The organism is Thermogutta sp., assembly GCF_039793925.1.
Lineage (GTDB): Bacteria > Planctomycetota > Planctomycetia > Pirellulales > Thermoguttaceae > Thermogutta.
In genome coordinates, this window is the sequence record NZ_JBAMME010000183.1 from 1 (window position 1) to 49,869 (window position 49,869).

Below are 49,869 nucleotides of genomic sequence, written 5' to 3' on the forward strand. Positions count from 1 at the left end.
ATCACTGCCGCGGCGTTGCGTCCAGTGCCACAAATTGTAATCGATGGGCGAGAAGTCAATGCCGTAAACATAACCCACAAACGGAGCTGGATTGATCGATGTTTGGCCGTTGAGGAACACCCCGAGGAGGGTTCCAGTTACATCCATGGCGTAGATATTGCCGGAGATATCCGACGCAAAGAGTGTGGTCGCATACTTGCCGTCTTCCACATTTTGCGGTCCGGCGGCCAGGCCGCTGAATCGGATCGGTGCACCGTTGAGGGGATTGACGACCTGGGTGATGTAATGGAGCTGCGGACCGCCGTTGGGATTCCGTGTGAAGTAGCGCACACCTTGTTGCGGATCAACGGGAGTGAAGCCCCACGAACCGCCGTTGGCGTAGGCCGTGACGTTATCAACATAGTACAGACCACCCGTGTTCGACACAGCGAAAAGCCGCCATCCAGTACCCGGGACGTTCAGCCAGGCGAGTCCCGTGATGTCTCCGCCCACGCCCTCCCCGGCAAACTGGAGCTGCCGAGCTTGATTCAACTCGACAGGATTTGTCGGATTCACGTTACCTCTCAGCTCAACAGTGGCCCCCACAGCCACGGCCGTACCAGAACCCATCGCCGAATTGATGGCATCAGCGATTTTTTGCGCCATTTCCTGGGCCGTGTACCCCGCTCCAAAGGGGATGGGAGTTCGGGGTCTAGTTTCGTCGTTTGGGCCGTGCCGACCATCAATGTAGACGAGCCCAGGTGAATGGGTGAAATCGAACGCCGACGCGTTCAGGAATGAAATTCTGTCGCCAGGGCTTTCCGGATTTGCGTCGTCCGTGGCCCGATAGGCGTAGCTCGCATCAATTTGGAACGTATTCACAACCGATTCAATGTTTAGCCCAAGTTGCCGGCTCGTCCAAGTTTCCTCAAAGTCGATGGGCTGGCGACCAGGACGGACGTTGTAGTCGCCCTCTATTCGCACCAAGTCTTGGTCTTGATTACTAAGCGTCACCTGCGAATCTTTCTCAAGCGACACACGATTGCCCACGAAGCTGGCCACCACCGTGAAGGCAGTCTGTGCATTGATAGCGTTGACCAGATTGGTCGCCAGCACACTCCCCTGATCGCCCACATTGAAGCCAACACGTACGTTTGCCGGATTAGTCAGGGTATTGTTGTTGTCAAATTCGAAGGAAACCGACGCCTGGCCACCGCCACGAGCGAAGCCATGGATAGTAACCACCACGCCGTCCAGGGCGGCCGTAGCGGTTGCGGGAAGAACAATCACGGGGCCGCTATCGAACTCGAAGAATATTGTCGTCGTAATCCCCTGCGTCGGATCGGAGTACGTCAGACTGAAGTAATCGCCATCACGGAAGGCCGCGGCGACCTGGGGATTCATGCGAACATCAATGCCGAGATCGAATTCAAACTCATGCCCCTTCCCGGTCGCATCGGTGATGGTGAACCAATCACCATCGCGGAAGTCCCGTAATTGAAACTGATAGACAGGCTGGGTCTGGGAGGCCGGATTGGCAAGAATCGTCGGGGCCGTGAAAAGCTGACCGACCGGAACGATATTGCTGAACAACCGATCTCCTGATGCCCGCTGTCCGTTGTTGATCAAGGGATGGTTGATGGCCGTTCCATCGGGGTTAAGGATCCACACCAGGTTGTGCCCAGAAGTGATTCCACTCAGGCCGGCTCCCAGATCCGGGTTCGGCACGTTACCTACGATCATCACCTGGCGACCTAAATTGCCGGTGTTTGTGTAGTGGTGGACGATTGCTTCCACATAAAGGCTATTATTGGGATCGTTTTGTAGGGCGTTTAGATTACCTGGGTCACGGCGGATAATGTTGATACCTGTGTCTGTATCTAGAAGGAGGTTATTAGCATTCCCGGTATCAAACTCCCGGTAGCGCGGATTGAAATCTACCCCCGGCCCCTGTGTCACCGTCATCAGCCGCCCGTCATTTCGCATGGCAATGTCGTGGTACACAATACTGGGGCTTCCGGGCAAATAGGGATCAGACCAGTCGGTCACGTCGGTTTCCACGGCCCCTGTAAAGGGATCCACCGTGAACAGATCGGTACCCGTGAGCGTGTAGAAGACGACGTCACCCAACTGGAACTCGTCGGGGACCAGGCTGAGCCGCTGCTGGACCGTGGTGACACCTGAACGCCCACCACCCTCGATGTGCTCCTCCACAATCCGCGTGATGGAGTTGATAGGTTCGAGTCGCACCAGCGGATAGGCCGTGGAATCGGCGCTCCACGTGCCACCGATGACAGACGACAACACCTGGGGAGTGGCCAGCGCGGAGGTCACAGCGATGTAATAAGTGGCGCCGTTGCTTTCCGGCAGATACACAGGACCAATGTAGGGATCGCGATTGCCAACCGATCCACGGTTCAAATCCTCAATGGCGTTCCCGATGACCATGGCCATATCATCCGCAATATTTGAGTCGTTGCTGCGGAGGATCAGCCGGCCTTGGCTATCGAACACCCAAATGGCAAGATCCGGTCGGGCCATGACATCGGCATAGTCGATGTCGAAAACGGTGGACCAAATTGCACCGAGGTCGTTCAGGCCACCAATGGACTGGATGCCCTGAAGGTCCACATCGAAGCGGTACCAGTCAATGTCAGTGCGTCCGCTGAGGTACCCTGTCACAGCGATCGTGTTGCGGTCATTGCTGAGCAGATTGCCCAGATACTGAGCATTGGCGATAGTATCGTTATTTGCCGTCGTTTCGCTCGTTTCACCGAGCAATGGATGATGGGCCGGCTGGCCAAAGATTTCGATACCGTTGGTGGCGTACCGCACGTCGGCGTATTTCACCATGCCGCCAGCCACTTCCTGCATTTCTTTCAGACGGATTTGGAGTTGATAATGGCCGGCCGTGTTATTGATGACCCGCACCGGCGTGTTGAGTGCATTGAACCGCGCATGGACGCCATCCAGGAAGATTTTGCCACCAACGTACCGGGCGGTAACTTCAAAGCCTTTCGCCGACTGCTGCGCATTGATCGCGTTCACAATGGCATTCGCCACCTGTCCGGGTGTTAACGAATTGTCAATGCGCACGGGCACGGCGTTGGGGTCGGTCAGCGTCCCATCTTTATCGAACTCAAACACGATCGTCTGGAAGTTGTCGGAAACCAGGAACTGCGTTCCGTCGGCGATCTGAGAGCCGGAGGGGATGTTCGTCACCGCCAGCGGGCTGCGAACCCGGACGTAGTACGTGTGGACTTCTCCAGCCGGGCCAGGTAATACCACGCGCATGCCGCTATCTCGCGGATTGATGCTGTAGTAATCGCCGAGCTCCGACGGATTGCTGGAGGTGGAGCGGATCCACGCGTCCCGGCTCATGGATTGGGCCAGGGTTGTCTGAGAGCCTTCCGGAGACTCCGTAAGCGAGTTGTCGCTCCGCGCCAACACGTTGCCGTCGGCATCGATCAGCTCGACGATGGTGTCGAGGGCAAAAGTGGTGCGATCGATGTCGATCCACACTTCCGTACCGGCTGTAGCGTCGAAACTGTACACGTCTGAGTCGTTTGGCGAGCTGAACCGTACGGTTCCATAAACGTCGAAGCCCAGCCGCAGGTTGTCATCGCCCGCCTTTTCATTGGGCGCAAGCTGTCCCAGATATTGGGCCTGCTGTGGATACGGATTCCAGTCCACGTTCTCCTGGCCGGTTTCGGCTTCCACAACCGTCGCCACATTACGGTCGTGGGCGTACTCGGTGAACCTGATGCTCCGCCAATCACCGGGTCGGCCTGTGCTTGCGCCGTTACCGTTCGTGTCGTACTGCGGGTCGCCGAAAATGTCTAACCCGGCGCCCACCGTATCGTCGGCGAGGGAGGTGAAAATCACGGGATAGCCGGGCATGCCGATGATCTGAAGGATACCGCCGATTCGGTCATCGATCTCGGTAGGACCACCAGCCGCGGTAATACCCGCATTCTGGCCCCACAGCTTCACCACGAGGCTCTTATCCCGGCTGCTTTGCAGGCGCAATCCGCCCTCATGATGATAGTTGGGGATGACGATTTCGTTGTAGAGAATATGCACAATGTCTGCGTCATCCCAGACTCCCTGGCCATTCAGTGTTCCGGCGCGGACTTCCATGCCGTTGATCTGGTTGCCGATCATGCGGTTGCCGCGGACCAGAGGCCCGAAGTTGTCTGAATATTCTTCGAAGACGTCGATGAATCCTGTGCTGCGACCCCAGTCGGGCACTTCCCAGGCATTGAGCGAGTTCACATCGACGCTGACGACGTGGCCCTGGTTGTTGATAAACCGGTTATTGACAACCACCGGTTGCGCACCGCGGACGTAAATGGTCGCAGGTGTGATGAATCCGCGGCCGTTGCGGTCACCGGCCGAATTGGCCCCATTGTTCTCAAAGCGGGTGTTAGCAATGCGGACGTGTGCCTGACGAACCTCGATCGGATCGAATCCTGCGAATCCGCCTTCAATCGCAGATTGTCCACCCGCGTAGGCGATGACGGCCTGATCGATACTTCCCTCCGACATCGGTGCGAAGCCGATCCCCGCCCAGTCGCCGGCTCGAGGCTGCTGACCACTCGTGTTCTGGGCTGTGTTGAACGTCCCACCGGCGCCGTAGCGATTGTCCAGAACGGATGTGAAGACCACTTTGTAGCCGGGAACTGTTTCGGCGAAGCCCGGACGACCTTCGGCAATGAGCTGAGCGCCTACTTCAGTCTCAATGCGGCTGCCCTGCAATTTAACGATCACGCCGGGGTCAACCATCAAACGGGCATCGATCCGGGCCTCTCGATTGCCGAGGCCTTCCACTTTCAGTTGCGCACCCAACTGGCGCAGCGTCACGGTTGCGCCAGCGCTCGTTGCGGTGACGTCCAAGCCTCGAGACGTCCTTGCCGAGTTGATGGCGTTGGCCAGTGCGGTGGCAATGTCAACCGCCGTGCTGCTGAGCGTGTACGGCACGGCAATTCGGCCTGGCAGCACGCCGTCACCGTTGTCGAATTCAAAAACAACCCGCGTCCGACCATCGAAGATCGAGAAATATTGCCCGTCGAGCGACACACTCCCTGCCGGGAGCTGAATCTGGAAGTCGTTAAGCAGGGTGACTGCGGGAGCGGTGGAAGCGTTTTGGATCGGTCCACCCGGCGTGCCCGCGATCGCCAGGTTTTCCGGAACATAGTGCACAATGTCCCAATCGTCCCAACGGGCGAAGGTGGTCAGTTTCTTTGTCGCGCTACCTGCTGGGGTTTTTACCCGAACATAAAGCCCATTGATGGTGTTATTAACGACATAGTTTCCGTGAATGACTGGGCCAACGCGCTCGTAATTGACTGTGTAGGGCGCGTTCGGGTCCCAACTTTGATACTTCGTGTCGGCGAAGCTGTTCGGATCGGCCGACATGGCCGCATCGGCACTGTGGGTGATCCGGCTGAACACGATCGTCGGCCGGGATTCCACCATGTGAACCGGGTCGTAGACCGAGCGAATTCCGTTGACGACGACCTCACCGCCACCGTAACGGATATCCGCATTGCTGATGTAGTTGAGGAATATTCCCTGGTCTTCGAGAACCTGACGCGGCGGGAGTCCAGAGGCTGGATCGTAGGCCTTGATGAATTGATAGTCCAAATCGTTCTTGAAGACGATGCCACCCCAATCGCCGGGCATGGGGGTTGTATTGTTGTTGGGCTCGGCATCCCGGCCGAGAGACTCGTCATAGTAGGAAGTGAAGTAGACCGAGTGGAAGGGCGTTCCTAAAACCTGGAGGGCACCGCCGCTTCGGTCAATGCCTTCGGCAATGCTGCCCACCATGATGTTCGAACGGAACAGTTTGATGACTGCCCCCGCGTCGATCATCACGGTGACACCCATGGGTAGGTCCATGCGAACACCGTCGGCAAGCGGGGCATTGTCCACCAAGCGGCGACCGATTTCGTAAGGGATGTTGTCGCGAAGCGTTGCCGGGTTATTGGGATCGTCGTTGGCAAAGTTGTTACCCACAATGCGCACGATCGTCCCTGGCTGTGCCGCCGCGAGGGCTCCGGCGATAGTGCTGAAAGGACTATCGATTGAACCGGTGGGTGCCGACGATCCCGAGAGTTTGTCAACAAAGATGGTCTTGCTAGCTGGCTGGACGTTAAACCAGAAGTTATAGTCACCGCCGGGAACGCCGTCCAAGTCTCCGTCGAAGTAGACTCCAGTGGAATCGATCAGGCGTGCTGGACGCGCTATGTTCGGATCGCGGAACGTTTCTGGATTATCGGGATCCACCCCACCCGGCTTGTATGTGACCCGGAGCTTATACTGGCCCTGGGTAACGCCACCGATCCCGGAGTTGTCCAGTGTTGGGTCATACTGCGTGTTCCCGCTGGCGCTCACGCCGATGTAGTAACGTCCCGGGGTGAGATAAACCCTGAGTGCCGAGTCGTCGCTGTAGAAGTCGTCGTTGCGGGCCACGACCTCATAGGTTGTTTGGAGGAATTCCTTTTCGACGGGCACGCCGTTTTCCATCACAACGTACTTTTGCGCGACCTGAACCTCGCGATACAATGTGACGGCCGCATTCAAAAGACTGGAGTTCGTCATCCGCTCCGCCAGGACCTCAACATCCAGCAGGCCCCGCTCGTTGAGATCGAAGCGGTACATGTCGATGTCCATGTTGTCCGGCCGGAACATGTGACGGCCGTGGATGATGTCAGCCACGCCAGGGAAGACGGGCTCGAAAGAACCGACAACGGCCTGGGCGTCTTCCGAACTTCCCATGATTACGAATGGAGGAAGATCGTAGCTGTGGCCGTAACCCAATAGGTGGCCGATTTCGTGCATTGCCACCTGGAACCAGGCCCCGCCGAATTCGCTGGCGCCCCAGTTTTCGGCGTAATCCATAACCGCCATTCCCATTCCGGCGACACCGGCCACGCCACCCGGTGCGGATTGGAGGCCCATCAGCGCGAGGTCGCCCGTTACGATTGCCAGCCCGCCCTGTTCTGATTCATAAAACTGGATTCCCAAATAGTGGCCGTAAATCTCGAAGATTTCTCGCGCGCGTTGCTTTTGTGCTTCGGTGATGAGGTTCCAACTGGCCCTCGGGAAGTAATACGGAATGCTCGGGATCTGTGTGGAGCCGTCCGGGCTGGACTCTCCCGTCGAATAATGGTCTTCAATCAGAATGCTGTCGTAGTCCGGCAGATCTCGATGGCCAGGCTCATCAATGGCACCAGGCCATTCGAGGTTGTAGGAAACCGAACCAGGCGTGACGATCGTGCCGCTGATAATGACGCTTTGCCCGACAGTCCCACTGCCGAATCCCCCTCCAATAGTGACGGCATTATAGAAGGTAGACGGAGCGTCTGCTCCCTCTGACATATTCCAGGTTTGAATCGGCCGATATTCGCTGCCAATTCGTAGCCGCGCAGATCCTGTGCCGAAGTTCGCCAGATCCTGACCGAAGTCCAGTCGAACGAGGTTCTTATTCGCATCGTAGCTGACAGAGACCGGATTAATGACAAGATCGTCATCTGGGGAGGCTGTTTCCCTGGTGAAGATGAGTTGGTAGAACCGGGGATCCTGTGCTGCGTTCCGGTCAAGGTCATCGTCGTTGAAATACACTTCAATAATATTGCGTTCCTGATACAGGCTTTTTATTACCAAGCGGCTGTTTTGACGGTCCACATAGACCTGGCTGCCCTGCAATGTGACCACCGTACCGGCAAGTTGAACAGTCAGGTTGAGTCCCTGGCTCAAAACAGCGTTAGCAATTTTCTGCGCGACAATATCAGCGGTATCCGAGCTTGAGTAGACAATCGGAACGTTGCCGCTGCGCACCCCGTTGCCTGTGTCAAATTCAAAGGTGGCTGTGACCGTGCCGTCGCCCACGCGGAATGTCTGTCCGTCGCTGATCTGATTGCCCGCCGGGGCAGTGATTTGCCAGTCACCGCGATAGACCGGTTGCGGCACGACCGCAAGGACCTGAGGCCCGAGGTTTATGTCGAACTCCAATGTGAGATCCTGCCCCACCTTGAGATCAGGATCGTAGCGGAAAGGCAGCGGTGGCGAATCCAGGTTCATGAGGGGATTTGGGCCGGTTCCCTTAATGATGAGATGATACTTATCATCGGGAAGATTCTCGGCAAAGCGGACAATGACTTCGTTAGGCTTGTCACCAATGCCGATATAACCGATGGGAACGACGACCTCGTTGCCTTCATTGAACGAATCATCCCCACCGGCGCGGACAAATTGAATGGCGCCCAGCGTTCGAGGATCGATCTGCTGACCCTCATTGAATCGGAGAATAAGTTCTCGGGGAGCAACGTTCAGCTCCGTACCTTCTTCGATCAGGCTTCCTTCATTGGGGATGACGGCCACGAGATCCGGCGGAGTGCCAGGAACTTGCTGACCGTAAATAGTTAATCGCCACGAGTTAAGTCGGCCGACGATGCCGCCAGCGCGGTCTCGGACGATGAGGGTCCAGTCACCGCCTGATGTTTCGCCCCAGTTACGATTGGTTGTAAACGTCCATCGGATGCCCGTGTCAAACGGGTTGTGAACGTGAGGGGTGGCGAGCACAGACTGCGTCCCGGAAGGAGATACGAGGACGATTTCCAAATCCCCTGGGCTGAGGTGGGAAATATCGACAGTGACCTCCACCCACTCCACTTTGTTAATATCCGGCGCCATGCTGATGACGCTGGAAATACCGGCGGGATTATTGTCGGGGATATTTTGATTGACCTGAAAGACCCCGGAATCGAGGGCGACTTCGGGACCAACAGGTTTCCAGTTTCTGGCTGCTTGAACCGCTGCTGCCGCGTTGATGGCTCCGAACCCGTACTTGTGGTTGATGTGGTAGCCGGCAGCATTGACCGTCCAGTCGGGATCAGTGGGATCATTTTGACGAGCGGTTTGCGCCAGAATGTACTGGATGTCTCGATAAGTCAGATTTGGGTTCGCCTGAAGCATCAAGGCGATAACGCCGGACACGACCGGGGCTGCTGCCGATGTTCCGGCGAATACAGACGTATAGTCTGTGTTGACGAGTGGGTCACCATCTGCATTACCTGTGACGTTGTAGCCATTGTCACCCGTGATGTCTGTGGTGGTGATTCCGTCCGCGTACGCGGAGACGAACAAATTGGCCCCTGGTTCGGAATACCAAGCCTGACGACCACTTGCGTCCAGGCTGCCGACAGCGATCGTGAAACGTGAGTTGGCATAGCCGTCATAGTTGGAGTTGTCCCCGCCTGCGCCGCCGTTTCCCGCTGACCAAACGTAAACAGTACCGAGGCCATTTCGACCGGTGGTTGCCCCTTGCTGTAGGGCCGCCAGGGTCAACGGGCCAGGGCCAGCAAACATGGCAAAGGGGACGCCGACGCCTGCATCAGGGGGACCCCAACTGTTGTTGAAGACCTGAATCGCGTCCAAACGGTGGGTCAGAGCTTGGGACTCCAGGAGGTCGCTTGTGGGCCCGGCGATCAGACGCAACCCTGCAAGTTGAGCATCGAAAGCCACCCCGGCGACGCCGGTCCTATTGTTGCCTGCCGCGGCACTCACGCCGGCCACCGCCGTTCCGTGGAAGTCGCCAGCACCCGGCGCTGGGTCTGTATCCCCTTGATTGAAGTCGTAGCTGAGGTCAGGACGGTAATTAGGAGCCAAATCGGGGTGCGTGTATTGCAATCCGTCGTCAACAATCGCGATGACAACGTTGTCACCCTGGACGAAATCCCACGCCGGCACCACGTTGATATCAGCTCCTGGAGTCCCACCGCTCTGCCCGGTGTTCAACAAGTGCCATTGATCAGTGAAAAATGGATCGTTCGGGATAAAGCGGGGCTGCCTCTCCTGCGGCACCAGAGGATAAAAGTACTGCACGACCCCCTCACTGCTTTCCATCCGGCTGACGGCAGTCTGCCAGGGCACAGAGGCATCGAAATGAAATACATACGCCCCTTTAATGCCGGTCGGCACCGCCACGTATTGTGCGCCCAACAGGCTCGCCGCCTGATCAGGGGTCAGAGAGTCGCCGATCCCGACGACCCAGTCGGTGGTTTGGGAGAATTGATAATCGGAGTACCGGTTGAGGTCGCTTGCCTGTTGGATCGCCCGTTGGAGCGTATCCTGCCACACTTGCTCGAGCGTGGAAGGGCTAATGCTCAGCAGCAAACGGTCTTCCACGCGTTCGACGCGCAGATCGCGGGGGCGATGGGCCTTTGGTTTCCGTTCTTTCTTGGCAGATGACTTCTTGGCCTTGCGGGCTCGGGACGAGAACAAGCGCATCGCATCCCAAATCTTCATTGCCGGTTCTCCCTCTCGCGGTGCCGGATCTTCGCTAAGAATGGCGCAATTGTTTTAAACAAGTCCGAAAAAAGCAGCACTGAATAAATCTCAGCGGATTCCGATTCGTAGCCGTATACCGATTAAAATTGCCCGGTCTCAAAATTGCAACCAAAATCCTCCAGATTGCCTAAAACTCCCTAATTTCCGAGCAAATGCCAAATTCGCCTCCGTGCGCGCGGACTATCTCAGAAGCTTTTTCGAACCATTTAGATGCACTTGAGAATTCGCTAGTTCCCGCACTTCTCGCCAAATTGTCATGAACGTCTCGGATATACCATTATGCCGGGGTACAAACCCGTCTCCTGGCGGGTATGAAGCAGGCTGGGGGCTCTGGGGGTCACTTCAGCGAGTTCAAACCGGGGTCCGGCGGTCACTCGCCCTGACCTCAAACGGGACTGGTCCGCCAGGTTGAATTCACCCGTGTTTTTCGGTTACACTGGTCGTGGCTGGGCCAAGATATGGGGTTGGGCGACGGGTATAGCCAAAAGGTGGATTTTTGTTGACGGCTGAATAAGCCGTTTTACAATGAAAAAGAGACGGCCCACTGGTAGTTTTCGAGGAAAGGACTTGTCATGAAGACGCGCGTTGTGGTGGGGGTCGTCTTGGGTGCAGCGGTGCTGGGCGGCGCGGCGCTCTTGTGGGGAGCGAGCGAGTCCGGTGTGGCTCGCCGCGAGGGCAGCACGCCGATTGGGTCGACGGGTGGATGGATAACGCATTCCACGGCAACGGACCGCGTTCAGCAGATTGTTCTCATTGACCCTTCCACCCAGTCGATGGCTGTGTACCATGTCGATCTGGCCAGTGGCCGAATCAGCCTGAAAAGCGTGCGGAATGTTCGTTACGACCTTTTGATGACGGAATTTAACACAGACGCGCCGTCGCCGCGGGAACTGGAGTCGCTCTGGAAAACACCCTGACCGGGGGAGAGGAACGCGTCAAAGCTCATCACGTCGAGGACAGTAGTCATGGCCCAGAAATTTTACACGACGAAAGAGGCTGCTGAATTTTTGGGGCTCGCTCCGGCAGACCTGAATGCCATGCGGGAGCGCAACGAGATTCGCGGCTTTCGGGACGGCAACGACTGGAAATATCGGGCTGAAGATATCGAGGCGTTGAAGCGCAAGCTACGGGCAGACGCGACTCGGCCGGCCCATCATACGCCGTCCAGCGATGAAGAGATCGTCCTCCTCGACGAGGATCTTGCTCCAGCCGATCTGGGCACCAGTGGCTCGGGAACGGTGATCGGAGCACCGGCCACCCCCAAGGAGGGAGCCAGCGACGTGAAGGTGACAGGGAGCGATATCGCGGCCCGGGGCGCGGAGAGTAGGCCGGAGACGCCCGCCGGGCAGGGTATTGTGTCACCCTTCGAAGATGAACTTTTGCCGATCGAACCCGAAGCGAGTCAGGCTTCGGCGGGAACAGATTCAGCGGTGAATCTGGGTGGTGAGAAATTGGAGGATGACGACGTCGTCATCGGTGGAAGCGGCAGTGGCAGCGACATCAGGTTGGCCAGTGACAGTGGGCTGTCGCTGATGGATACGAATGACAGCGGGATTTCGCTGGAAAGTGAGCTCGAGCTAGTTTCCACCGAAGATTCGCTGGAGCTTGATGATGACGACATGCTGGCGCTAGATGAATCGGTGGACACCGAGGCTCCGACACAGTTGAAAACCGACCACGAGTTCATGCTTACGCCTTTCGACGAGGCAGAAGAGGAAGAAACCGAAAGCGGATCGCAGGTGATCGCCTTGGATACGGAGCCTTCGACCGGTTCCTCTCCGGGGATGGCAGAATTGCTCGGCGCTCCAACAGAGGCTCCCTTTGGCGTGGCCCCAGCTATGCCGCCGGTTCAGGCGGGCGTGCCCCCTGTGGGCGTCACACCGGTGACCCCTAGTTTGGCCCCCACCGCGGCTGCGGTGGCCGCAATGCCGGCTGCCGAGACGCCGTGGGGCACGTTGTGGGTCACAATGCTCATCGTTTGTACAGTTTTGCTGGCATTGTGCGGGATGATGTGTTTCGACCTCGTCCGCAACATGTGGAGCTGGCACGGGCCGTTCTCCCTGAATAGCTTTATCATGGATTCGATTTTGAGCGTTCTCCCCAAATGAGGTTGATGGATTGGGGCGCCACCTAGGTCGCGTGGGTCTGGGAACCACACTCTTTGAGTGAGGCCCCTCAAACTGTTGAGAGGGCCTAATTTTTTGCGCCCTTGTAAACCGGGCTCTATCCGCTTCGTGCTTCGTGTCTTTTCTTGCCATCCGCCCTATAATCGCTAAGAAGGCTGTGTATCCAGCCATTCGGGGCCTGTGGTGACAAAGTATCGAAGATTGGGGGATGTGAGAGGTTCGGTTGCCAGACGGGAGTGGTTTGTCGACCGAGCCAAGGTGTCATCGTCCGCGTACAAGAGAAGGCGATCCAGCCCGAGAAATTGCTCTCCGGCTGCGTCACGGTTTCCGTAGCGTTTTTCATGTCATGTCAAAGATAGCCGTGTTTTTCCCGGCATAAGGGTTTTCCGAAGATGCCGCGTCCCCGCCTGCGTCATCCCAATCAGCCATTGGCGATCCAACTTGTCCTCGCAGGGATAGAGTTTCTCGCCTCACTGCGTCTAGCGGTAATTGTCATTGTGAGTCTGATTGTCGTCCTGGCCACGGCGACCTTCATTGAAACGAGTTTTGGAGCACCGGCTGCCCGATTTGCGGTTTACCGATCGTGGTGGTTCACACTCCTCGGGACGCTTTTGGGAATCAACGTGTTCTGTGCGGCGGCGGTTCGGTTTCCCTGGAAGCGATACCAAACAGGGTTTGTGATCACCCATGCAGGCATTCTCGTTCTTCTCACCGGTTCGTTGCTCACGGCGCGGCACGGTATCGATGCCCAGCTCTCGGTCTATGAAGGCACGATGAACCACCTGGCGTTTGAAGACAACTTTCATTTTGAGATCGAACGGCTGGCCCCGTCGAATGAGCAGGGCGAACGGGTGGGGAAAATCATCCGAATTCCATTTAGGGCGGGGCCTTTCAACTGGCGGGATTTCTCCTCGTCGTGGAAACATCTTTTTTGGGCGCCGCCCGGTAAGTTGCCGGTGCTGCCATGGAATCTAGCACATCGTGACCATGGGGTGGTCTACCGGGATGGGGACATCACCTTGGAAGTACTGGACTATTATGCCGATTCGCGGCGGGTGAAAGGGGGGTATTTGGGAGGTTACATCTCGGTGCCCACCGCAAACACTTGGATTCGTCCCTGGCAACCATTCGAATTGAACATTCAACTCGGACGCTTCCCGGGTGGAGAGAGTGCGCCGGTCGGTTCTCGAACGACCTTGCCGGACGGAACCCGCGTGATCTTTTCTGCAGCCCTGGATGAGTTCGAGACGGAGGGTTTTCTGCTGGGCTTTCCGGAAGGTGATGTCTCTGAACTTGGTCAGGTCGTTTTGGTACACAATAAGACTCGCTATGTGGTACCGATCCCGGAAACCGAAAACTCGAATCAGCGGTTCCCATTGGGAGATTCAGGGTTGGACATCGTCGCTTTGACACGGGATCCTCGACTTCTGTCTGTGCAGATTCGACTGAGAAATTCCCAGGGACAGGAAGACGACTTGATTCTGTTTGCGGATTTGCCGGAGTTTAATCGACCTGCCCGAAAACTCCGCGTCGCAGGGGCGTACTGGGTTGATTTTTCCAGAGTGTTTCGCAATCCGAAACTGGCTCTTCAATTGAGGCCGGAGACCACGGATGGCGCGGATCATCCACGGATCGAGATTTGTCAGGGGCCGGGTGAAAAACTGTATTACCGGGCGTGGCGTGCTCCACAGTTTTTGGGGACTGGAGTGGTGCCGCTGAACAGTCGGGTTGTCTCGGTAGACACCGGCCGGGGCTATCCCGCAAGAATTGTCGTCAATACCTTTCTTCCTTTCGACTTTTCCCGTCCGGATGAGGAAGTAGTCGTCCCGATGCCGTTCCGGAAGGGTGCTCGCATGACGGAGCCTAGGGTGAAAATTCGGCTTACGGCGGGCTCCAGTAGCCAGGAGATGTGGCTGGCAGTCTTGCCGCGGGGCGCCGCTACTCCTCTTAATCCGGACGAAGTGTGTCGGTTGAACCACAGGAGCGAGCAAATTGAGTTGACCGCCAAATATGATGCGGTGGATGTAGGATTCTGGATAAAATTGCTGGAGTTTCAACGGCGACTGGATCCTGGAACCAATCAACCGTCGCACTATGCCAGTTTGGTTGATCTGTATGTTCCTGAACGAGTTTTGAGGGCCGCTGGAAGGGAAATTGTTGGGCCTGTCGAAATTGATCCAGAGACTGGCGAAACTTTGCGGCTGGTCCACTCCAAAGTTCTCATCACGCTTAATCATCCGATCAACGTGATCGATCCGCTCTCAGGTCGCAGTTATCGCCTTTATCAGGAAAGTTTCAGCGGGCCTTTTCGACCGGGAGATCCCATCTATGAGCGCGTTGTGGGGGGACGCAACGCTCCTGATGAACTTTATGTCTCGACCCTCAGTGTCAATTACGACCCCGGACGCGGATTCAAATACATGGGATCCCTGCTGATTGTGGGGGGCATTGTCGTCATGTATTTGATGCGGGCGTACATGTTCCGGCCCCGAAAGAAAGTTGTGGAGTCGATGCCATCAGTCAAGCAAACATCAGAGACTCGGAGCGAGCAGTCGGATCAGGTGGCGCTGCTCCTTCGTGAGAATTGATACAGGGAACCAAATCACTCGGGAATGGTTGGATGACCCTCCAGGAGGCTGTTCGAATGAAAAAACAGGCATCCTTGGCTAGTTTTGCTGGCGCCTTGCTTCTGGGTCTGGTGGTGGCTCTGCTGAATCAGCCGGCCCAAGGGGATGAACCGGCAGCAATCGACTGGTCGGTGTGGCAGAAATTACCCCTGTTCGAAGACGGGCGTATCAAGCCGATGGATACGTTTGCCCGGCGAGTTGTGGAAAAAATCACGGGTCGACCCAATCCAACGTTGGCGCCGCCGGCCGGGGCGTCCAGCAACGAAGCGGTGCAAAAACTGTTTCCCGAGGGTCGTCCTAGGACCTGGTCGGCACCCGAATTGGTGTTTAGCTGGTTAGTCGAACCGGAAAAGTGGGAGAATATTCCTTTCCTTGCGGCAACGCATGAAACGTTACGAAGTGAGTTGCTGGAGGTACCTTTAACGGACGAGTCTGGACATCGCCTCAAATATGTTACTCCGCAAGACGTAGAGAGGTCGATCGCGTTTGAAAACTATTTGCGCGATTTAAGCCGTCGTCGCAAAGAGGTCGAAGATCGTGGTGGGCGTTTTCGAATGACAGGGTTAGATCTGCATGTTGCGAGGTTGTGGGACGCTTATGCCACGTATCGCCTATTGACATTCATCCCCCGACCAGACTCCCGCGTCGGTTTCCCGCCGCCAATCAAGGTTGTGCATCCGGTTCCACGACGACTGGAGCGTCTTGTTGATCTTTGGCAGAGCGTGCAGCCGCAGATCACGCAACTGGCAGAGATGGGGGCTCTTCGGCTCGGCGCGGAGACTGGAAGCGCGGAATCAACTGATGAGTCTGCTCGGGAAAGCAAAGAGTCTCCACAGTTTGTGGAGGAAGTCGCGAAAGAGTTTGCAGCGTTGGGCAACTCGATTGACACAATTTCCGTGGGTGAGCTTGATCGTCGCGTGGCAAGCCTCCAACCAAAAGTGCGGCGGATCGCCATGGAGGTGGAATCTCTGCGACATCGGGCGTTTCAAGTCAATGTACGCAGTGATGGCGATGCGCAGCGGCTGGATTCGCTCCGCAGTCAATTGCGCTTACTGGCGAGTCGCGTGCATGACGTCGCCCAGGAATTGGAAGCCTTGGAGCCGATGATCTACGATACGGGAAGTGTACCGAATGTGCTTCCGGCCATGATTCCGGCATGCCTCTCCACGGAGACCCAAACCGGAGAACCGGTGTCGCCTTGGTTGAGTTTGTGGGCAGTACTCTATGGGTCGCCCGACGTGCTTCGCGGGTACGATATGGGGAAAGTCAACCAGGCCCGACAGTGGTTCGAAAAAGCGGCGGCCGCGTACCGATCTCATGATCCGGCACAGGCAGATAACGTTTCGCAGAGTCTGGCCCAGTTTGCCGCGATTTTGGGGGATCTCGGACGCTCGATCGAGTCGGAACGTCGAAATCTCCCCGTGGATGAAGCTCATCGCGATTTGCTTGCACAAACGGCGTATCCTCCTCCCGGCTACACGAATCTGGAGGTGTTCTATAATGCCTTCGACCCATTCCACTGGGCGTGGATCACAAATCTGTGTGCGTTTGGAATTCTGCTAATAGGGATTGGCCGGGCGCGCCGCGTGTCTCTGTTTGTGGGGCTGGGTGTGCTGGTGCTGGCGCAGATAATCACGGCTGTGGGATTTGGAATGCGGGTGGCGATTTCCGGTTGGGCACCCGTAACGAACATGTTCGAGTCGATTGTTTTTGTCTCGTTCGTTATCGGGATTCTGGGGATCTGGTTCGTTGTCCAACCGGTGTTAGGGGAAGCTGTGCGCCGCGCGTGGAGTTTCGTCTCCCTGCCCTTTGAACCTTTGGTACACGTGACGCCGGATGAAAAACTGGGTTCCGGGGCTAGCGGTAAAACAATTAAAGCGGCGATTTTCGCAGGACGGCTCATCCTCGGTGGGATGCTGTTCTACTATTTGGCGGTTGTCCCGTACGACGTGGGCAAGAGCCGCGCCGTATTCGACCTCGTGCCTGAGATCACGCGATCCCTCGGCAGCCCGTCGCTCGCCTCAGTACTCATGAATGTCCTGGGGTGGCTGGTGGGAATATGCATTCTTCTGTGCATCGTGTGGTTGGTACCACGCTTCTGTGCGACTGTCGCCGTCGCCGCAGTCTCCACAATTCCCGCGGCTTTTCGAGGTCCCGACTTACGTGGAAAAGTTGATCACGCGGTGCAGCGGTCACCGTTCGCGCTGGCCGCGGCCGGTCTAGCGTTTCTGACTACCGTCATTGCATACTTTTCACCGGTTTGGGACAAGGGCATCGAAGCCCTTCAACCCGTGCTGCGGGATCGCCTCTGGTTGTTTGCCCACGTTTTGACGGTCACGGCGGGGTATGGTGCCGGACTCCTTGCGTGGGGAATCGGAAACATCGCCCTGGGCTACTATCTGTTTGGGCGTTACCAATACCTCAAGCCAGGAGAACGTCGCCTGAAAGGAGAGCGCCATCGCGCACAGGGTGGAACGGCCACGACGGCCACTTTTGTCGAAGCGCCGGAGCCCTGTTACACCCTTGCCCAGTACATCTACAAATGTGTGCAGGTGGCGGTCATTCTGCTGACTGCTGGCACAATCCTGGGAGGAGTTTGGGCAGATCGTGCCTGGGGTCGATTCTGGGGCTGGGACCCGAAAGAAGTGTGGGCGCTGATTTCCATTCTGGTTTACATGGCGCTCCTGCACGGTAGGTACGCTGGCTGGGTGAATACCTTCGGGATGGCTGCTGGCTCCGTGTTCGGCATGATCTCGGTGGTTTGGGCCTGGTACGGCACGAATTTCCTCATGCCGGCAGGACTCCATGCCTACGCAGGGGAAGGCAGCGGTGGCGGTCTCTATGTGGTGGCGGCCTTCACCGCAAACCTAGTCTTCGTAGGTTTGGCCTGGGTGAGGTACCGCCGAGAAACATACCGGGGAGAAGCGATGCCGCAGACGAGGATACCCTCCGCCGGTGAACAGCAACGGACGCCAAACCAGGTTGGGGCCGTCTCCTGAAGCTAGCAAGTTGTTGCACTCACAGCGGAAAGCCGCGGGCACCGGCCGCTCTGGCGGCCATGCAAAAAGTTTCTTCGCTGGTCGGTCGTTTCTGTTGCCTGTTCATCGTTCCCAAGATGACCCGGAGTTTCCCGGCATCATCACTACCTGTTGCAAAACCAAACTCCACGGGATTCGTGAACCGAGTACCTCGCTAGTGAGGGCGAGAACTGGAAGACCTTGCCAGCGGGCAATGACCCATAGGCTATCGCTCTCCGCGGACGGGAAAAGTTGAAAGCCGTCCGCGTCCCAAACTACTCGAAGATCGAAACAATCGAACGGAATGATGTCACCAGCGGACGCGCTATCGCTCTCATCCTTCCTGAATTGTTGCTCTTCATCGATTATGAACGAGGATAGCGCTCGTGCGTATCCTGCGCCTTGATTTTGGTCCGCCTCGGCACGCGCGAGAGGTATCTCATACTCGGCGAAGCGGAAGCCACTCGACCAGGAGGAACTTTCATCAAAAATCGACGGGGTTGAGAACCACCATTTGAGGAGCCTCCGTGTTGTGATCGTCTGGCTGCTTCTCAGCGATCCAGCCTCAAGGTGGATGAGGTAATCACCGGAAATGAACCTGTCGTTGATTGCTTCCCATCGAATGATTTTCATCCTGCCCGTCTCGTGAGAGACCTCCCCCAGCATGCCGAGGATGCCCAGGGATGCCTCCCGCCATGTCATCTCCCCTGTAACATTGACGTGCCATTGAGTTTTGCCCGGGCTATCCAGGGTACCGGTGCTCACAATGGTTCCCAAGAAGCTCGATTCGCGCGACGGTAGCATTTGACCAACAGCTAGTGCTACGGTTGGGCTCTGAAAACGGCGCGACTGACCATCTTTCGCTAACCGACAGTGCAAGTGGGCGGTGGAGACGGATATGGGAAGCCATGTCTCGACAAGTGACAATGGGAGAGATACATTGACCGCGAGACGTTCGGAAATTCCGTCTGGCGTTCTCTGGAGACTCCATTCAAGGATTGATTTATTGTGAGTGGTCATGGTCTGTGAATCGGACGCGTCCGTGAGATCGGGGGCTGGTGCGCCCGCTACGCCGACACGACCACAGCTCTCGAATAATCGGACCTCAATCCTGGACAGGGCAGGTTCAAGGTCGGCCTCGAGCCGTCCAGTCCAAATCGGGGTGCCCGCAAGCTGGAAAATTGTTTCACTTCCGTTCCCGTGTCGTGCTTGCTGGCTTCGTCCATTCTGGATGAGCAGTTCTTCGCACGACAGGGAAACTCGCCGATGGTGCGATATCAATACGAAAATTCGGTCTTCCAGTTTCTGCCGCAGAAAACTCAGACCGTCGCAGGTTATCACCCCATTTTCGATAAGCCAGAATTCTTGGTCGGAGTAGGAACTCAGCGTGAGACTGGTTGCCTGAAAAACGGGGACTTGTGTACCTGGGTAAACGAGACGCACATTCTTCAACCGCAGGATGCCCGGCCGCGGATGTTCCACTGCTTCAATGTGAAGATTTGTACCGAAGAGTAGGGCAAGCCGATCGGCTGACGGCAGGCGGGTGGACACCGTCTTGGTCATCCACGCACTGCCGCAAATGATGAGGGTAGGAATCACCCAAATGAAAAGAAGGCTCGTCGCCGGCAACTTTTTGAGGAGAGTGTTCATGATCGGCCTCCTTGCCGTGACGCGTCCCTAACACTTTGAAACTGCAACGTTTATTGATCAGGAGCCTCCACGCGCTTTTCCAGTTGCAGCCGCTCGCGGACCATTTTCTCAAAGAGTTGCATGCGCTGATGGATTTCCTCAATATGGTCGCCACCAAACTTTTCGATCACGGCGGCGGCGATTTCGAATGCCACGACGTTTTCCACGATGACGCTGGCAGCGGAAATCGCGCAGACATCGCTCCGCTCGTAGGCGGCCTGCTCCGGCTGTTTGGTACGCAGGTTGACTGACTCCAAAGGCCGAGCCAGGGTGCTGATCGGTTTCATGGCGGCGCGGATGACCAACGGTTGACCATTGGTCATGCCCGCTTCAAGGCCTCCCGCATTATTGGTCGGCCTGACAAACCCAAAGCACCGTTCATGGATTCGCGCGGGATCAAAGAGGATGGGGTCGTGCACTTCCGACCCAAAGCGACGGGCGGCTTCGAAGCCCAGTCCGATCTCCACACCCTTGATCGCCTGAATGGCCATGACCGCTGCGGCCAGTCGACCGTCCAATTTCCGATCCCACTGCGCATGGGTGCCCAACCCGAAAGGGAGATTTTCCACACGGACCTCCACGATTCCCCCGAGCGTGTCCCCCCGTTTCTGACAGGCATCAATCAGTTGTTTGGCCTCGGGGTCCTTTTCCGGGGAAAGGGAATATAGTTCACTTACGTCCCGGAGAGCCCGAAGTTCTGCCAGTGTCCCCGTACGCGGGGGCAGTTGCACTGGTCCAATCTGAACGACGTAACCCAAAACGTCGATTTCAAGGGCGGTAAGGAGCTGGCGGGCGAGGGCGCCTGCCGCGACACGCGCCACTGTTTCCCGGGCACTTGCCCGCTCGAGAATCCCCCGGATGGAGGAGTGGTACTTGATACTCCCGCTGAGATCGCCGTGGCCGGGCCGAGGTCTATCCAGGTCCTCCATTTTCTCAATTTTGTAATCCCGGTTTGGAACCCAAATGGCGATCGGGCTGCCCAGGGTGATCCCGCGCCACGTCCCGCTAAGTATCTCTGCTTCGTCTTTCTCGATACGCTGCCGTCCGCCGCGGCCATATCCTCCTTGCCGCCGGGCGAGTTCCCTGTTGATAACGCCTATATCGATCGATATCCCGGCGGGGAAGCCATCCACGAGGGCCAGGATTCCTTTACCATGAGATTCACCCGCAGTCCAGTACCTTAGCATGGTGACTTTCGTGCTAATGTTTGTCGCTGTTATGCTGAAAGAAAGGCGAACTGACGAGATTGTACTGTCTCGTCAATCTGCGTCATTGTTGTGTCTTGCCCAAGTTACAAGCCGCACAGGTTGGTAGCAATGCGATCTTGAGAGCCAAAATTGCCTCATTGCCAGCATTTTATCCGAAACAGCACTGAAGTCCCAGGCCAAACGACCCGCCCACCGCAGCATCTCGGATAAAGCGGAGCTAGAAAGCTTTCCCCTCGGCCGTTTACCCCAGAAATGGGAATAATTGCCCACGCTCCCGTGTCGGATTAAATAGCAGGCGGCCTCGATAGCCGACTGCGATTATCGGTGTACTTTAAGCCCCATTGACCCAGGATCTTTACGGACAGCCGAAAGGGTTCTCCGTCAACAGAGAAGGGTACCGGCGAAGCAGCTCACTAATCGGCAGACGCTAACAGGGCGCGGAGACAGTTCACGATGGCGATTTATGGCTATCTTGCCGACCTTGTTGTAACATTGCATCTGGCTTATGTGCTCACGGTGATCGTTTTGCTCGTCCTTATTCCGGTCGGCAAGTTTTTGAGGTGGCGCTGGGTGAGGTGGTTTTGGTTGCGGATCATCCATTTATTGATGATCGGAGTCGTGGCCTTTCAGGCGTGGATCGGAGTCATCTGTCCCCTCACACATTTGGAGAACTATCTTCGCTCCCTCGCCGGACAGGAAACATATTCCGGAACATTTGTCGGTCGGTTGGTGGAGTCACTCCTCTACTATGAATGTCCGAGTTGGGTCTTCGTGGTTGCTTACACGTGCGTGGCACTTCTAACGGCGCTCACGCTCATCTTCGTCCCGCCAACCGTACCGGGGTGGCTGTGTCTTTCCAAATCGCGCCCCTCGTGAGGCAGCGAACTTCGAAGGACGCTCCATTTTTCCCATCACGAACGCGGCATTTTTATCGCAATGATCGCCGCATAAGATCGGCTGGAAAAGGTTCCCCCAGAAACCGCGAACGTTTCTACACTTGTCTGCTGGCAACTCCCACGCAACAGCCTCTCGATCGCCTGAAGACTGAGGGCCTGTCCCCACGGTGTTTGTGGACAAAGCCGTCCTTTTGTCGCCGGTTCGATAAGAAGGAGACGGCCACCGGGGCGGAGAATCCGTATTACCTCGCGAAGAACCTGATCGGGTAACAGCACATCGGCCAGAGTGTCCACCATAAGCACCCCGTGGAATGCCCTCTCCGACACTGGGACGCGAAGAAGGCTTCCTTCAATCGTTTTGATCCCTCTTGGCACCTGCTCGAGAGCTTCGGGCAAAAAATCAATCCCGACCCAGCGCAATTGGGGAAACCAGCTTGCCAAGTACCGCAAATAACGGCCGGTCCCGCAGCCGAGATCGGCCACGAGTGAGCCCGAAGGTAACCCCTGGGCCCAAGTCCTCGCTTTTTGCAGGCGAGGGTCTGAACTGTCCAAGGGGACCTCTTCGCGAAGCTTGGCGTGTGCAGCGCATCGGACACGCCAAAGTGTGGCATCTAAATAGTATTTAAGCGCGAGTGGGTCTTCTTCCTGATCCCTGTTTGTCCCAGCGTTTACGGTGGTCGGGAGCGATCCCTGCGGGGTCAGGTGACGCTGCATAAACCGCATCGCGTTCTCACCTCGCGTTTGATTGTACAAACGGAACCAAACGATCGACGCTTGGGCCACTGTGGATAGGTGCACCACTCGCTGGCCTTCACGCTCCGGGAGCGCCCCGGAAGCCAGTTGGAGTCGGTCCACTTTCTCCACCAGCGCAAGCGCGTCCTGGCGACGGCTCCACTCTAGGTAAAGGAATGCGCGGCGTACAAGAGCGCCTGTTGTTTCCGGTTGGTTGTGCCGGTGTCCATGAGTCAACCAGTAGTCAATTGCACGGAGGGCTGCCGTGGTCCAGTCGGTGTCAGGCCAGCGACGTCCCGCGCGGAGAAGCGGGGTGAGATCGGGCGGTTCGCGAAAAGGGCCGTCGCCTTCGTAGTTCCAGCTTCTCGTCTTGGGTGGAAGGATGCGCCCCTCTCCCCCAATCCATTGCCGAAGGAACTGGGCAGCTTTTTGCGCACAGAATTCAAATTGAGCCAGTTCCGGCAGACAGGCGAGCCACGCCCGAAGGGCTGCCGCCGTTACTGTGAAGACTGCTTCCGGCGCCCGAGATTCTGACACCGAGCCGTCTGAAAGCTGGCGCGCTTCGAGCCACCTGGCCATTCGCCAGGCGGCTTCCCGTTGCCCGTACTCCATGAGCGTCTCGGTGGCAAGGCCGGCTAACGTAACTACGGTAGGGGGAGCAGTCGTTCGATCTGCCCATTGCTGGCAATGGTGGTGAAGCCTCTCGAGGCTTGTGCCCACTGTCACCCCCCGACCGCCAAGCCAGGCGACTAGTCGCCCCAACCAGTTGGCGCGACGGTCAGTCCTGTCGACCGCCGCGGGCAAAGCTTCCCGATAATCGCCGTTGGCCATCGCAACATCCACATCCATTAACGGGCGTTATGCACGGCAGGCGCGCCAGAAACCGTACTCTGATGAACCCTGTGCCAGAGTTCTCCCAATTTGCTGCCATTGTACCCAGCCGGAGTAAGCACAGTCACAATTTGAGCATTCCGACCCGGCGGCCAAGACTCATATGACGCCTGCCGGCTCCTACGGAATTGCATTCTCGGTTGGCAGGAATGGCCTGAGACTGGACCCTAGCCGCCCTCTCCGGTCAGTTTCTGATCAATCACTTTTTTGCCAAATTGGTCTTTGCGCAGTCCTCTTGGATGCATATGATAAACACAGCCAATGGTAGTCACAATCGACGAAACCCGCACGGTTCCTGCCAGGGAAAGAAGGACCATGAACAACTGGCAGACTGAACAGGAAACCCCTCTGGAGGGGCACGACACTCGCGAAGGCCAAGCGAGAAGCTGGATTAGGCGTCTGGCCCTTGCCGTAATTCTGGTCTTGACTGCCGTTGCAGCACTGGTGGTTGTTATTCTGACGCTGCTTGCCCGACTTGGTGGCGAGCCGCTCCACCTGGCTTTGGAGGCGCTGCGAAAAGATCAGGCGGTGGTGGCCCGTTTGGGCGAGCCGATCGAGATGGCAAGTTGGTTTCCGGTGGGAAGTGTCAGGGTCAGCGGCGATCGAGGGAATGCCAACTTAACCTTCCGAGTTAAGGGTTCGCGAGAAAAAGCGCTGGTCAACGTTATCGCCCAAAGAATTGCAGGAAAGTGGGGGCTCACCACTCTGGAGGTGACGTATTCGAACGGCGAGCGGCAGTCGGTTGATGTAAGTGGGCTGGGGGATTCCGAACTTGATGCTCCTAAGTGGACACCCCCGTCTCATCCGCGCGCCAGCTTAGAGGAGCCAGCTCAGGGCGATCAATCTTCGGCACTCGAAAAATCTGCACCCGATACTCCGGTTACTGCGCCATCTTTAGACATTAAGATTCCCGAGCCACCGCAAAAGTAGCGTTTTCCGGAACGGGACACGCGAATCGCTCGCACTTCCGGAATCGGGAGGGGGCGAAAATCGCGTTGTGGCTTTCAATCGCCACGAATCCGCCGCAGCGTGGCCTCGTACATCTCAACGTATTTCGGTGCACTGCGGGCCCAAGACCAGTCCTGCCTCATACCGGTGAGCACGAGTTGTCGCCAAATCTCGGGCTGCCGGTAGGCCTGGCATGCCCGCTTCAGGGTCTCGGCGAGGGCCTGAGGACTTTCTTCGGCGAAGCTGAAACCGTTGGCGGTACCGTTTGCCAGCGTTTCGGGGCGGCAATCTACGATGGTGTCTGCCAATCCGCCGATCGCCCGCAGCACCGGCACAGTGCCATATTTAAGGGCCTGAAGCTGCGCCAGACCACACGGTTCAAAGCGGCTGGGCATTAGAAACATGTCGGCCCCCCCTTGGATACGGTGGGCCAGTGGAAGATTGAACTCGAAAATGACGGAAAGCTTATCGGGATATCGATCGGCCAGTTCACGGAAGGCCGCCTCAAGCTGACTGTCGCCTGTTCCCAAAATGACCCATTGTGTGTCCGTTTGCTCAAGCCACTCGGGGAGGATGCTTGCCACCAGGTCGAATCCCTTTTGATGGGTGAGCCGTCCAATCATCGCAATGAGCGGGACGTGGGGACGTGAGGGCAACCCCACTTCGCTTTGGAGTGTTGTCTTGCAGAACGGTTTCTGCTGCCATACAGTCTGCTCGTCGTAGCGGGTAGGAAGATGAGGATCTGTTGCGGGATTCCAAACCGTGTAGTCGATCCCGTTGAGAATTCCCCACAGAACGTCCCGCCGACTTTGAATGACTCCCTCCAATCCCGCTCCGAATTCGGGTGTTTGGATCTCCTGCGCGTAGCGAGGGCTGACGGTGCTAATAGCATCAGCAAAGACGATTCCTGTTTTCAGAAGATTAAGCTGGCCATACGCCTCCATCTGCTGCCAGTTGAAGTATTTCCAGTCCAGACCGGTCAAGAGCATATCCCAGTGCCAGAATCGTCCCTGATAGGCCATGTTATGGATGGTGAAAACGCTGCCCATCGACCGGTAGAGCGGGGACGAGGCATATTCGATCTTCAGATAAGCGGGAACTAGGCCAGTCTGCCAATCATGGGCGTGGATGATATCGGGATAAAAATCCAGGAGTCGGATGGCTTCCAGAGTGGCTCGCGAAAAGAATACGAACCGCTCGCAGTTGTCCGCGTAATCCTGCCCGTGAACACTGTATAAAGCGTCTCGATCGTAATAGTAATCCTGCTGGACAAAATAAAATGTAACCGATTCTGAACGGTGCTCAAGCAGCCTGCCCGACACCGTCTTACTCCCCACAGCCACGATGAATTCCACGTTCAGCGGTCGGATTTCCCGCCCGACGTACCACACGCATCGGTAGGCTGGAAGAATCACGCGCACGTCGTGGCCGAGGTCCGCGAGAGCAAACGGCAAACTGCCGCATACATCGCCCAGTCCGCCGGTAGTGGCAAAGGGTACAGCTTCACTGCTGGTGAACAAAATCTTCACAGGACTGACCTCCCGGTACAAATTAATTGGCAACCCGAGAAGGGCGGTCACAGGCTCCGGCTAGCCGCGGTGGAACATCGTATTCCTAGGGTCATCCCGATTGCTACGCACAATACCAGTTAGGGGTTCCCTATTAGTTTAGCTCACTCGGCTGTGTGAGGTGGCTTAAAAACATCCTAGCTTTCCTCGGAACGGAGTTGTTTACGGTGTGACTACGAATAAAAAATTAAACCGGCCGACAAAGCCTGCAGACTGCGCATTTACATGCAAGGCACCCGTACAGGACGCGGTTGTCTGGAATACCTGTCACGAGGTTGCGGGTGCCCACGGACCCGCCAGCATAGGTGAAGCAATTGTGTCGGTCTTATCAAAAAGGGCGAGCAAATGAATTGTCGGCGTTGAGGGTACGGTGAAAACCGTGACTGACGTAGCGAGTGCACGGAGGCTCGATCAAAAATTTCGGAAACCTTTCCAGTGCTCCGAATCATTGATGAAGGGGCGTCATATCGCCCCGCGTTCCCGCCAAAGGATGGCTCTTTTCCTCCGCTCACGGCTGTGGAGGAGCACGGATGCCGCAGGGATGGCGAACCTTTGAATGAAACACCACGTGCGGCACACCGGCTCGATCATCGAGCGATGTCTCGGCCGGCGCAAAACACCGCTTGTTGAGCGCGACCGCAGTTAGGGTCCCGTGTTCGCGCCAGGGTTCTGCCACAGTTGGTCGCACCAAGCCAAGTAACCTAGTTGGCTATGTCCCAATGTGAAGGGTCGTAGATCGTGCGGGATCGGGTTTCCGAGATCGTTCGAGCATTCTGGTAAACTTTGGAATGTCGGACTCGATGTGAAAGCACAGCGTGCAACCGCCTACCTGTTGATCGCCATTTTGACCTTCGCAGGATGGGGTCGTTCCGCGTTAGGTTGGTTCTGGAATACCGGAACCCCTGCCACCCCCCATCCAGCGGTCGCCCGAGTGATTGCTCTCGACACCCGTGGTGCTTCGCTCGGCACTGGGACGCTCGTGGCGGTCAACGAGTATCACGGACTGGTGGTTACCAATTGGCACGTCGTGCGGGATGCTCGGGGAAGCATTCTTGTCCAATTCCCTGATGGATTCGCGTCACCGGCCACCGTCCTCAAGGTGGATCGGGATTGGGATCTGGCAGCGCTCGCCATTTGGCGCCCCCGCGCAAAGCCGGTGCCGATTGCGGTTGACCCGCCCAGGCCGGGCGACGTCCTCATGATCGCTGGGTACGGACAGGGGGATTATCGCGTTTCTTATGGGCCATGCACGCAGTACCTCTCGCCCAGCCCTGGTTTGCCTGCTGAACTGGTGGAACTTCGTGCAACGGCCCGGCAGGGAGACTCAGGAGGACCGATTTTCAACGCTCGGGGAGAGTTAGCCGGTGTTCTTTTTGGATCGGGCTTCACAGAAACCATGGGAGCCTACTGTGGTCGAGTACGCAGTTTTCTTTTTCCCCTCAAGGAAACATTTGACAAGTTGCCGCCCCCCGATTCATTGTTGCTCGCGGCGAATGCCCTAGGACCGCCGGGTCGAACCCCCGCTGGCGGTTTGGCGCCTCTGCAGGGGCAAAGCCTCATTCCGGCTGAGCCAGCCTCGTCTGTTGGATCACCCCCAGTGACTCTTCCCCTCACAGCTTCAGACAACGCCACAGCACGTGTGCCAGAAGCCACATCCAGCGGAACCAGAACACCTGGCTCTTCCCAGGCTTCCTGGTCCGGATCCTCCCCAACCCAACCCTCACCCGCAAATAGGAATTTTGGAAGTTCTCGGACGGATCAGGGAGCTCGTGGGTACGCAGCCAGCGATGTCAGCGCTTGGCGGCCGGCAGAAACGGTAGCCGACCCTCAAGACAAAGGCAAGCTTGCCGCTGGTGCGTATTCTTCCAGTGCGGTACCAAATGACGCTGCATCTTTTGGATTTGGTTCCGGTGCGGCTGGAGCCTCCAGCGTGTCCGGCTATTCGATTGGAAAGAGTGGCGCCCCCCAAACATATTCCGGCCTTAGCGATGGTTATGCTAGTTCTCAAACGGGAAAAGACATTCGTAGCGATTCTGCGGACTATGATGGGCTGAACGCTTCCAGGGATTCTGTGGCGATGGAAAGCGGTGCTCGGGGGAAATACGAGCGAGGGTCGACAAATCATCGCGCGGGAAATATCCAAGATTTTTACGCGAAAAGTGACGACTCGGGGGCACGTGCGCCCGGAAAATTTGACACCACAAGCGATACTACGACGCAGACAGTTGGGTCCCAGCGCGGAGGTGAAACCGGGCGACGGCCGTACGAGGCCTGGGATTACTGGTCGAGTAAACCCTACGAGTCTGCGGAAGATCCGTACGCGGAGCGGAAAAGCCTTGCTACATGGACGGCTGATTCGGAAAAAACTTCATCGAGCACGCGAAATAACTACGGGCAGGAGTCTCGCGAGGATCGCCGCCAGCACGGAACGGCAACCGCGAGTATCAACACGCAGTCAGGCGGTGCGGGTTTTTCGAGGAAAAGTGAAGATGCCGCCACTGGAAAAGGTGCTTGGAGCTCTCACCCGTTAAATCAGGGGAACGATGGTGAAAAAGAATCGCCGGCTGGCGACCTTTCGCACACTATTGAAACCAGAGAAGAAACTGGGCAATACGGCACTTCGGAGTCCAGTTGGGGTTACAAGCCCATCCCAGTCTACGACGCTGAACCAACTTTCGTGGCCACTCGGTCGCCGTCTGACAGTTCCCATTTGGACAGTTCAGACCGGGCCAGGAGCGGACGTCCCGGGCTGAGTCGTTCAGAGACACATTCAGAAACCCACCTTTCCCAGTCCTCCGCGTCCCTTGGATCGCCCGGCGAGGAGTACAACGATAGAAAAGAAACAGGGACCTCTCGTGAACAGAGATGGTCAGGGAGTGGGGAATCCGGATACAGGAATGCCGAAGATCACCGAGAAGAGCAGAGCGACTTTTCCTCGTCCGGGTCTAAGCGGAACGACATGCATTCGGTCGGCGAGACCGATACAACGGGGGGAGATAGCCAAAGCGGTCTTAAAACATCCGACGACACAAGCCAATCCAGGCGACTCGGCGACGGCTACTGGCCAACGGCTCCTACGGGTGAGCGGCGTTCGCCTTCAGGGGGCAAGGGGAATGAAAAGGTGAAGAACAGCAAAACATATGAGCAGACCTCGACCAAGGAGTTTTCGGATGGCGACCTAGCAACCAGTTCCAGAACCACCACTTCGGGCGGGACGAGTCTTGATTCGAAGTCTGCAGAGAATGTGGGCCCGGTCGATAATACCGCAGCAAAAGGCGGACAGCCGAGCGCAGCAGGGAATAAAATCAACGTGGGGTGGGAAACAATGATCGGGGTTTTCGGTCTGCTTGTCCTGTTCGTTCAGAGCATGCGCTGGTTAAGCCTACTCTATGATCGAAGCTATTACCGACGACGGACCTACCGAACGACCCGGCGAAGGACAACCTGGCCTCCTCCGCCCCCGGCTGGCTACCGTTGGTATTATTAACCCGCGCACTTTCCCGGAACGACAGGTGCTCTCACAGCACGGCCGAAAGCTCCTCTCCGCCGATGTTCTCACATATAGGTTGGCGTTTTCCCTTGGAAATCCGTTCATGTAGAGCTTGGTTTGTGCCTTGCAGAGGCATGAGTTGGGAGACCGGGAAAAGCTCATAGGAGAGTGAACCCTTGTTGATGGACGGCGACGGCTTTGAGACAATCACATTTCTAATAGGTATTGTGTACTTTGACAGGACGATTGTGCCCACGGGCGGAATACAGCTCGGGGTGCGGGCGTAATTTACGAACATTTGGTCATTCCGCATGACTCTTCTGTACTACGATCCTATTTTTCTGCAGCACGAAACAGGGACGCATCCAGAACGGGCGGACCGAATTGGGGGTGCTTTGGAGTGCTTCGAAGCGAAGAATTTACTTTCTCGATGCACCCGACCTCAATTTGAGCCTGTCTCGAGGAGCCGACTCACCCTTATCCATTCGCCGCGATACATCGACGAAGTCTGGGCGATTGCCAAATCTGGCGGCGGTGACCTAGATCATGACACCATTTGCAGTCCCGCTTCTTACGATGTTGCACTGACAGCAGTTGGGGCCGTATGCGACGCTGTGGAACGGGTGGTCAAGGGAGAAGATCGCCGGGCCTTTTGTTTGGTCCGTCCTCCAGGCCATCATGCCCTCCGAGAGCGAGCGATGGGCTTTTGCATCTTCAACAACATTGCGGTGGCGGCTGCTGTGGCCGTATGGGAACTGGGGCTGGAATCGGTGCTGATTGTGGATTGGGACATCCACCACGGAAACGGGACACAGGCAGCTTTCTGGGAAGATCCCCGGGTGGGATTCCTCTCCATCCACCGATATCCTTTCTATCCTGGTACAGGTGCGGCCGACGAAATTGGCGAGGGAGCTGGACGCGGCTATACAAAGAATATTCCCGTTTCATATGGAATATCGCGCCGTGAGTACTTCGCCGCCCTGGAATTAGCTCTCGACGAATTTGCCGCTTTCGTAAAACCGCAATTGGTGTTGCTGAGCGCCGGATTTGACACGCACCGGCTGGATCCCATCGGCAATCTGGGGTTGGAGACCGAAGATTTCGGCCCCCTCACAGCGCTGGTCCTGGACGTGGCAGACACCTACGCGGAAGGTCGTTTTGTGAGCGTTCTAGAAGGTGGCTATAATCGCCTGGTCATGCCCGACTGCCTCGCCGTCCACCTTGAGGAGTTAGTACACCGGGATGAAAAAGATAAGCGGCCCACCAATTCTTGACGCCTATCACGTCACAATCGCTAATGCACCATGACGTCGATTACTCGGGAACCTGTTCTCGAATGCCGTCGCATTGGTAAGCGTTTCGGTGGCATTGTCGCCCTGGAAAATGTTGATTTCGACCTCTATCCGGGCGAGGTCCATGGGGTTGTAGGGAGCAACGGGGCCGGAAAAAGCACTCTCATGAAGATCCTGGCGGGGGCTCTGGCCGATTATGACGGCGAGATTTCCGTGGCCGGCGAGCCAGTTAGAATCAGCAGCCCACAGACGGCGTTTCACTTGGGCATCGCCATGGTGTACCAGGAGTTCTCGGGCATTGGCCAACTTTCTGTAGCCGAAAACCTTTTCCTCGGGCGACAGCCGCTCAACCGCTTGGGGCTGGTAAATTGGCCGTTGATGCGGCAAAAGGCCCGCGAGTATTTAGGGGAACTGGGACTACAGCTCGATGTCGATCGGCGGCTGGATGCATACCCACTCGTCGTCAGACAAATGGTGGAAATTGCACGGGCGGCCCATCGTGGGGCCCGCATCCTTATTATGGATGAACCCACCAGTGCTTTGAGTCCTCCGGAAGTGGAACGGCTTTTCGAATTGATCAAGAGGTTTAAACAAAGAGGGGTGGCTGTTGTCTTTATCAGCCACTTTTTGGAGGATGTTCTGACGATTTCTGATAGGATCACGGTCTTGCGGGAAGGACGACGTGTCCTGACGCTTCCCCGCGAAGAATTGACCAAGCACAAACTGGTGGAAGCGATGATTGGGCGCGGGGTCTCAGTTGGCTCTGAACGGGAAGAATGGGCCGACCTTCCTCCACGCACGCTGGCACCACCAGTGCTTATCGTGGAGAAGCTCACACTGCCGGGAATTTTCGAGGACGTCAATTTGGCCGTTGCGCCCGGGGAGATCCTCGGGCTTTACGGATTTGTCGGTGCAGGTCATCAGGATCTGGTCCAGGCTTTGGGCGGCGCTCTGGCACCACGTTCCGGGAGAATCATCCTCGGGGGACGTACGCTCCCGCTGGGCAAACCCCAAAAGGCAGTTCGCGCGGGGATGGTTCTTGTAACTGCCGATCGAGCTGCGGGGCTGTTTCTCCGGGGGGAGGTCTACAAGAACGTCACCATCGCCCATCTTCGTCACGCCGTGGGAAACTGGGTGACTTTCGCCAAAGAACTGCGAGCGGTCCAACCCGTGCTGAAACAGGTGGGATGTCGGCCGGCAGATCCTTTGCTTAAGGTGGAACACCTATCCGGTGGGAATCAGCAAAAGGTGGTATTTGCCAAATGGTTGCTGGGTCCGGTTCGTGTGCTGCTTCTGGAGGAACCCACGCGCGGTATGGATATCGCTGCAAAAGCGGAAGTGATGCAATTGGTCGAACAGCTTGCGGCACAGGGGACGGCCGTCATTTTGGCGTCTACGGAGCCGGAACTCATCCTGGCTCATTCCCATCGCGTGATGGTTATGAGTCGCGGAAGAGTGACCGCTGAATGGTCGGGATGTCGGGTGGAAAAGGGCCACCTGCTGAGGGCGGCCTGACCCTGTGAGAACAACATTCCTGAAACCTGCCAGTCCACACGCAAGGTTGCATCACGGTGAAAGCGCAAAACTCTCTGAGGGAACACAGCAGTAGGATTTCGGCGATGACGGCGTTTGCAAAGGGATTCAAATTCCGCTGGGAACCGCAGGATATCGCGCCGGTGGCGTCGCTTTTGGCACTGGTTCTCTTTTTTGGAATCGCCGCCCCCGGTTTTCTTCGGCTCTCGACCTTGGTGACCGCCTTGCAGCAAGGCGCGGTGCTGGCCATTGTTAGCACGGGCTTAACGTTTGTCCTTTTGGCCGCGGAAATCGATCTGGCTGTCGGATCAATGGCCTTGTGGACGGCCTGTTTATGTGGATGGCTTTATCAATCGTGGGCCACACAAACTGCAGAGGGACGTTTTGTAGCGTCGGCCGAAATCGTTATAGCCGTCCTCATCCTGCCATTATGCACGAGCCTCTTGCTGGGAATCCTTTCCGGTGTCTTGACAGTCAAATCGCGACTGCCGAGCTTTATCATCACGTTGGCCATGATGTTCATCTCCCAGGGAGCCGCGCGGTACATCACCCGCGGGCAAGCCTTTCGGGTACCGGCCCTGCTGGGGGATATTGGAAATCGAGGCATCGAACATGAGGGGTTGACCGTCATCCCCTACAGTGCCCTTTTGGCGGCTGCCATCATGACCGTGGGACATGTGGTCCTCCAGTACACGCGATTCGGCCGATACGTGTACATGACTGGGGGAAACCGCCAGGCAGCGCGGTTGGCAGGGGTACCAACAGGCCTGGTCGTCACAGCGTGTCTGGCTATTTCGGCGGTCACCGCTGGTATCGGCGGCCTGGTCAATGCAGGGCGCATGACGAGTGTGACCCTCGATCAAAATCAGGATCTTCTCCTCAGTGCTCTGGCATGTATCGTCCTCGGGGGAACGAGTCTTTTTGGGGGTGAAGGCGGGATTGGCAAGACCCTCGTGGGTGTCGCTACATTTACGGTGCTCAATATCGGACTCAACTCGATTCGGCTGGACGATTTTGCCCGCCCCTTTGTGATGGGTGTGGTGCTAATGGCGGCATTCCTTCTCAATGCGGCGCTTGCCCGCCGACAGCCGTAGAAAAATACCCTTAGAAAACCGACAGAGTTGATGAAGGCGTGGCCAGAGACTGCGCCGCGGATCGCCTAATCAGTTCCATGGACACGATGAGCAGCAGCACCGCCAAAATGAAAGGGCCAGCCGGGAGGAAAACCCTCACCTGAAATGCGAGGAGCACTCCCACGATCCGCGCGATGGCACTCAGACTGTTGGCGATTCCGAAAACGCGCCCCTGGTGATCCGCATCCACGCGGCGGGAAATGAGGGATTGTACGGCGGGTATGACGAAGGCCATTCCGGCTGCGACAACGCCACTGGCAATGACCACCACTCGTCCAGCCCATTCGGCGTTTAGTGCGATGAGCGGGAAAAAACGCGCAATCTGTGGCTGTTGCACAGCAGCGCTAATTGCGAGAAAACCAGCTAGTGCTGCCCACAGTCCGATATTTGCAAGCGTTTTTTCCGACAATCGAAGACTGAGCCGACGCACGAGGAAACCCTGCGTCAGCGTCTGGATCAACCCAATGAGAACGAAGACCCACAAGATCTGTCGGCTGAGATGCAGCGTGGCCGAATTTCCGTTTAATTGCCAGAGATCGGCCAGGGTGACGGAAAGCGTAGCTTCGAACCCCGAGAGTGCAAAAACGATCAAAAACCCGGTGAGCAGCAACGCCGCAAGTACCGATTTCGCAAAGAGTTCCTGCCAAATTTTGCGATTGAAAAGTAGGTGCCACTCAGCGTGTGATCGGTTAACGTCTTCCTGAGAGAGTTGAGCAATGCCGTAACGGAGTCGAGGGAGCGATTCTCGCAAAAATAACAGAGCGATGAAAAGAGCTGTCGCCGAAAAGCCCGCCCCCATGAATCCCGGCAGGGTACTCAGCGCCGCCTGCTTGCCAGGAGCCACCGACATAGCGAGGGCGCCAAGAAGGGGACCAAACGTGAACCCCAATCCAAACGCAGCACCGATCACTGCCATGCCGCTTGCCCGATATTGTGCTTTCGTGACATCTGCAATGTAAGCCTGAGCGGTAGAGATCGTTGCCCCCATGATACCCCCTCCAATCCGCGCCAAAAACATTAGCCAGAGGGAGCTCCACGCACAGGCCAGGCCGAAAAGGGTGTAGCACAACGTGGAGCCGGCTAGTCCGACCAGCAGAATCGGACGCCTACCGATTTTATCGGAGAGACTCCCCCACAGCGGGCTGAATAGGAACTGCATTAAAGAAAAACTCGTCATCAAGAAACCGAGAAGCACGCCCTGCGTTGTCGGACTGTAGCCGACCATGAGGTGCTCGGCGTAAACCGGCAAAAGGGGCAGAACGAGTCCAAAGCCCAGCAAATCCACAAAGACAACGAGAAACACAATGCCGATGCCCACGCGATCGCCGGCCTGGAAACGGGGAGAGACTTCGTTCAGGGGAGGCTCCTTTTTTTGTTCAGTCGTTGCAGATTTCACGGTGGACCTCAACAATCTTCTCAATACGACGGCTTTTAACAAAAACTTAGAAACACTGCCTCAGTGGACACACAGTTCCCCGGTTGGAAACCTGGCCATCGAACCTTCATCGACAGACACCGCGGTTCCTTTTCGCGTGGGTGGTCAACCCATCATCGAAAAATCTTCGCGAGGATCCCGCCTCTTGGATGCTGGTGCCCGGCACGTCCGAATTGCCCGGTGACGGCCAATGGCAATGTGTGATGCTTTGGTCATGCCGCTCGAATCCGGCTGGTTGGAAACTCTTATCGTGTATTGTTCGCCGCTCACCGGTGGGAGACAATTGCTCAATACACTTCGTCCTGGCGAAAAAGGGAGGTTCCACAGTTATGACTCAAAGACCGGTTGAACATCTGGACGTTACGGAGTGTCGGCGGCAGTTTCCAGCCCTCTTCCGCAAGCACGGTGGGCTCCCCGTCGTGTACTTTGACGGTGCTGCGGGCACGCAGGTCCCCCATCATGTAGTCGACGCCGTGTGCCGATACCTTGTCGAAACGAATGCCAATCGGCACGGTGTGTTTCCCACGAGTCAGGATACGGATCGGGTCATTGAGGAGGCGCAGCAGGCCCTGGCCGACTTCCTTGGCACCGATGACCCGCAAACTGTCATTTTCGGCCCCAATATGACCAGCTTGACCTTTGCGCTGTCGCGGGCGCTGATGAAAACCTGGAAACCGGGAGACGAGATTGTGCTCACTCGACTGGAGCATGACGCAAATTTCACGCCGTGGATTCTTGCCGCGCGAGAGGTGGGAGTGGTTCCGCGTATCGTTGATATCCATCCCGAGGATTGCTCGCTGAACCTGGAAGATCTGTCGAGACAATTGTCTCAAAAAACGCGATTGGTGGCTGTGACATGTGCTTCAAATGCGGTGGGAACGATCACGCCGGTGGTTGAAATCGTCAAACTGGCCCATCAGGTCGGGGCCATGGTCTTTCTCGACGCTGTGCACCTCGCACCGCATCGCCGGATCAACGTGAAAGCCTGGGATTGCGATTTCCTGGTATGCTCGGGCTACAAGTTTTTTGGGCCGCACGTGGGGGTGCTTTGGGGAAAGCGAGAGTGGCTGGTGTCGCTGCCCGCGGACAAAGTGCGTCCTGCTCCAGACGATATTCCAGACCGTTGGATGACGGGCACGCAGAATCATGAGGGAATCGCTGGGCTTTGCGCCGCGGTGGACTATCTCGCAGAGATCGGGAAATCTGTGGCTCCCGAGGTAATGACTCGGCGTGAGGCGCTCGACGCCTGTTTCCAGGCCATCCAGGCTCACGAAGAGACACTGGCCCGGGAAATGATCGAAGGACTTCAGGAGTTGCCGGACGTGCGGATTTGGGGAATCACTGAGCGGGAAAGGCTGCAGCAGCGGCTGCCGACCATCGGCATCACCCATGCCCGTTTCTCACCGCGGGAGTTGGCTGAGTTTCTCACGACTCGGGGTATTTTTACCTGGCATGGGAATTTCTATGCGCTTCCTTTAACGGAGAGGTTAGGCCTGGAACCCGAGGGCCTGCTGCGCATCTCGATGGTCCATTACAATACCATGGATGAGGTGCACCGGGTCCTCGCCGCCATACGAGAGCTTGATTAGCCGGTATTCCCAGTTTGGATGACTTCTTGCCGAAACCGGGGTGGACAGATTGTGTATTATGACGCTCAAAAACGCAACCAGTTGGTCTTCAATGGAAACGATTCGTGGTAATATTTACGACTATCCCAAGTATTATGACGTTTTATTCGGTGCAGATTGTCAGGCGGAGATCAAGTTCTTGCGGGCCTGCTTTGAACGTTATGCGCAAATTCCCGTTCGTCGCGTCTTCGAACCAGCATGCGGAACCGGACGCCTCCTCATCCGTTTCGCACGACAGGGATTTGATGTCGCAGGTTTGGATATCAATCCCAAGGCGGTAGCATTTTGCAATAAGCGTCTCAATCGGTATGGCTATCCCGCAACGGTTTGGGTTGGAGATATGACAAACTTCCGGGTGAGACGAAAATTTGATGCCGCCTTTAATACCATCAATAGCTTTCGCCATTTACCCGATGACCGAGCGGCTAAATCCCATCTTCAATGTATGCGGCAGGCTATTCGAAAAGGGGGACTTTATGTCCTCGGGTTTCACCTGACCCCCAATCGGCCGCCGACCTGCACAGAGGAGGCCTGGGTGGCACGGAAGGGGCACCTTCAGGTCAACTCCTGGATGAAAACCGTCTACCTCGATCGGGAGCATCGTAAAGAACGGGTTTATCTCCAATTCGATGTTTATACTCCCAGCCGTAGCCTTCGAATTGCCGACGAGTTCATCTTTCGCACTTACGACCGTTGCCAGTTTTTACGCCTATTAAAGAAAGCGGGTGGGTGGGAAGTTGTAGCCACCTACGACTTTGCCTACCGCATTGACGACCCAATTGTTGTGGACGACCAAACAGAAGACGTTGTATTTGTCCTACGTGCTGTCTAAGTGACCGTGCGGTTAGTATTTTCAAATGGCCGCTATTTACGACTATACAAACGCCTCAAACGTATGACGGCGTATTGCTGTAATGCATCAAAAGTAATGCGATTTACTTAGTCGCTTCGATAGCTAAGATGGATGAATAAGAGGAGGATTCTTAGAAAATATGAAACCTGTGATCGCGGAACCGAAGGACCTGGAACATTTTTTGGGCGTAGCAAACAAAGCTGTGGACCTTGCCGCGGAGGTTTTACGAGATAAATTCGGTCGTGTTGAGGCGAGACTGAAGGGACATGCCGATTTTGTTACGGAGGCTGACACTGAATCGCAGCGGGTGGTGTGTGAAGCGATTCGCGCGGAGTTTCCCGATCACGGTTTCCTCGGTGAGGAAGGAGGTGAGTTCCCACCGGAGCTGAATAGCGCGTATTTTTGGATTCTCGATCCTCTTGACGGCACCACCAATTACGTTCACGGCGTGCCGTTTTTTTCAATTTCACTTGCTCTGGCATGCAAGGACGAAATTCTTGTGGGCGTTGTTCTAGACCCCATGCTCAATGAACGCTTCACCGCGGTGCGGGGCGGCGGTGCCTATTTAAACGGCAGGCCTATCCACGTGAGTTCGGTGGCAGCTCTCGAGGAGGCCCTGGTATCGATTGGTCTCCCGCCTCGCGTGATGCCTGAGTCTTCAGACGTTCAGTGGATGGTTCAATCGGCGGTCCACTGTCTCTCCTTGCGGCGAACCGGTTCAGCGGCCCTCAATATGGCCTACCTGGCGGCAGGCCGCTTCGATATCTCGTGGGCTCTGACCACTAAAGCATGGGACGTGGCGGCTGGAAGCCTCTTGATCCAAGAAGCGGGTGGAATAGTGACCAACCTCAGGGGAGAGCCACTGGGTGTAAGGGGTGGCCCGTACGTGGCTGCGGCCAATCGTGCGTTACTGGAAGAATTTTTCCGGGCGGTCCGATCGGCCTGCTGATTGCCCTATTCGGTGAAAGCATCCAGCGGAGCGATCGATTCTAGTCGTTTTCTCCACCATGTTATTGGCCTTTGAAGCACGATTACCGTGTTTTTTACTGCTCAGCCGTGGCCATAGACAGGAGCACGGCGTGGTCGCCAGTTGCAGTACGACTGGACCCGCGATATAACGAAAGCGATCCTTGGCCGGGACACGGGTTTAAGAATCGGAGGAGACGGCCCCAGCATTTTTCCGGGAGGTGCATGTCATGATGCATGAACACGCGCATTTAGCGGAGGGAGTTCGTCCACACTGCTGCCCCTGTCAGGCGAATGGCGGTGTGAACCACCTGGGAGCCGTGACACGGCGCACATTTTTGGGAAGCGCCGCAATCGGTTCGGCGATTCTTTCAGGGGTAAGCTGGGCCAGTCTGGTGGCTCAGGCTCCCGATGTGCCGATGCCACCCCCGCGACAACCCTTGAAGGTAAAACCTATTTTCCTGTATTGCGTCTACCAACGGCGACCCCAGACGAGCTGGCGCAATTGGGGTGGTATTCATACCGAGGAAGCGGCAACTCAGGAGGTCGGGCGAATCCAGGAGGAGCTGAAAAAACTTCACGCGTCCGCGGACTTTCCTTTAGAAATTGCTCCTCTTACCGCGACTACAGATTCTCGTCAGTTGATCGGCATGGAAGACGTCCAAAACGCTGATGTGCTGCTGGTTTATGCGAACGATGGCGATCTCAATGCCATTGCCGCCCTGAAGAAGGACACGATTTTCTTTATCCGGCATAAGTCTGGTCCGCTCTACCTGTACTACGAAATCATCAGTCCCCGTTTCCTCCGTCAGCACACGGACGAGCTAAAAGTTCCAGGAATGGACAATGATGATGTGGTGATTGATCAATACGACGAAGTGCTCTGGCGGCTTCGCGCACTCTGTGGGCTCAAAAACGCGCGCAACCAGCGGATTGTGGCGATCGGTGGTGCCGGAGCATGGGCGCAACCTCCCGGAGTAGTGCCCGAGCTGGTCAAAAAAATCTGGGGAACGGAAATCATTGATTTTCCGTATGAAGAACTCGCCAAGCTCATCAAGGCGGCCCGGGCGGATGAAACCGCCGTCAAACTTGCAAAACAACGCACCGAGGAATACCTGAAAGACCCGAATGTAACGTTGGAGACGGATCGCCCATTCCTGGAAAATGCGTTCCTGCTCGACCAGGTCTTCCGGAAGATCATGGCCCAGGCGAATTGCCGGATGATCACAATCAACGGCTGCATGGGCACGATCATGCCGATTGCGGAAACGTCCGCATGTATGACCCTTAGCTTGCTCAATGATGAGGGCTATCTGGCGTTCTGTGAATCCGATTTTGTCGTCATCCCGGCGGGAATGCTGTTGTGCGGAATTTCGGGCTTGCCGCCTTTTCTCAACGATCCCACCTATCCCCATGACGGCATCATCACCCTGGCGCACTGTACAGCACCTCGCAAACTGAACGGCCGGGAGCGGGAACCAGCACGCATTCTCACCCATTTCGAGTCCGACTACGGTGCCGCTCCCAAAGTGGAGATGCGTAATGGGCAGATTGTGACCAATGTACTACCGGACTTTAAATCAGAGCGATGGGTTGGCCTGCGCGGGGAAATCGTGGCCCATCCCTTCCTCCCCATTTGTCGTTCACAAATTGATGTCCGGTTCACGTGCGATGATAAGCTGCTTGCTGATCGCATGCCCGGCTTCCACTGGATGACGATTTACGGCGATTATATGCGTGAGACCGGCTACGCACTGAAACGGGTGGGAATTAAGTTCGAGGTCCTTGGTTAGCGGGCCACTTTGGCGGAAGCGATAACCGTTCCAGCCGGTGAATGGACCTGAGATCAGGACCAAAGGTCGGCTTTATCCATGGACAGCGGATCGCCAGGCGGAGTCGATTGGTGCGTGCCCGGCCTCTCTCTACGGTGCAGAGTGGCCAGTGAAATTTGACCGCCGCAGTTCGTAGAGGTCGTACAGGTCGAAGAGCATTTCCCGGAGGTTGCCCTGGTGCCGGGCAAAGGATTCATGGACGTCCTCCCGGGTGATGAGCGGTTCACCGCGTTGGAGGAGAAGCTGGACGATCTTCCAGGCGAGGTCCTCATTGGGCTCAGGGGCATAAAGAAGGGGCAGCTCCACGTCGGAGTGTGCCGTCCCGATCAGCCCCAAACGACGCTTCCGGCAGAGGCGTCGTAGCTGGTATCTTGTCCAGGTGCTGAGTTGCTCAAAACCATCCACCATGAGCACAATTTCGGATCGGTCTTCGAGTGAGTTCCAGATTTCCTGGTCCAGTGTGCGCTGGCCGTCGTGAAGTTCGACTCGCAAACACGATATCTGATGCTGTTCCATCCACTCCGCCAGAGCCGTGATGAGCGCGGATTTTCCGACGCCGTGCGGCCCCACCACGGCACCCATTCTTTGCAGTCGTTCGAAAGTCTGGAAGAGCGACTCGGCTGAGCAACCGGGAGGAAAGATGTAGGGAATTGCTCCCGGTCGAACGAATCGTGCAGAGAACGGATTTTCTACTTTTCCGGAAATGTCGGTCACTGGATTCTTACTTTTGCTGGTGCGACGTGTCCCAAACGAAAAATGATCTCTTCTACGATTTCACGGCCTTTTACCGGGAATACCCGCACCCGCACACACCAGCGGACACGGATAATCAGCCCATCGTAGCTGAGAGGCGTCTGCGGCAGGATCGTTTGAAAGCATAGAGGAGACGAGATCGGCACAAGTGAGTCACCCTCCTGCGACCACCGCCTGAAATGGTGGACATGCAGGTCCTGATCGCCCTTGCCATCTGTGTACCAGAGTATGGAAAGCTCAATCGCCTTGATCACGTCGACGCAGTCAGCAGGGGTGATGATGACCTTACCGGAAAGAATCTCTCCGGGGTCATACACGGTTTTTCGGTGATCAAGGTGGATAACAATCCGGGGTTCCATCGTTTTCCGGTAGAAGGCAAAGCTCCTTGAAGGCGGACGCCTTACGCAAAATGACGGGCACTCCTTTGTGCGATTCCAATTTTCTGGTGTTTTCTGTTATGCTGTTTCCGCGTTCTCGTGTCCCGATTCCTCGGGTGATGCTCCTCCTCCCGCAGTTGTCGTCTGGACGGAACGCCTGGACCAGGATACCGTCTCGGACTTCTTCGAAGGCTCCGGCAAAACCACGAGCGGGAAAATGCGCTCGAAAACGGGCCAGTCCTGCGCACTTCCTCGCACGCAGAGACGCCATCGGACTTCATTGTGAGGGGAACGAAAAGAGTGCATCATTGCCGAGGGGATTTCAATTTCTTTTTCAATTTCAAAGGGAACGCTGTGCAGAATGTCGAATTTCTCATGACGAACAAGCGTCTTCTGCCAGACCCGTCGCGTTTCGCGCCGCGTGTTTGTGCCGTGCTGAAAAGTGGCTTCCTCTTCACACACGATGAGCATCTCCAGCCAATTCATTTTGAGCCAGCCGGTCTGTTTGAGATACACCCGGTAGCGCTGGCCGCAAATTAAGGGGAAGTCCGATATTTCCACGATGGTCTGTCCAATGGCGGTCGTCACCATCCACTGGCGGAAGAACGCGGCCGCCAGTGTCAACCCAATCATCAAACATGGGATCAAGAACAGGCTGAAGCTCCAGTCGAACTTTTCGGAATAGTAAACCGCTAGGGCGAGTGCTAGCACCGAGCCATTCCAGAACAGGGCGGCAGCCAGCCAGCCGAGAAGGGCTCGTGACGGCGTTCCCAACACAGGGAGTCGATAAGGCAGGTGTTCACCCGGTTGTTGAATGCCCGAGGGGATTTCAGGGACGAATGGAAAGAGTGTGGCCTCTGGGTTGGCGCTCAGACTCAAAGCGAGCGGCTTACCCTGAACGGCGAGTCGCTCCACTGACTTGCCCCACCGCCATACGTGGTAACTCACCCCGCCTGCTCCCAGGACCACAAAGGAGAATGGGATGAGGAGCACCAACCAGGTCCACCATCGGAACCCCCGTTCCACCACAGCAATTTCGGGGTTGGCCGGGTCGTACCAGGTGGTCCTGGTCTCGCCGGCTCGGTAGTTTTTCAGGCACCGTTCCGCGTGCTGGCGGTCCACAGAGTACCCGTTTCCGCGAACCGTATGGATGTCGTAAGTCCACAGTCGGTATACACGCTCTCCGACACGATATTCGATGCACACCTCCGGCCGATAAAGCGTCTGGCCTTCGCGAACCGTGGTCCCCAAACGCGTTTCCAGAACTTTACAAGCAACGGGCAGAAAATCACGGCCAGACCGCCACTCGGGCAAAAGCAGGAAACGGAGCGCAAGCCAAAAGCCGAGACATCCCAGGAGGAACAGGCAGGCGAAAAAAGCTGCCTCCCAGAGTCCGGCAATTCTCTCTGAACCAGTTCGGCGATTGCCGCGTTTTTTCTCAAACAGGCGGAACCAGCGAGCCAACTGACACCTTCCCGGTTAAGGTCGGAAGGCTGACTCCGTTGCAAGCCGTGCGCGATCGCGTCAAAACAGCCGCTCGGGACCGTTTACACAGAGCCTTTGGAATTCGGTCGCTCCAATCGCAGAGGGGGCGGAGTCAGCCAGTCACACCTTCTTTATTTTGCTCAAAAACCGGAACAGTTGTCGAGTCGTCCATGACCACCCGGAACTGAATAACGCAGGAATCGGACAGCTCGGGAACAAAAGGTGTCGGACGATCGGAAATCCCCATAGCCTGGAGCCGGCTCCTCCGGTAGAAGCCCAAGCGTTCGAGGGCCTGGTACACTTCCTCTAAGGTTTTTTCGCCGAAATTGGCGATTTTGAGAAGATCCTCGGGCTTCGTGTCCAGCAACTGTGCCACCGTGAAGATGCCCCGATCCTCGAGGCAGTTGGTGGTACGAACAGAAAGCCCGATTTCCGCCGTGCTCATCTGCAACCGTTTCTGCAATTCGGCCTCGTAAACGGCGGCAGGGCTGATGCGAACGCGGGAACCCATCGCATTCCCTCCTTGGAAAGGTTGTTTGTAGCAATCCGTTGCCCGGCACGGACCCAAAACCATCCACTTTTCCATGCACCGCAGGCTTCCCAGAGATCCGTCCGGCTACTCACTTCCGCGACATCGAGAAGTGATTGCAACGAGATTGCCACGGGATCACTGAATCGGTCTTTAGCCGCCTGTGGTGCAAACAGGTTGAACTCGTCATACTATACCAAGTTTTCGGGATTTGTGGAAGATGCCGGTTATGCCGACGCGCATGCGGCTACCCATCTGTGGAGGGGTGAGACCCATCGCTTACCCTGGCTGGCCTCTCGTTTGTTGTCGACGTGTCAGCATCATCGGTGATTTGAGTTCTGACACTCAACATGGCGGCTTTGTGAGGAATAGCAATGCAATTGACTGGCTGGTTCGCTCCGGTTGCAGGGGTCCTGGGAGTGATCCTGCTGCTTTTTGCGGCGACACTGGTGAGACGCTGGCTGCGGCGGAAACGCAAACCAAAATGGGTGGAACCTGATCTGCGGATCGATGTCTCAAGGGTGGAGCTGCGGCCGGTGCTGGACCTTCCCAAGCTTCTTTTTCATGGCGAGCCCGTTCGCCTAGATATTGTGATCCTCGCGCCGGCTGGTCGCACTGGCACTTTACCGCCTCCCCGGGACTGGCCGGTGCTTATGGAAGCCATCGCGCCGGGACTGATGCGGGTTGTTCAGGCACACGAACCACAGTTCATCCGGTGGCCAGCGCAGTTGAGTGTCAACGGTTTCGTCCACCAGTTCTTTCGCAATGTGGTGCTGCCGGGAGATCGGGGACGCGGGACCCCGTTTTGTGCCGCAGTGGGCCCGGCGCGTAACGCAGAAGGCCAACTGTTCCTTGTGGGAATGGTTATGCATGCAGACCATCCCCTCTTTCTTTCCTTGGAAGAAGTTGAATCCGAAACAATGTGGCGGAGACTTATCGAGGTCCGCGCAAGACCTTGATGGACCGTGATGGGTGGACGAAACTTGAGGGATATCCCCATCAAAACAGCACCGTCTTGGCGTGTTGGTCTTTGCCGGTTGTTCAAGAGCGGCGTGGTTTCCGCGGAAAGCGGGTGAAATATCTGATTGGGGCCAGAAGGAGGACAGCGACTGAGGGCGTATCTGTGACAGAACTCACCAGAGAAGCAATTGCCGAACGTTATTTTGCTCAACTTCCCTTTACTCCGTATCCTGTTCAGGAAGATGCCCTGCTGGCCTGGTTTTCTTCGAAACAGGGCGTCCTCGTTTGTGCCCCGACCGGCACCGGGAAAACCCTGATTGCTGAGGCAGCGCTTTTCGAAGCCCTCCACACCAACACAGTGGCGTACTACACCACACCGCTCATCGCGCTCACTGAGCAGAAGTTTCGTGAGATGCAGGAGGCGGCGGTACGGTGGGGATTTTCGGCCCGTGATGTGGGACTCGTCACCGGAAACCGCCGGGAAAACCCCGATGCCCAGATTCTCGTCGTTGTTGCCGAAATCCTTTTCAATCGCCTTCTCCACCCGGAAATATGGGATTTCAGCGTTGTCAGTGCTGTGGTCATGGATGAGTTTCATAGCTTCAACGATCCCGAAAGGGGCATCGTCTGGGAATTCACACTGGGTTTGCTTCCGCCTCATATCCGCACTCTTCTTCTGTCTGCCACGGTGGGAAATGCGGTGGAGTTCCTGCATTGGCTGCGGACCGCCCACGGGCGGGATCTGGAGCTGGTCATCAGCACGGAACGGAAGGTTCCGTTGGTCTTTCAGTGGGTACCGGACAAGCTGTTGACGGAACAGATTGAAGAGATGACAGCGGGCGACGAAGAATCTCGCAAGACTCCGGCTCTGGTCTTCTGCTTTAATCGGGAGGAGTGCTGGACAATTGCCGAACAACTCAAGGGCCGAGACATGGTCACGCGGGAGCAGCAGGCCGTAATTCAGGAGGCACTCAAAGATGTCGATCTCTCCCAGGGAGCCGGGCCGAAGCTCAAACAACTTCTCTTGCGAGGGGTGGGAGTCCATCATGCGGGTGTACTGCCCAAGTACCGGCGACTCGTGGAGGACCTCTTTCAGCGCAAGCTTCTGTCGGTGGTGGTCTGTACGGAGACGCTGTCTGCCGGGATTAATTTGCCCGCACGCTCGGTCGTTTTGCCATCCCTGGTGAAAGGTCCCCGCGAAAAACGCCGCCTGATCGATCCCAGTTCCGCGCACCAGATGTTCGGGCGGGCTGGACGACCTCAATATGACACCCAGGGATATGTGTTTGTTCTGGCCCACGAAGACGACGTGAAGCTCGCCCGCTGGAAAGAGAAATACGACCAGATTCCCGAAGACACCAAGGACCCTCAACTTCTCAAGCTCAAAAAGGAGTTGAAAAGAAAAATGCCGCAAAAACGGCCGGACGAAGTGTACTGGACAGAAGCGCAGTTCTGGAAATTGAAAAACTCACCACCAGCCAAGCTCATCAGCCGAGGACATGTTCCATGGCGCCTTTTGGCGTATATGCTCCAAGCGTCGCCGGAAATAGAGCCTATCCGTCGGCTGGTCAGCAAGCGGTTAATGGAGAGTGGCCGCGTCCAGGCGGAACTCCGACATTTGGAGAGGATGCTGCTGACCCTGTGGCGAGCCGGGTACGTCGAACTCGAACCTCCTCCCCCTCCTTCTGCACTGGTTGTGGAGCGACCCAAAAGCACGGTGGATCGAAACCGAACAAGCTGGGATTTTCCAGCGCAAAACACGCCGGAACAGAATTCGCACGGCACTTCCGCCGAGCAAGAGTCGAGCGACGCAGTTGCCGGATACAAGCCCGAACGGGCCATACCCACAGAACAGATCTGGAAGATTTCGGCCTTTCGCAGCGTCAATCCGCTCTATGGAGTCTTTCTGGTCAACCAACTGGGTGTAGCAGACCAGGCCGAGCTCCTCCAGGCGATGGAGAGTGTTCTGGAAATGCCGCGATCATTGCTTTCCGCTGTACGAGTTCCAAGCTACGATGAGATGCCACCTGGCCCCTTGGCCACCACGCGGCTCGATCCACTGCTGCTGGAGCACGGATTGGCTCTCCCGGAACAACTCACGGGGCGTCGCGACGACGAGGACGAGGAAGAAAAGGAAGAACGGCGGCGCCGTCAGCGGCGCGGATTTGTGGAAGATCGTCCTCGCGTTTTCACCCTTGCGGAAAAACTGGAGCTTTTGTTTCGCTATGATTTTCCAGACGTGACAGACATCAAAATCACTCCGGTGTGGGCAGCCGGTGAGATTTTGGAGTTCGGTGGGGACTTCAACAAGTACATCACGAGCAAGTCCCTCCAGAAACAAGAGGGCATCATATTCCGACACCTCCTGCGGCTGATCCTTTTGCTCGGGGAATTCAAGCAGTTGTGCCCTGTGGAATTGACCCCGGAAGTCTGGCAGGCTCAGCTCGACGAGCTCATCGCTCGGTTCAGCGAGTGCTGCCGTCGGGTGGATCCCACAAGTACAGAGAAAGCCCTCGAGCAAGTGGAAGGTGAGGAGGTGATTGAAGACTGACGGCTCGAAGCGGGGATTTCATGGCAAAAAGTTTTCTGAGGAGTTCTCCCTGTCTAGCGGCTCCGCGATTATGCAAACACACAGTTGATGTGCGATCCTCTTAACTGACTTTGGAGGCCAAGCTCGGTTACCACCTGAAGAAGCGGTAGGGATCATCCCACTCCTGCGGGCGGTCCAGGTAGAGGCCATGCAACCATCGCCCTTCCGTGGGTAGATCGCACGGTACGATCGCCACGTCCGCAAGGTACAATTTGCCACTTCCCTCGAACCAGATCTGAAGCCGCGTGTTCTTGAGTTCCGTTCCCTGGCCGACCAGAAGATAGGTGTAACGCTTCCACTCCCGACCAGGAACAAATCGCTGATACTCAAGCAACGCCCGCCACTTTGTGGTTTCCTGGACAGCAATCCAAGCCTGGCGTCCGGAAAGATTTTCGGCCCGGGCCCAGAACGAAACACGGTACCACTGTCCCTCTTCAATCGGAACTCCGTGCTGGGCGAGCATGGCCGTGGTGCGACGTTCGCCAGATCCCGATGGCACCTCAATACAGACCGCGGTGCTTCCGGGGACCCGTTCTTCGCGCTGAGTGGTGCACAGAGCCTGGGGCACCTCACACGAGAAGGTCCAACCGTCGGGCATCTCGTCGTGATTCTTATCTTCAGAAAACGTTCCGTTATTCACCAGCGACTTTTGGGCCCCCTGCTGGATGGGCTGGCTAAACCATTTAAGCAGCGGTGTTGTCGGCCGAAGTCCCATGTTGGCGAGAAGTCGGCTCAACGTTACGGCGGTCCGGCGAAATGTTTTCCGCAAATTTTGTTGTTCGGTCGTCCAGTTAAAATACCACGGGTTAGTTCCTTCTTCAAAATCGCCATTGGCAAGCAGGTTTTTTGAAGTTCCACTTCCCACGCTGGGGTTTTCGGTTTCTTCAATGAGCTCCATCGTGTCCACACGAAGACGGGCTTCCGGCTGGCCCACATGGAGGTAAGCCTGCCAGCCTTCTGGATATGCTTTATTCACGGTAAAGCTGAGCCGGACTTCCGACCACTGATCCGGCGGGAGGGTTACATCTTTTCCTCGGGCCAGCCGATCCCATGGGGGTCCGGCTTGCTCGACTTCCAGCCGCACAGTCACAGGTTCTTCCAACGGTTTGACCCAGGCACTGAGCGTGTATGTTTTTCCAACCTGGCCGCCTGCTGTTTTTTGTCCGAATTGTGCCCATGGTACCGTGGCCATGGTGATTTCCGCACAGGCGCGGCCCTCGCGGTAGTCGTCAGTAACGATTCGCAATCCCGGCACAGCGTCGGGTTTTTTCACAAAATCGAAGGGCAGAAGCTGGCAGAACACGATTTGGTCGTTGTTCGTTTGCCCCAGTACCTCACATAATCTCTCCACACCATCGGCAAGGACCGGAAGGTTTCGAGGATCGCGGTTATGGACGTCTGCCGGCGCAATGCCAGCAAAAACGCATGAAAATGATGGTTCGCTGAAAAAGGCATTAATGTATTCCCTAGATTCCGTTCTCACCGTAGCAGGCAGGAAAGAATTCACTTCTTTCCCTTCCATTCCCAAAACGAGTATGTGACCCCCGGCCGCCAACCAGTTTGCGATCTCCTCCCGCTTTCCTTCGAGTTGTCCCCCGGCACCCGGGCCGACAATCAGGACGTGTTCCGCAGTGAGTTTCTGGTCCGGGGCATCCTCGAGTGGGATTCCCAGCCGGGTAAGGTACATCCTGCCCGGCATGTCCCCCACATAGACCGCCCGCCGTTCCGGAGGTAGAGAACGGTCACGTGCGGTGAGATACCGAATCATATTGGCGACGATCTGTTCCGCGACCGGGTCACGCTCCGTCCGACCGGTAACGTCAAGTTGACAGAACAGCACACACCCTTTCCCTTCTCGATATTCGACAAGTGGGGTGTACTGGAGAGCGAAACCGCCATCCAGGATCGGAAGAAAGTCGCCCCGTTGGGGCTTCTCCAGAAGCACGGAGGCCACGTTCCCGCGGTTGCCGCAGCGCCAAAGCCTGGTTACCTCCAGGCCGCACCATCGAACGGTCGGTGCCCCCGCATAGCGATCGCTGGAGAGGTATTCTAATCGAGGCGGCAGCAGTGTGGCACTGCCGCGCCAATCGTGGAAATGCTCCTCGCTGAGCCCTTCCAGAACGGGATGGTCGGGAACCCGCGGAAACACCTGACGCAGTCCGTATTCGGCGATTCGAAACCCCAATCGCTTTTCCATAACTTCCCCCGTCTGTTCAAAGACGAGCACCTTCAAACCGCTGCGGACGGCCTCGATCGAAGGGGCCGGTCCATCAACTGTGAGTGCCTTTTTCCCGATGATGAGCAGATCGAGTTCCGAGGGATCGTCCGCCGCACCGATGGTTCGGAATGCGATGCCAAGTTGTTTCAGGAGGTCAATGGTTTCGCCGACGGGATCAAACACCCCGATCTTTGCCCCTTGTGCTTTGATTTCGTTGGCTACAGTCTGCTTTTCTGCCGATGGAATCACCTCCAGGGGGAACACGTCTCTTTGTCGCTCCCCCGTGCTGAAAAGAAAATCGGCGGAAAGGAGGTAACGTCCAGGAGGCAAAGTTGGCGGGAGGGATATCTCGACGGGTTGGCGACACTGTTGACCGGTCTCGATTCCCACCTGGCCCGCTTGCTCCAGGTGAAACTCGGAACCGGCCAGCGCGTTGTTAGCAGAGCCATCAGAATGCGGGCCAGAAAGTTTCCATCGCCAGTCGCAGGTGACTTTTTGCCGGCAGTTGTTAATGATCACCAGTTGCTTGTGCACTGACTCTCCGGGGTTGAAGACATGGGCCCGACTGGTGACCGCTGATTCGGGGCCTGCAATATAGGCGAGCAGCGCCATGTTGTTCCGATACATAGCCTCGGCAGCCAGGGTCGGTATCCAATCCTCCGTGCGGTAAGCGAGGTCCATTCGCTCGTAACGATCTTCAAGATAGTCAGGACTGTAGCCAGGCCGCTGAAGGTTTTCCCAGTCGGTGGGAAGCTCCGTGC

At 56.5% G+C, this 49,869-nt stretch carries 27 protein-coding genes; 16 read left to right on the forward strand and 11 right to left on the reverse strand.

Going from position 1 to position 49,869, the window contains the following annotated elements; translation table 11 throughout:
• Window positions 1–10,290, reverse strand: a 10,290-nt coding sequence (locus tag ABJK56_RS06770; RefSeq protein ID WP_347243905.1) for a S8 family serine peptidase, incomplete at its 3' end; no start/stop codon positions are given.
• Between the two features lie 614 nt (window positions 10,291–10,904).
• Here ABJK56_RS06770 and ABJK56_RS06775 point away from each other — a divergent pair.
• From ABJK56_RS06775 to ccsA, 4 genes are all read left to right on the forward strand, one after another.
• A complete protein-coding gene (locus ABJK56_RS06775; RefSeq protein ID WP_347243906.1) occupies window positions 10,905–11,249 on the forward strand; it encodes a hypothetical protein in 345 nt (114 codons plus the stop codon).
• 48 nt (window positions 11,250–11,297) lie between these two features.
• On the forward strand, window positions 11,298–12,440 hold the full coding sequence (locus tag ABJK56_RS06780; RefSeq protein ID WP_347243907.1) for a helix-turn-helix domain-containing protein: 1,143 nt from the start codon (window positions 11,298–11,300) through the stop codon (window positions 12,438–12,440).
• A 410-nt stretch (window positions 12,441–12,850) separates the two neighbouring features.
• A complete protein-coding gene (locus tag ABJK56_RS06785; protein ID WP_347243908.1) occupies window positions 12,851–15,046 on the forward strand; it encodes a hypothetical protein in 2,196 nt (731 codons plus the stop codon).
• 56 nt (window positions 15,047–15,102) lie between these two features.
• A complete protein-coding gene (ccsA, locus tag ABJK56_RS06790) occupies window positions 15,103–18,084 on the forward strand; it encodes a cytochrome c biogenesis protein CcsA (RefSeq protein WP_347243909.1) in 2,982 nt (993 codons plus the stop codon).
• A 102-nt stretch (window positions 18,085–18,186) separates the two neighbouring features.
• On the opposite strand, the gene ABJK56_RS06795 is transcribed toward ccsA, so the two are convergent.
• Both ABJK56_RS06795 and aroC read right to left on the reverse strand, forming a co-directional pair.
• Window positions 18,187–19,752: a hypothetical protein gene (locus ABJK56_RS06795; protein ID WP_347243910.1), complete on the reverse strand. Its 1,566-nt coding sequence runs from the start codon at window positions 19,750–19,752 to the stop codon at window positions 18,187–18,189.
• Between the two features lie 50 nt (window positions 19,753–19,802).
• A complete protein-coding gene (aroC, locus tag ABJK56_RS06800) occupies window positions 19,803–20,978 on the reverse strand; it encodes a chorismate synthase (protein WP_347243911.1) in 1,176 nt (391 codons plus the stop codon).
• A 474-nt stretch (window positions 20,979–21,452) separates the two neighbouring features.
• On the opposite strand from aroC, the gene ABJK56_RS06805 reads away from it, so the two are divergent.
• Entirely contained in the window at window positions 21,453–21,875 is a 423-nt protein-coding gene (locus tag ABJK56_RS06805; RefSeq protein ID WP_347243912.1) for a DUF2784 domain-containing protein, read from the forward strand.
• A 35-nt stretch (window positions 21,876–21,910) separates the two neighbouring features.
• Here ABJK56_RS06805 and ABJK56_RS06810 read toward each other — a convergent pair whose 3' ends face one another.
• Window positions 21,911–23,458 (reverse strand): class I SAM-dependent methyltransferase, encoded by a 1,548-nt coding sequence (locus ABJK56_RS06810; RefSeq protein ID WP_347243913.1) that lies wholly within the window; start codon window positions 23,456–23,458, stop codon window positions 21,911–21,913.
• Between the two features lie 375 nt (window positions 23,459–23,833).
• Here ABJK56_RS06810 and ABJK56_RS06815 point away from each other — a divergent pair, with 375 nt between their 5' ends.
• Window positions 23,834–24,448 (forward strand): cytochrome c oxidase assembly factor Coa1 family protein, encoded by a 615-nt coding sequence (locus tag ABJK56_RS06815; protein WP_347243914.1) that lies wholly within the window; start codon window positions 23,834–23,836, stop codon window positions 24,446–24,448.
• Window positions 24,449–24,522: 74 nt separating this feature from the next.
• Here ABJK56_RS06815 and glgA read toward each other — a convergent pair whose 3' ends face one another.
• A complete protein-coding gene (gene glgA, locus ABJK56_RS06820) occupies window positions 24,523–25,995 on the reverse strand; it encodes a glycogen synthase GlgA (protein WP_347243915.1) in 1,473 nt (490 codons plus the stop codon).
• An 841-nt stretch (window positions 25,996–26,836) separates the two neighbouring features.
• Between glgA and ABJK56_RS06825 the strand changes: the two genes are divergently transcribed.
• The 4 genes from ABJK56_RS06825 (at window position 26,837) to ABJK56_RS06840 (ending at window position 33,443) form a co-directional block, all read left to right on the forward strand.
• Window positions 26,837–29,521, forward strand: a complete 2,685-nt coding sequence (locus ABJK56_RS06825) for a serine protease (RefSeq protein WP_347243916.1) — start codon at window positions 26,837–26,839, stop codon at window positions 29,519–29,521.
• Window positions 29,522–29,835: 314 nt separating this feature from the next.
• Window positions 29,836–30,798, forward strand: coding sequence for a histone deacetylase (locus tag ABJK56_RS06830; protein WP_347243917.1), 963 nt, complete (start codon window positions 29,836–29,838; stop codon window positions 30,796–30,798).
• 30 nt (window positions 30,799–30,828) lie between these two features.
• Window positions 30,829–32,331, forward strand: coding sequence for a sugar ABC transporter ATP-binding protein (locus ABJK56_RS06835; RefSeq protein ID WP_347243918.1), 1,503 nt, complete (start codon window positions 30,829–30,831; stop codon window positions 32,329–32,331).
• A 104-nt stretch (window positions 32,332–32,435) separates the two neighbouring features.
• On the forward strand, window positions 32,436–33,443 hold the full coding sequence (locus tag ABJK56_RS06840; RefSeq protein WP_347243919.1) for an ABC transporter permease: 1,008 nt from the start codon (window positions 32,436–32,438) through the stop codon (window positions 33,441–33,443).
• Window positions 33,444–33,453: 10 nt separating this feature from the next.
• Here the strand turns inward: ABJK56_RS06840 and ABJK56_RS06845 are convergent, their stop codons facing one another.
• Window positions 33,454–34,878, reverse strand: coding sequence for an MFS transporter (locus tag ABJK56_RS06845; protein WP_347243920.1), 1,425 nt, complete (start codon window positions 34,876–34,878; stop codon window positions 33,454–33,456).
• A 368-nt stretch (window positions 34,879–35,246) separates the two neighbouring features.
• Between ABJK56_RS06845 and ABJK56_RS06850 the strand changes: the two genes are divergently transcribed.
• The 4 genes from ABJK56_RS06850 to ABJK56_RS06865 all read left to right on the forward strand — a co-directional run bounded on the left by ABJK56_RS06850 (window position 35,247) and on the right by ABJK56_RS06865 (window position 40,157).
• Window positions 35,247–36,506 (forward strand): cysteine desulfurase-like protein, encoded by a 1,260-nt coding sequence (locus tag ABJK56_RS06850; protein WP_347243921.1) that lies wholly within the window; start codon window positions 35,247–35,249, stop codon window positions 36,504–36,506.
• 58 nt (window positions 36,507–36,564) lie between these two features.
• Window positions 36,565–37,377, forward strand: coding sequence for a class I SAM-dependent methyltransferase (locus ABJK56_RS06855; protein ID WP_347243922.1), 813 nt, complete (start codon window positions 36,565–36,567; stop codon window positions 37,375–37,377).
• A gap of 160 nt (window positions 37,378–37,537) precedes the next feature.
• Complete coding sequence (locus tag ABJK56_RS06860; RefSeq protein ID WP_347243923.1) at window positions 37,538–38,347, forward strand: inositol monophosphatase family protein; 810 nt, start codon at window positions 37,538–37,540, stop codon at window positions 38,345–38,347.
• 247 nt (window positions 38,348–38,594) lie between these two features.
• A complete protein-coding gene (locus ABJK56_RS06865; protein ID WP_347243924.1) occupies window positions 38,595–40,157 on the forward strand; it encodes a hypothetical protein in 1,563 nt (520 codons plus the stop codon).
• A gap of 129 nt (window positions 40,158–40,286) precedes the next feature.
• Here the strand turns inward: ABJK56_RS06865 and ABJK56_RS06870 are convergent, their stop codons facing one another.
• The 4 genes from ABJK56_RS06870 to ABJK56_RS06885 all read right to left on the reverse strand — a co-directional run bounded on the left by ABJK56_RS06870 (window position 40,287) and on the right by ABJK56_RS06885 (window position 43,322).
• Entirely contained in the window at window positions 40,287–40,910 is a 624-nt protein-coding gene (locus tag ABJK56_RS06870; RefSeq protein WP_347243925.1) for an AAA family ATPase, read from the reverse strand.
• Window positions 40,907–41,308 (reverse strand): hypothetical protein, encoded by a 402-nt coding sequence (locus ABJK56_RS06875; protein WP_347243926.1) that lies wholly within the window; start codon window positions 41,306–41,308, stop codon window positions 40,907–40,909. Before ABJK56_RS06875 ends, ABJK56_RS06870 begins: the two co-directional genes overlap by 4 nt.
• A gap of 96 nt (window positions 41,309–41,404) precedes the next feature.
• Window positions 41,405–42,790 carry a DUF3592 domain-containing protein gene (locus tag ABJK56_RS06880; RefSeq protein WP_347243927.1) on the reverse strand — a complete coding sequence of 462 codons (1,386 nt, stop codon included), beginning with the start codon at window positions 42,788–42,790 and terminating at the stop codon, window positions 41,405–41,407.
• A 133-nt stretch (window positions 42,791–42,923) separates the two neighbouring features.
• Window positions 42,924–43,322 (reverse strand): DNA-directed RNA polymerase subunit alpha C-terminal domain-containing protein, encoded by a 399-nt coding sequence (locus ABJK56_RS06885; protein ID WP_347243928.1) that lies wholly within the window; start codon window positions 43,320–43,322, stop codon window positions 42,924–42,926.
• A 392-nt stretch (window positions 43,323–43,714) separates the two neighbouring features.
• Here ABJK56_RS06885 and ABJK56_RS06890 point away from each other — a divergent pair, with 392 nt between their 5' ends.
• Complete coding sequence (locus tag ABJK56_RS06890; protein ID WP_347243929.1) at window positions 43,715–44,299, forward strand: hypothetical protein; 585 nt, start codon at window positions 43,715–43,717, stop codon at window positions 44,297–44,299.
• A 164-nt stretch (window positions 44,300–44,463) separates the two neighbouring features.
• A complete protein-coding gene (locus ABJK56_RS06895; RefSeq protein ID WP_347243930.1) occupies window positions 44,464–46,851 on the forward strand; it encodes a DEAD/DEAH box helicase in 2,388 nt (795 codons plus the stop codon).
• A gap of 127 nt (window positions 46,852–46,978) precedes the next feature.
• On the opposite strand, the gene ABJK56_RS06900 is transcribed toward ABJK56_RS06895, so the two are convergent.
• Window positions 46,979–49,869 (reverse strand): carbohydrate binding domain-containing protein (locus ABJK56_RS06900; protein ID WP_347243931.1); only part of this gene is annotated, 2,891 nt, incomplete at its 5' end.

Bases quoted from the DNA above. Each gene is read 5' to 3' on its own strand.
- ABJK56_RS06775 (WP_347243906.1), top strand. From the start codon at position 10,905: ATGAAGACGCGCGTTGTGGTGGGGGTCGTCTTGGGTGCAGCGGTGCTG.
- ABJK56_RS06780 (WP_347243907.1), top strand. From the start codon at position 11,298: ATGGCCCAGAAATTTTACACGACGAAAGAGGCTGCTGAATTTTTGGGG.
- ABJK56_RS06785 (WP_347243908.1), top strand. From the start codon at position 12,851: ATGCCGCGTCCCCGCCTGCGTCATCCCAATCAGCCATTGGCGATCCAA.
- ccsA (WP_347243909.1), top strand. From the start codon at position 15,103: ATGAAAAAACAGGCATCCTTGGCTAGTTTTGCTGGCGCCTTGCTTCTG.
- ABJK56_RS06795 (WP_347243910.1), bottom strand. From the start codon at position 19,752: ATGAACACTCTCCTCAAAAAGTTGCCGGCGACGAGCCTTCTTTTCATT.
- aroC (WP_347243911.1), bottom strand. From the start codon at position 20,978: ATGCTAAGGTACTGGACTGCGGGTGAATCTCATGGTAAAGGAATCCTG.
- ABJK56_RS06805 (WP_347243912.1), top strand. From the start codon at position 21,453: ATGGCGATTTATGGCTATCTTGCCGACCTTGTTGTAACATTGCATCTG.
- ABJK56_RS06810 (WP_347243913.1), bottom strand. From the start codon at position 23,458: ATGGCCAACGGCGATTATCGGGAAGCTTTGCCCGCGGCGGTCGACAGG.
- ABJK56_RS06815 (WP_347243914.1), top strand. From the start codon at position 23,834: ATGAACAACTGGCAGACTGAACAGGAAACCCCTCTGGAGGGGCACGAC.
- ABJK56_RS06830 (WP_347243917.1), top strand. From the start codon at position 29,836: ATGACTCTTCTGTACTACGATCCTATTTTTCTGCAGCACGAAACAGGG.
- ABJK56_RS06835 (WP_347243918.1), top strand. From the start codon at position 30,829: ATGACGTCGATTACTCGGGAACCTGTTCTCGAATGCCGTCGCATTGGT.
- ABJK56_RS06840 (WP_347243919.1), top strand. From the start codon at position 32,436: ATGACGGCGTTTGCAAAGGGATTCAAATTCCGCTGGGAACCGCAGGAT.
- ABJK56_RS06850 (WP_347243921.1), top strand. From the start codon at position 35,247: ATGACTCAAAGACCGGTTGAACATCTGGACGTTACGGAGTGTCGGCGG.
- ABJK56_RS06855 (WP_347243922.1), top strand. From the start codon at position 36,565: ATGACGCTCAAAAACGCAACCAGTTGGTCTTCAATGGAAACGATTCGT.
- ABJK56_RS06860 (WP_347243923.1), top strand. From the start codon at position 37,538: ATGAAACCTGTGATCGCGGAACCGAAGGACCTGGAACATTTTTTGGGC.
- ABJK56_RS06865 (WP_347243924.1), top strand. From the start codon at position 38,595: ATGATGCATGAACACGCGCATTTAGCGGAGGGAGTTCGTCCACACTGC.
- ABJK56_RS06875 (WP_347243926.1), bottom strand. From the start codon at position 41,308: ATGGAACCCCGGATTGTTATCCACCTTGATCACCGAAAAACCGTGTAT.
- ABJK56_RS06885 (WP_347243928.1), bottom strand. From the start codon at position 43,322: ATGGGTTCCCGCGTTCGCATCAGCCCTGCCGCCGTTTACGAGGCCGAA.
- ABJK56_RS06890 (WP_347243929.1), top strand. From the start codon at position 43,715: ATGCAATTGACTGGCTGGTTCGCTCCGGTTGCAGGGGTCCTGGGAGTG.